Origin of the sequence: Kitasatospora sp. NPDC092286, assembly GCF_044755565.1 — a bacterium.
Taxonomy (GTDB): domain Bacteria; phylum Actinomycetota; class Actinomycetes; order Streptomycetales; family Streptomycetaceae; genus Kitasatospora.
Window position 1 is genome coordinate 56,669 of record NZ_JBIVRD010000029.1, and the last position, 56,380, is coordinate 113,048.

General features: G+C 73.0%; 46 protein-coding genes and 1 pseudogene (2 of these 47 cut by a window edge). 22 read left to right on the plus strand and 25 right to left on the minus strand.

The window, feature by feature from the left end:
- The 3 genes in view from ACIQIB_RS26780 to ACIQIB_RS26790 are tightly spaced (at most 37 nt apart) and all read right to left on the minus strand, a layout consistent with a single transcriptional unit that may run on beyond the window.
- Positions 1-1,405: the 5' portion of a hypothetical protein gene (locus tag ACIQIB_RS26780; RefSeq protein ID WP_400761138.1), read on the minus strand. The gene continues 527 nt to the left of window position 1, outside the view; 1,405 of the gene's 1,932 nt are visible here — the first part of the coding sequence; it begins with the start codon at positions 1,403-1,405; its stop codon lies beyond the left edge, outside the window.
- A gap of 37 nt (positions 1,406-1,442) precedes the next feature.
- Entirely contained in the window at positions 1,443-2,630 is a 1,188-nt protein-coding gene (locus tag ACIQIB_RS26785; RefSeq protein WP_363608057.1) for a tryptophan 7-halogenase, read from the minus strand.
- 20 nt (positions 2,631-2,650) lie between these two features.
- On the minus strand, positions 2,651-5,692 hold the full coding sequence (locus ACIQIB_RS26790; RefSeq protein ID WP_363608056.1) for a LodA/GoxA family CTQ-dependent oxidase: 3,042 nt from the start codon (positions 5,690-5,692) through the stop codon (positions 2,651-2,653).
- Positions 5,693-6,098: 406 nt separating this feature from the next.
- On the opposite strand from ACIQIB_RS26790, the gene ACIQIB_RS26795 reads away from it, so the two are divergent.
- The gene (locus ACIQIB_RS26795; RefSeq protein ID WP_363608054.1) at positions 6,099-6,356 is read left to right on the plus strand and encodes a hypothetical protein; all 258 of its coding nucleotides are present in this window, start codon (positions 6,099-6,101) and stop codon (positions 6,354-6,356) included.
- Between the two features lie 131 nt (positions 6,357-6,487).
- On the opposite strand, the gene ACIQIB_RS26800 is transcribed toward ACIQIB_RS26795, so the two are convergent.
- Positions 6,488-6,850 (minus strand): hypothetical protein, encoded by a 363-nt coding sequence (locus ACIQIB_RS26800; RefSeq protein WP_363608053.1) that lies wholly within the window; start codon positions 6,848-6,850, stop codon positions 6,488-6,490.
- Positions 6,851-7,372: 522 nt separating this feature from the next.
- On the opposite strand from ACIQIB_RS26800, the gene ACIQIB_RS26805 reads away from it, so the two are divergent.
- Both ACIQIB_RS26805 and ACIQIB_RS26810 read left to right on the plus strand, forming a co-directional pair.
- Positions 7,373-8,653: a sensor histidine kinase gene (locus tag ACIQIB_RS26805; RefSeq protein ID WP_400761141.1), complete on the plus strand. Its 1,281-nt coding sequence runs from the start codon at positions 7,373-7,375 to the stop codon at positions 8,651-8,653.
- Positions 8,650-9,324, plus strand: a complete 675-nt coding sequence (locus tag ACIQIB_RS26810) for a response regulator transcription factor (protein WP_363608051.1) — start codon at positions 8,650-8,652, stop codon at positions 9,322-9,324. Before ACIQIB_RS26805 ends, ACIQIB_RS26810 begins: the two co-directional genes overlap by 4 nt.
- Before the next feature lie 250 nt (positions 9,325-9,574).
- Here the strand turns inward: ACIQIB_RS26810 and ACIQIB_RS26815 are convergent.
- The 5 genes and pseudogenes from ACIQIB_RS26815 to ACIQIB_RS26835 all read right to left on the minus strand — a co-directional run bounded on the left by ACIQIB_RS26815 (position 9,575) and on the right by ACIQIB_RS26835 (position 18,612).
- Positions 9,575-10,792, minus strand: a pseudogene (locus ACIQIB_RS26815) (IS701 family transposase).
- A gap of 64 nt (positions 10,793-10,856) precedes the next feature.
- A complete protein-coding gene (locus tag ACIQIB_RS26820) occupies positions 10,857-11,840 on the minus strand; it encodes a spirocyclase AveC family protein (protein ID WP_363608050.1) in 984 nt (327 codons plus the stop codon).
- Positions 11,841-11,849: 9 nt separating this feature from the next.
- Positions 11,850-12,335 carry an acyl-CoA thioesterase gene (locus ACIQIB_RS26825; RefSeq protein ID WP_400655873.1) on the minus strand — a complete coding sequence of 162 codons (486 nt, stop codon included), beginning with the start codon at positions 12,333-12,335 and terminating at the stop codon, positions 11,850-11,852.
- A complete protein-coding gene (locus ACIQIB_RS26830) occupies positions 12,332-17,221 on the minus strand; it encodes an SDR family oxidoreductase (protein ID WP_400761145.1) in 4,890 nt (1,629 codons plus the stop codon). Before ACIQIB_RS26830 ends, ACIQIB_RS26825 begins: the two co-directional genes overlap by 4 nt.
- Entirely contained in the window at positions 17,218-18,612 is a 1,395-nt protein-coding gene (locus ACIQIB_RS26835; RefSeq protein ID WP_400761148.1) for an acyltransferase domain-containing protein, read from the minus strand. The genes ACIQIB_RS26830 and ACIQIB_RS26835 overlap by 4 nt, the downstream gene beginning before the upstream one ends.
- Before the next feature lie 500 nt (positions 18,613-19,112).
- Here ACIQIB_RS26835 and ACIQIB_RS26840 point away from each other — a divergent pair, with 500 nt between their 5' ends.
- The 5 genes from ACIQIB_RS26840 to ACIQIB_RS26860 all read left to right on the plus strand — a co-directional run bounded on the left by ACIQIB_RS26840 (position 19,113) and on the right by ACIQIB_RS26860 (position 25,723).
- On the plus strand, positions 19,113-20,504 hold the full coding sequence (locus tag ACIQIB_RS26840; protein ID WP_363608046.1) for a hypothetical protein: 1,392 nt from the start codon (positions 19,113-19,115) through the stop codon (positions 20,502-20,504).
- Between the two features lie 318 nt (positions 20,505-20,822).
- Entirely contained in the window at positions 20,823-22,793 is a 1,971-nt protein-coding gene (locus ACIQIB_RS26845; protein ID WP_363608045.1) for a LodA/GoxA family CTQ-dependent oxidase, read from the plus strand.
- Positions 22,790-24,046, plus strand: a complete 1,257-nt coding sequence (locus ACIQIB_RS26850) for an NAD(P)/FAD-dependent oxidoreductase (protein ID WP_400761151.1) — start codon at positions 22,790-22,792, stop codon at positions 24,044-24,046. The genes ACIQIB_RS26845 and ACIQIB_RS26850 overlap by 4 nt, the downstream gene beginning before the upstream one ends.
- A gap of 253 nt (positions 24,047-24,299) precedes the next feature.
- Positions 24,300-24,953 carry an RNA polymerase sigma factor gene (locus ACIQIB_RS26855; protein WP_400655888.1) on the plus strand — a complete coding sequence of 218 codons (654 nt, stop codon included), beginning with the start codon at positions 24,300-24,302 and terminating at the stop codon, positions 24,951-24,953.
- Positions 24,950-25,723, plus strand: a complete 774-nt coding sequence (locus ACIQIB_RS26860; protein WP_400761153.1) for a hypothetical protein — start codon at positions 24,950-24,952, stop codon at positions 25,721-25,723. Before ACIQIB_RS26855 ends, ACIQIB_RS26860 begins: the two co-directional genes overlap by 4 nt.
- A 47-nt stretch (positions 25,724-25,770) precedes the next feature.
- Here the strand turns inward: ACIQIB_RS26860 and ACIQIB_RS26865 are convergent, their stop codons facing one another.
- Positions 25,771-26,766 (minus strand): LuxR C-terminal-related transcriptional regulator, encoded by a 996-nt coding sequence (locus ACIQIB_RS26865; protein WP_363608041.1) that lies wholly within the window; start codon positions 26,764-26,766, stop codon positions 25,771-25,773.
- Positions 26,767-27,167: 401 nt separating this feature from the next.
- On the opposite strand from ACIQIB_RS26865, the gene ACIQIB_RS26870 reads away from it, so the two are divergent.
- Entirely contained in the window at positions 27,168-27,353 is a 186-nt protein-coding gene (locus ACIQIB_RS26870; RefSeq protein WP_400761156.1) for a hypothetical protein, read from the plus strand.
- A gap of 262 nt (positions 27,354-27,615) precedes the next feature.
- A complete protein-coding gene (locus tag ACIQIB_RS26875; RefSeq protein ID WP_400761158.1) occupies positions 27,616-28,515 on the plus strand; it encodes a hypothetical protein in 900 nt (299 codons plus the stop codon).
- Between the two features lie 94 nt (positions 28,516-28,609).
- Here the strand turns inward: ACIQIB_RS26875 and ACIQIB_RS26880 are convergent, their stop codons facing one another.
- From ACIQIB_RS26880 to ACIQIB_RS26920, 9 genes are all read right to left on the minus strand, one after another.
- Positions 28,610-33,421: a DNA repair ATPase gene (locus tag ACIQIB_RS26880; RefSeq protein ID WP_400761160.1), complete on the minus strand. Its 4,812-nt coding sequence runs from the start codon at positions 33,419-33,421 to the stop codon at positions 28,610-28,612.
- Between the two features lie 26 nt (positions 33,422-33,447).
- Positions 33,448-35,466 (minus strand): flotillin family protein, encoded by a 2,019-nt coding sequence (locus ACIQIB_RS26885; RefSeq protein ID WP_363608037.1) that lies wholly within the window; start codon positions 35,464-35,466, stop codon positions 33,448-33,450.
- Between the two features lie 97 nt (positions 35,467-35,563).
- A complete protein-coding gene (locus ACIQIB_RS26890; RefSeq protein WP_363608036.1) occupies positions 35,564-36,244 on the minus strand; it encodes a hypothetical protein in 681 nt (226 codons plus the stop codon).
- A gap of 172 nt (positions 36,245-36,416) precedes the next feature.
- The gene (locus ACIQIB_RS26895; RefSeq protein WP_400655899.1) at positions 36,417-37,532 is read right to left on the minus strand and encodes a PucR family transcriptional regulator; all 1,116 of its coding nucleotides are present in this window, start codon (positions 37,530-37,532) and stop codon (positions 36,417-36,419) included.
- Between the two features lie 228 nt (positions 37,533-37,760).
- Positions 37,761-38,714 (minus strand): ABC transporter ATP-binding protein, encoded by a 954-nt coding sequence (locus tag ACIQIB_RS26900; RefSeq protein WP_400655901.1) that lies wholly within the window; start codon positions 38,712-38,714, stop codon positions 37,761-37,763.
- Positions 38,711-39,733, minus strand: coding sequence for an ABC transporter ATP-binding protein (locus ACIQIB_RS26905; RefSeq protein ID WP_400761162.1), 1,023 nt, complete (start codon positions 39,731-39,733; stop codon positions 38,711-38,713). Before ACIQIB_RS26905 ends, ACIQIB_RS26900 begins: the two co-directional genes overlap by 4 nt.
- Positions 39,733-40,599, minus strand: a complete 867-nt coding sequence (locus tag ACIQIB_RS26910) for an ABC transporter permease (protein WP_400761163.1) — start codon at positions 40,597-40,599, stop codon at positions 39,733-39,735. Before ACIQIB_RS26910 ends, ACIQIB_RS26905 begins: the two co-directional genes overlap by 1 nt.
- Positions 40,586-41,545 carry an ABC transporter permease gene (locus tag ACIQIB_RS26915; RefSeq protein WP_363608031.1) on the minus strand — a complete coding sequence of 320 codons (960 nt, stop codon included), beginning with the start codon at positions 41,543-41,545 and terminating at the stop codon, positions 40,586-40,588. The genes ACIQIB_RS26910 and ACIQIB_RS26915 overlap by 14 nt, the downstream gene beginning before the upstream one ends.
- Positions 41,542-43,101 (minus strand): ABC transporter substrate-binding protein, encoded by a 1,560-nt coding sequence (locus ACIQIB_RS26920; RefSeq protein WP_400655906.1) that lies wholly within the window; start codon positions 43,099-43,101, stop codon positions 41,542-41,544. The genes ACIQIB_RS26915 and ACIQIB_RS26920 overlap by 4 nt, the downstream gene beginning before the upstream one ends.
- Before the next feature lie 240 nt (positions 43,102-43,341).
- Here ACIQIB_RS26920 and ACIQIB_RS26925 point away from each other — a divergent pair, with 240 nt between their 5' ends.
- Positions 43,342-43,986 carry a TetR family transcriptional regulator gene (locus tag ACIQIB_RS26925; RefSeq protein WP_363608029.1) on the plus strand — a complete coding sequence of 215 codons (645 nt, stop codon included), beginning with the start codon at positions 43,342-43,344 and terminating at the stop codon, positions 43,984-43,986.
- Between the two features lie 35 nt (positions 43,987-44,021).
- On the opposite strand, the gene ACIQIB_RS26930 is transcribed toward ACIQIB_RS26925, so the two are convergent.
- The gene (locus ACIQIB_RS26930; RefSeq protein WP_400655908.1) at positions 44,022-44,780 is read right to left on the minus strand and encodes a GntR family transcriptional regulator; all 759 of its coding nucleotides are present in this window, start codon (positions 44,778-44,780) and stop codon (positions 44,022-44,024) included.
- Between the two features lie 186 nt (positions 44,781-44,966).
- Between ACIQIB_RS26930 and ACIQIB_RS26935 the strand changes: the two genes are divergently transcribed.
- The 7 genes from ACIQIB_RS26935 (at position 44,967) to ACIQIB_RS26965 (ending at position 50,813) form a co-directional block, all read left to right on the plus strand.
- Entirely contained in the window at positions 44,967-45,746 is a 780-nt protein-coding gene (locus ACIQIB_RS26935) for a tyrosine-protein phosphatase (RefSeq protein WP_400761166.1), read from the plus strand.
- Positions 45,743-47,524 (plus strand): glycoside hydrolase family 3 protein, encoded by a 1,782-nt coding sequence (locus tag ACIQIB_RS26940; RefSeq protein WP_400761168.1) that lies wholly within the window; start codon positions 45,743-45,745, stop codon positions 47,522-47,524. Before ACIQIB_RS26935 ends, ACIQIB_RS26940 begins: the two co-directional genes overlap by 4 nt.
- Positions 47,525-47,689: 165 nt before the next feature.
- The gene (locus tag ACIQIB_RS26945; protein WP_400761171.1) at positions 47,690-48,148 is read left to right on the plus strand and encodes an NADAR family protein; all 459 of its coding nucleotides are present in this window, start codon (positions 47,690-47,692) and stop codon (positions 48,146-48,148) included.
- Positions 48,149-48,154: 6 nt separating this feature from the next.
- Entirely contained in the window at positions 48,155-48,730 is a 576-nt protein-coding gene (locus tag ACIQIB_RS26950) for a DUF4291 domain-containing protein (RefSeq protein WP_363608024.1), read from the plus strand.
- 22 nt (positions 48,731-48,752) lie between these two features.
- Positions 48,753-49,046, plus strand: a complete 294-nt coding sequence (locus tag ACIQIB_RS26955; protein WP_400761175.1) for a hypothetical protein — start codon at positions 48,753-48,755, stop codon at positions 49,044-49,046.
- A 445-nt stretch (positions 49,047-49,491) separates the two neighbouring features.
- Entirely contained in the window at positions 49,492-50,076 is a 585-nt protein-coding gene (locus ACIQIB_RS26960; RefSeq protein WP_363608021.1) for a hypothetical protein, read from the plus strand.
- Positions 50,077-50,480: 404 nt separating this feature from the next.
- Positions 50,481-50,813, plus strand: coding sequence for a hypothetical protein (locus ACIQIB_RS26965; RefSeq protein WP_400761178.1), 333 nt, complete (start codon positions 50,481-50,483; stop codon positions 50,811-50,813).
- Between the two features lie 195 nt (positions 50,814-51,008).
- Here ACIQIB_RS26965 and ACIQIB_RS26970 read toward each other — a convergent pair whose 3' ends face one another.
- From ACIQIB_RS26970 to ACIQIB_RS26980, 3 genes are all read right to left on the minus strand, one after another.
- Entirely contained in the window at positions 51,009-51,215 is a 207-nt protein-coding gene (locus ACIQIB_RS26970; protein WP_400761180.1) for a DUF397 domain-containing protein, read from the minus strand.
- 186 nt (positions 51,216-51,401) lie between these two features.
- Positions 51,402-51,608, minus strand: a complete 207-nt coding sequence (locus ACIQIB_RS26975; protein ID WP_400761182.1) for a DUF397 domain-containing protein — start codon at positions 51,606-51,608, stop codon at positions 51,402-51,404.
- Positions 51,593-52,432 (minus strand): Scr1 family TA system antitoxin-like transcriptional regulator, encoded by an 840-nt coding sequence (locus ACIQIB_RS26980; RefSeq protein WP_400761184.1) that lies wholly within the window; start codon positions 52,430-52,432, stop codon positions 51,593-51,595. Before ACIQIB_RS26980 ends, ACIQIB_RS26975 begins: the two co-directional genes overlap by 16 nt.
- A 116-nt stretch (positions 52,433-52,548) precedes the next feature.
- Between ACIQIB_RS26980 and ACIQIB_RS26985 the strand changes: the two genes are divergently transcribed.
- Positions 52,549-52,749 (plus strand): hypothetical protein, encoded by a 201-nt coding sequence (locus ACIQIB_RS26985; RefSeq protein ID WP_363608016.1) that lies wholly within the window; start codon positions 52,549-52,551, stop codon positions 52,747-52,749.
- Positions 52,749-52,997, plus strand: coding sequence for a hypothetical protein (locus tag ACIQIB_RS26990; RefSeq protein ID WP_400655926.1), 249 nt, complete (start codon positions 52,749-52,751; stop codon positions 52,995-52,997). Before ACIQIB_RS26985 ends, ACIQIB_RS26990 begins: the two co-directional genes overlap by 1 nt.
- A gap of 106 nt (positions 52,998-53,103) precedes the next feature.
- Here the strand turns inward: ACIQIB_RS26990 and ACIQIB_RS26995 are convergent, their stop codons facing one another.
- Entirely contained in the window at positions 53,104-53,886 is a 783-nt protein-coding gene (locus ACIQIB_RS26995; RefSeq protein WP_400761187.1) for a hypothetical protein, read from the minus strand.
- Positions 53,883-54,824: an ABC transporter ATP-binding protein gene (locus ACIQIB_RS27000; protein WP_400655930.1), complete on the minus strand. Its 942-nt coding sequence runs from the start codon at positions 54,822-54,824 to the stop codon at positions 53,883-53,885. Before ACIQIB_RS27000 ends, ACIQIB_RS26995 begins: the two co-directional genes overlap by 4 nt.
- A gap of 189 nt (positions 54,825-55,013) precedes the next feature.
- Here ACIQIB_RS27000 and ACIQIB_RS27005 point away from each other — a divergent pair, with 189 nt between their 5' ends.
- Both ACIQIB_RS27005 and ACIQIB_RS27010 read left to right on the plus strand, forming a co-directional pair.
- Positions 55,014-56,237 carry a sensor histidine kinase gene (locus tag ACIQIB_RS27005; RefSeq protein ID WP_400761190.1) on the plus strand — a complete coding sequence of 408 codons (1,224 nt, stop codon included), beginning with the start codon at positions 55,014-55,016 and terminating at the stop codon, positions 56,235-56,237.
- Positions 56,234-56,380, plus strand: partial view of a response regulator gene (locus ACIQIB_RS27010; protein WP_400655934.1) — the 5' portion only. Its footprint extends 540 nt past the window's final position; 147 of the gene's 687 nt are visible here — the first part of the coding sequence; its start codon is at positions 56,234-56,236; its stop codon lies off the right edge, out of view. The genes ACIQIB_RS27005 and ACIQIB_RS27010 overlap by 4 nt, the downstream gene beginning before the upstream one ends.

The following is a 56,380-nucleotide window of genomic DNA, read 5'->3' on the forward strand; positions in this document are numbered from 1 at the left end:
CCGGGGCCGGCCGGGCCGGTTGCTGGGCCGCCGCCGACACCGGGTTGACGAAGCGGATGGCACCGGCACGCTGGGTGAGGTTGACCGTCCCGACCACGCTGACGAGTTGCCCGGCGTCGGGTGCCGCTCCCCGTGCCGCTTCGTCGGCCGCCGGTATCGGGGCCGGCGCGGTGGTCACCGAGAGTTGCGGGAACCGGTCGTCGGGGCGGCCACCGCTCCGCATGGTGACTCTCAGTTCGTGGGCGGCCTCGCGGAGCGGAGCCACCGGGGTGGGCGCCGGGGCGCCGGCTGCGAGGGAGTCCTCGGCCAGCAGGCGCCGGCGGATGCCCTCGTAGGTGTAGCTGCAGGGCCACTGGAGGTTGCAGTAGGTCATGACATCGTGCCAGGGCACCCCTGGCTTGGCGGCCATCGGCAGATTCAGCTGGGGGTCGCCCACGTCGAATCCGGCGAAGCTGTTCGCGTCGTCGGCCAGCTGTCCGTTCTGGAACGGGTAGTTCTGCAGGTCGTCCTTCGATTCACCGCAGAATCCCGGGTGCTTGCGGCCGTAGGTGTGGCCGAGTTCGTGCCCGCCGTACCAGTCGGCGTACGTGCCGTCGAAGTCCCAGCCCCAGGTGGCCGCACCGCACGGCGACGAGGCGACGGTGGTGGGATCGGGTGTGTCGGGCACCCCGGAGGCGCATCCGCGCATGAAGAACCCGCCGTCGGCCGCCTGGCCGATGTAGTGGGTGCGCCGGTCACCGCCGGCGCTGATGTCGAGCGCGCGGATGGCGGCGATCTGGGCGTTGGTGTCGGTGCACTGGAACGGCGGGGTGGCCGTGACGTCGATGACGGCGTGTGGTGCTTCGACGACGTCGGCCACCGGGTAGGCGCGCCTGAGCCAGCTGATCAGGAAGGTGTGGTCCATGTCCCGCGGGGTGTAGGTGACCGGGGGGTTCCCGGCGGCGGCCATGGTGTAGCGCAGCCCCAGGACCCGCACCCGGAGCGGCGGGGAGGTGTGGAACCACACGGTCGGGCCGCCGGACGACCCGTTGAACGGGACGTCGGCACCCGTCATGGTGTCGGTCAGGGAGATCGAACTCACGCTGAGTGCCCCTTCGGCCGTCAGCACGCTCGGCACGACGAAGTTGAGGCTCAGGCTTGCGTCGGCCCGACGGGTGGGCAGGTCCTTGGGTGTGGCCGGATCGAGGGAAACGGTATTGGCCGAGGAAACGGTGATCGGGGGATCGGTGGGCGACCGGAGCAGGGTCACGGTGCCGTTCACGCCGGTGGCGGGGCCGCTCGCGCCGCTCACGTAGGCGCGGATCACGGTGACCTTGCCGGCGATCAGGGTAACGCTGTGCTGGAGGTCCTGAATGGCCTGGGTGACCTCCGTGGCGTCCAGTACGGCGAGCGTCTGAGTAGTCATGACTGACCCCTTGGAGGAGCGTTCCGGCCCTTTCAGGCTATGCCGCCGCAGGGCTGTCCGCCGTTCGGCGGCGACCCCAGAAGGGACTCAGAGGCCAACGCCGCTCCTGGCCGTACGCGTACGCATGATTCCTTCGGTAGGCCGCCGCGATGCCGTCCAGGAACGCCGTGTAGTCGGCGAGCGATGCCCTCGTCCGTCCCCCGTCGGCGAGGCAGTCGGCCACGGCCCGTCCGGCGCGGGCACCGGTGTGCAGTGCGGTGAGGATGCCCTGCGAGGAGAGCGGGTCGAAGGCGAGGGCGGCGTCCCCGGCCGCCACCCAGCCGGGCCCGGCCGCCGGGGTGAGCCGCAGGCCGTGGGCCGGCGTCCAGCGCGGCACGGGCGTCGCGGCCGGACCGTGTCCGGTCAGGCGGCGCCGGACGTGGACGGTGCGACTGAGCGCGTGCCAGAAGCCCTGCGGGGTCCGCAGGGACGGCTCGGCGAGGTCGGCGTCGGTCAGATGGGCGACCAGGCGCCCGGCCGGGATCCGGGTGGTGTACCACCAGCCGTGCGGCGCCGCCTCCACCAGGGTGCGGGCCTCGGCGTCCCCCGGGCCCTCCGGGCCGGCCGGCTGCGCCGGGCCCGACGGGTGGCGGTCGGGGAACACGGCGTACGCGGCGACGAGCCGGTCCTGCCGTCGGCGGTGGCCGCCGCGTCGGCCGATGACGCAGCGTCGGCCGGTCGCGTCGACCGTCCAGCGGACGGACAGCTCCGCCACGGCGCCGGTGGTCCGCTCGCGGACGATCAGGCGGTCGTCGATCCGCTCCAGTGCGGTGGCCTGCCGCAGTTCGGCGCCGGCCGCGACGGCCGTGTCCCGCAGGAAGGCGTCGAAGCGGAGCCGGTCGAGGTGCCAGCCGTGCCCGTACGGGTCGAACAGGTGGCTGCGGCCGTGCAGCGCTTCCGACCCCCAGGCGGCGTACGTGCCGGTGGAGACGGGGTGACCGGACGCCAGGAAGGCGTCCAGCAGCCCGAGGCCGCCGAGCAGCGGCCGGGCGGCGGGCGGCAGGAACTCCCCGATCTTGAACGCGGGCCGGGCGGGGGGCGCGGCGCGTGGCGGGGAGTGGCCGCCGTCGTCCAGGAGCACGACGCGGTGGCCGGCCCGGGCCAGGACGAGCGCCGCCACGGCGCCCGCCGGACCGCCGCCCGCCACGGCGGCGTCGACGGCGTCGACGGGGCCGGACGGGCGCACGCGAACCGGCGGGCGAGGGCTCACCGGCTGGGCCGCAGGCGCTTGACCTTGTCGATGAACCCGGCCGAGACCTCCTCGTCGGGAGCGTCCGCCATGGTGGCCGCGGTGGCCAGCGCGGCCGCGCCCAGGACGGGGTCCGCGCCGCGTTCCACGTGCACGGTGACCAGGTTGCGCCCGGCCGGCGGGGCGGGCTCGGCGGGGAAGCTCACCTCGGACTCCACCAGGACCTCCGCCGGGAGACGGGGATCGTCGCTGGGGCCGGGCCGGCGCTCGACCACCCCGAGCCTGCCGAAGTCCTGCACCATCGCGTTGATGGCGGCCGTGTAGTCGCGGGGCAGCCAGCGGAGCCAGGTCCGCCGGTTCTGGAACGCGGCCAGGCGATCGGCGATCGGGCGGGAGGTGTCCATCACCACGTCGTAGTCCTCCTCGGCGAGCACGTGGTTGGGCACCCGGGCCGGCCAGAAGGTGGGCAGGTACGGGTCGTACGGGCCGAAGCCGAGCGAGACGCCGTACTCGTAGCCCGACCGGCAGCTCGCCGTGTCGGTCTGCCACGGCACCGCCATCCACCGGGTCAGGTCGCCCGGGCCCTGGGCGTGCAGCGGGCCGTCGAGGGAGAGCGCGAGCTCCGGCGTCAGGGTCTGGCCGTAGTCGGGCGGGGGAGGCGCCGCCGGGTCGCGGTGCCGCACCCGGAACGGGCCGCTGTACAGGGTGATGTGGCGCATCGGCCAGGTCAGCTCGCAGCCCGGGTGGAAGGCGTCGGCGAGGCAGAACGACAGGGCCGCCCGGTCGAGGGTCCCGGGCTGTTCGGCGAACGGGACGTCGTCGAGGGTGGCGGGCGGCGCGGCCGTCGGGTCGTAGTCGTCGACGAAGTCCCCGCGGGCCCAGCGCTGCAGGAGGCGGTACTGCAACGCGGAGAGCGCCATGTGCTGGCGCACGGACTGGGGCGGCAGGTTCATCGCGTCGCCGTAGACCGGCGGCCAGGGCACCGGTGACATGCCGTCGCGGTCGTAGTCGCGGACGGCGAGCCAGATCTGCCGGCGCAGTTCCCGCTGGACGGGCGAGGGGTCGGCCAGCGCGGCGACCCGGGCGGGGTCGAGGAGGAACTCGCGGCCGCCGAAGCCGAACTGGGTGGCCAGGCCCTTGTTGACCCACTGCAGGCCGGACAGCCGGCGCAGCACGGGCAGCACGTCACGGGTGAACGAGACCTGCTGCGGCTCGGGGAGCTGCCCGGCGCTGAAGAAGGAGTCGCGCACCAGGTCGTACATCGTGCGCACCGAGGCGAGTTCGGGCGCGTAGTTGGGGGGCGCGGTCACCACCCAGCCCGGCTCGACCGGGATCGGCCGTCCGTCGATGCTCACCTCGGCGGTGACCGGGCCGTCGGAGGTGTCGTCGTACCAGCCGTCGTTGTTGGCGAAGGTGTCGGCGGGGGTGCCGGTCGACGAGGCCGAGACGCCGTGGCCGCCGAGGAAGATCAGCCGGCCGCTGTCGTCGGTGCGCAGTTCCCCGAGGTAGACGGGTTTGCCCATGAAGGTGCCGGTGTCGAAGCGGTACTCGGGCTTGTCGGAGCGGTCGCGGCCGCGCACCGAACGGGGGCCGGGGTCGATGACCAGGAGGTCCTTGCGCTGGTCGGCCTGGATCTTGGGGTTGCGCAGGTTGCTGGCGTCGGACTGGTTCGCCTCCGGGATGTCGAGGGCGATCTGGAACTGGTACCAGGCCGCCTTCGAGTTGGCGACGTGCACGGTCCAGCGCAGGTCGGCGTTGTCGGCGGTCAGTTCGGCGACCGGCTGGCCGGCGGCGTTGTAACCGTAGACCCGGAACCGGACGGCCTGGCGCTTCAGGGCGCCGGTGACGTCCTTGTAGCTCCCGGCGGGCAGCGGGGCCGGATCGTCGACCTCGGGGGCGAGGACGAAGTCGTCCATCGTGCTGTCGCCGACCCGGGCCACGCCGATGGCCGGGTGCACGGCGGCCCGGACGATCCGGGTGTCGCGGGCCGCCGGCGGGGTGATCTGCGGACGGGCGGGGCCGGGCTCGGCCGTCGGGACGCCGTTCACGTCGCGGCGCTGTTCGGCCGAGGCCAGGTACACCGTCCTGCGCACCTCGGCGATGCTGCCCACCGGGGTGTGCTCGGCGAGACCGTGCCACGGGTTGAGGGAGAGGTTCTCACCGTACGCGGCCTGGCCGCGGGCCGTGACGTCCTGCTGCTGGAGGGTCAGCCGGGCCACCTTCACGGGGGCGCTCTCGGACTCCTCCCACCGCACGGTCGCCCGGTCCAGCGGCATCTTCTCGTCGTCGGTGCGGAACTGGAGCATCAGGTCGAAGGCCGCCGGACCGGCCTTGAGCCGGTGGACCAGGTCGGCACCGAGGTAGGTGGGGTTCTCGTCGGGCGGAGTCGCCGCCGGGTCGCCGGTCTCGCAACCGGCGGGCACCAGCTTGTACTTGACGAAACGATCCGGTCCGAAGGCGTAGGGGAGCACACCCCAGTAGGTGGCGGTCAGCACGCTCGGCTCGAACTTGGCCATCGCGTCGAGGATTTCGCGGGTGACCGGATGGGCTTCCAGGTACTTGTCGTAACTGCCGTCGATGACACCGGCCTTGGTGAACTCGCACATGTCCTGGGCGGTGTCGACGAAGAAGACGTCGAAGTTCTGCAGCAGCAGGTCCTGGGTGCCGGCCTCGGCGTAGCCCTCCAGCAGCTTCGGGCCGGGCACACCGAACAGCTTGATGCCGATGCCGAGGGTGGTCATCAGGTCGGGACTGCCGGGCACGGTGTCGCTGGAGAACCGCACCCAGGCGGACAGGCCGCCGGCCTGGGTGCGGGTGCTCTCCAGGAACCCGACGCGCAGGTCCGCCGGCAGGTCGTCGGCGACCGTGAGCGTGCCACGGGCCACGCCGTGCGGTTTGAGGAACACCGGCCGCTTGACGGGGTCCTGGCCGCGGGCCATCCGCACGCCCTGGGTCAGGTCCACGAACATCTGCTTCAGTGCGCCGGCCGCGTTCTCGGCGCAGCCCGGCAGGGGTGGCAGCCCGGCGGTGTCGTCGAAGGGCTCGGGGGTCCCGGTCATGCTGTGCTCCCGTCGGTGCGGTGGTGGGTCGGGGCCGGCGGGTCGCTTCGGGCGATGCCGCTCGCGGCTTCCGGATCCCAGACAAGCGTGCACAGACCTGCGAGGGGTGGCGCGCCGACGTACCCCCGAAACGACCAGGCAGCGGGCCCGGTGCGGACCATCTCACTCCAATCGGTCAGCAGCGGTCGCCCGGTCCGGGGCCCCGGTGGCAGCGTCGTCGATGGGATGTGCTGGAGAGGATCGGGGACGCGGTGCGCAGGGCCGTCCTCGACGAGGTCGCGGGGCTCGACCTCGCGCCGCCGCCGCGTGAGGCGCCGTTCGGCAACGCCGGCTCACCGCACGACGCGGTGGACGCGTCGGTGCGGCGGCCGGGTCCGATCGGGATCGTGATGGCGCCGGGGGAGTGGTGGGCACCGCCGAGACCGATGCGGCCCGGGCCGGGGCGACGTGCCCGAGCAGCCTGTGCGCCCCGGGCCACCTGCTGCTCGGCATCGTCCGGCAGGACGGGACCGTCGCCGCACTGCGCCCGCCGCCGGCAGTGGACGCCGAGTTCACGGCCCGGGCCTCCGCCCCCGGCCTGCGCCCGCCGGAGGCACGGTTCCGCTTCGCCGGGCCCTGCGTCGAAGCGGCCTGCGGCCAGTGGGAGGGGGATCGGCCCTCATAGGGTCAGGTCAGCCGACCCCATGTGGCCGGTCAGTCCGACGGGATGTCGGGTTGACCGGCCGTTCTGGTGTTCGTGGACGCGGACGGCCCCTCACGAAATCGTGAGGGGCCTCGCGCGTACGCCGACAGCCGCTACCGCGACAAGTTCTCCAGAGCCGACAAGATGACACACAGGACGTTGTCGATGGCGGGGGCAAGGGAGGAAGTCGCCAATGCGAAACCGAAGAGTACGCCAACGATCCCAGTGAATACGACGGCCGGCCGGTGGTGGACGAGGACAAGTGCGAGGAACACAAGGCCGAGGAAAATGACAGCTGAGATCGAATGCAGCACGGACAGTCCTTTCTGTCGAGGTGATGCAGTGGAACAGGCCTCCGGGTAGCCATGCGCTTCATGGAGGGGGGCATGCCTGCGCAGCCCGCCCGGACCGGTGGCAAGCATCACCTGATCAGCGATGGCAGCGAGATCCGGCTCCTCGCCCTGGTCGAACGGCATCCCGCCGGTCGCTCGTCCCGCCCGCCTGCGGACTCATCTGCCGACGACGGCTCAACAGGCGGTTCCAGTGGTCGTGCGACGAGTTCGTCGGCGCATTCCGCCCCTTCCGCCCCCTCGTGTACGGGCGGGAGACGGTGAGGGAGCCGGGCCCCGGAATGGTTCTTGGGGATCGCCGCCCATGGGGCTATTTCTATGCGACAGGGATCGTCCTCGCCATCCAGCGACCTTTTCCGCGCGCTGCCAACCGTGTGAACAGGAGGGGTTCAAAGCCCGGGTGATCGCGTGAACCCGCAGGTCACAGCGGCGTGGAGAGCTCCGGCCGGCCTGTCGCACAGATACCGGGATTCCGACTGAATGGGGTGACCTTGCGGAGTCGCCCTGAACGGACGTCGAGGGGGAGTGTCCGGTCGACGGCGGATCTGATGATCAAGGAGGTGTCGGCGGTGGCCGGGCTCACGGTGGCCGTAACGCTCCCTCGATCGGGGGAGGCCGCCGGTGGGCTGCCCGGCCATACTGACGATCATGATCAGGGGAATCCGGCCGCTGCTGCGCGGCTCCACGTACGCGGGTGCGCTGTTCGCCTACTGCGGAGCGCTGGCGAGCCTGCCGCTGCTTCCTTTCGCCATGCTGCCGGCGCTGGTGTGGCGGTCCGCTCCCTATGGGGTTCGGTTCGTGCTGACCCTGTTGGTCTGGGCGGCACTGATCGTCGTGGTCGGGCTGGCCCGCACCACGCGGCGGGTGCTGATCGTCGGCGCGCGTCGGCTGCTGGGAGTGTCGTTGCCGGATCCGGTGGTCCGTCGTCGGCCGACGGGCTCACCCGGCACCGCGTCGGCCCCTGTCGTGTCGTCCGGTGCCGATCGCTGGCGGACGCCGCTCTGGCTGCTGCTGCAGGTGGCGCTGGGGTGGACGGGAGGCCTGGCGGGCATGGTGCTGCTCGGCGCGGGCCTGGCCCTGCCGGGGGGCTGGTCCGGCGCCGAGGCGGGGCTGAGTCTGTTCGGCTGGTCGGTGCGGGTGGGGGACGGCTGGAGCAGTTGGGTGGTGGCGCTTGTCTGTCTGGTGCTGGTGCCGGTTGTGTGTGTGGTGGTGACGGGTGCTTTGCGGTGGCTGGCGCCGGGGTTGTTGGGGCCGTCGTCGGCCGAGCGGCTTGCGCTGGCGGCGGAGCGGGAGCTGCTGCTGGCCGAACGCAACCGGCTGGCCCGTGAGTTGCATGATTCGATCGGGCACACGCTGACGGCGGCCACGATTCAGGCGGCGGTGGCGGGTGAGGTGCTTTGCGTCGATCCGGTGGCGGCGCGGGCGGCTCTGCGTGGTATCGAGGAGTCGGCCCGGGCCGCGTTGGAGGACCTGGACTATGTGCTGGGTGTGCTGCGTGAGGAGGAGCCGGGGACGGCGCCGGCGCGGACCCTGGCGGATCTGCCCGAGTTGCTGGACCGGTTGCGGTGCGCGGGTGCGGTGGTGGAGCCGGTGCTGTCGGGCGACCTGGCGCGGGTGCGGGGGACGCTCTCCCGGGCGGCGTACCGGATTCTGCAGGAGGGGCTGACGAACGCGTTGCGGCACGGGGCGGGTGGTCCGGTCGAGGTCCGGGTGACGGTCGCGCCGGACGGGCTGGAGCTCGGCGTGGTCAACCGGACCGGGACCGGAGCGGGGACGGGCACGGGGGCGGGTGTCTTTCCGACGTCCGGGCACGGTCTGCCGGGGCTGGCCGAGCGGGTGCGGCTGCTGCACGGCGAGATCGAGGCCGGTCCGGACGGGCCGCGGCACTGGCGGCTGGCGGTCCGGCTGCCGATACGGTTGTCGGCATGACCGACCCTGCCGGCGCCCCCGTGACGCTCCTGATCGCGGACGACGACGAGGTGACCCGCAGTGGTCTGCGCATGCTGCTCGCGGCACAGCCGGGGATCACGGTGGTCGGGGAGGCCGCCGACGGCGTCGAGGCCGTCGAGCGGGCGCGGCTGCTGCGGCCGGACGTGGTCCTGATGGACGTGCGGATGCCGCGCTGCAACGGGATCGAGGCCACCCGGCAGTTGCTGGCCGCCTCGGCCGAGCCGCCGAAGGTCGTGATGATCACCACCTTCGAGAACGACGGCTACGTCACCGCCGCACTCAGCGCGGGAGCCAGCGGATTCGTACTCAAACGGCTCCCGGTCCGCCAGATCGCACAGGCGGTACGGGTGGTCGCGGCGGGAGAGGCGATCCTCTTCCCGGCGGCGCTGCGCCGGATGGTCGCGGCCCGTCCGCTGGGTTCCGCCGAGGCGTTGCCGGGGGCGGCGCTGACGGGGCGGGAGGAGGAGGTGCTGCGGCTGATGGCGACCGGTCTGTCCAACCCGGAGATCGCGAACGCGCTCGGGGTGAGTCTGGAGACGGTGAAGACGCACGTCGGGAACGTGCTGCTCAAGCTCGGCGCGCAGAACCGGACGCACGCGGTGGTGATCGCGTACGAGTCCGGTCTGGTGGTCCCGGGGTCCACCGGCTGACCGGACGGCCAGGGCGGCCGCCAGGGTCCGCTTCGAGGCCCGGACCGCGCGTCCGGGCTGCCGTGCCCCTGACCTCGGCGGCCCCGCACTCACCCCAACATCGGTGCACAGAAGGGAGTTTGACGACAGCTGGTAGTGCTTTGTCAGGTGGTGTCGTAGGTCTGCCATGGGATGGGTTGTCGGCATGTGGGGCAGGTGCCGGTCCAGGTGGCGATGAGGTGTTGGAGGAGGTCCAGGGCCTGGTAGAAGGTCAGGCCCTGGCCAGGGCTTTGGGGAGGGCCCGCTGTTCGGTGAGGAACAGGTGGGCGGCGCTGACGAGGGTGACGTGGCGGTGCCGGCCGATGCAGGAGCGGCCTTCGAAGTGGTCCAGGCCCAGGCGGGTCTTCAGCTCGCGGTAGCCGTGTTCGATCCGCCAGCGTGACTTCGCCAGCCGGACCAGGTCCTTGGCGGGGATGTCGGCGGGCAGGTTCGAGATCCAGTACTTGACCGGTTCCGCCTCGTTCTCCGGCCACTGGGCGATCAGCCAGGTGAGGGGGATCGTGCCGTCGTGGGCCGGCCTGGGACGCCGCCCGGCGAGCCGGATGCGCAGGAGGACGAAGTGCGAGCTCATCGCGGCTTTGGAGCCCTTGCGCCAGGTCACGCTCCGCCCGGCCCGGCGTCCGGCGGCCGGAACGTGCTCGCGCGGGGAGATCGGGCGGGAGCGGTGGCGTGGCAGTGGCCGCGGACCGAGGCCTCCGTAGGGCGGCTGGTACGGTTCGGCGTCCTCGCTGTGGGCGGTCATCTCGCCCTTGGCCTGCAGTACGTAGGCCAGGAAGCGGTCCTCCAGGCCGTGACGGAAGTCGGCGTTGGCGCCGTAGGCGGTGTCCGCGACCAGCACGGCGGGCCGCAGCCCCGTGCCCGCGAGCTCGTCGAGCATGTCCAGCGCCAGACGCCATTTCGGCCGGTGGTGCTCGTCCTCGGGGATCCGGCAGGCCGCACGCCGCCCGGCCGCCTGCGGCCCGTCCCATGACTCGGGCAGGAACAGGCGCCAGGACAGCGGGCAGGAAGCGGTGTCGGAGAGCGCGTGGACGCTGACGCCGATCTGGCAGCTGCCGACCTTGCCGAGGGTGCCCGAGTACTGCCGGGCGACCCCGGGCGACGCCTGGCCGTCCTTGGGGAACCCGGTGTCGTCCACGGCCCACACCTCGGGCCGCACCGCCCGCACCGCCCGCACCGCCCGCACGGCCCGCCGGGCCCGCACGTCCCCGACCGACCAGGTCGAGGACGTCATGAACTACTGCAACCGCTGGTGGTCGACTTGCAGCCGCTCGGCCATCGGCTGCATCGACTTGCGCCGGCCTTCCAGCAGCAGCCCCCGCAGATACAGTCCGCCCTTGACCCGCTGATCACACCGGGCCAAGGGCGCGAACACCTCAGCCGCGAACTCCTCCAACCGACCCCGCCACACCGCAAGCTCCCCAGCCCTCATACGACCGGAGAACTACCGACTACACGATGTGACAAGCCACCTAACAAAGCACTACCAGATGAGATCAAGGCGTCCACATGTAGCCGGGGGTGTCGGACGGCATCGGACCGCCGAGGAAGTGGCTGATCAGGAGGGTCACAGCGAAGTAGGTGAGGAGCAGGATGTTGGCCAGTCCGATGCCCGCCAGGAGGCGGACCGCGGCCGAGGCACGGCCGGTGAGGAGCTCCGTTCCGCGGAAGATGTAGGGGACGGTGCCGCGGGCCTGGGCCTGGTGACGGATCACGACGGCGCCGGTGGAGATGAACAGGGTGACCGCGGCGTAGTACAGCAGCGGCATCCCGTACCAGTGCCCCTCGAACAGGGTGAGGACGGTGGGCTGGGTGGCGTACGAGAAGAAGCCTGTGCTTCCCCAGACGGCCTCGATTGCCCAGTCGACGACGAATCCGGCGGCCAGCGCGGCGGGGAGGAGTCGCCCCCAGCCCCACTGCGGGAAGCGCCGGGAGATGCGGATGGTGAGCCATGCCTGGATCCACACCCAGGTCATCAGGGCGACGAAGCCGAGCCCGCTCAGGCCCAGAAGGGTCTCCGGCTGGCCTGGTGGGCTGTGCCAGCCCGGGATCTGCTCGCCCCAGGTTGCCACGTTGACGGTGTGGCGGTTCACCACGATCGACAGAGCCCGGTAGTTGAACAGAGGCGACTGCCAGAATGCGAGGACGTACCCCAGCAACAGGGCGGCGTCGAAGGTGATCTGCCCGGTGCGGCGGCATTGCCGTACGACGATCCAGGTGTAGACGGCCGCGAGCAGGACGACTACGGCTTGTACCGCCCAGACGGCCGCTTCGCGGGGAGCGGATATGTTGTCGTGGGCGGACGGCACCGCGTGGGCGTCACCCGCGGCGGCCCAGCGGATGAAGATCCATGCCTGCAGGGCGAGGAACAGTGCCCCCAGGGTGGCGAAGACGGTCGCCGGGGTGATCCGGCGGCTGCGTGCCTCTACCGGCGACATCTGCTGTCGGGCCGGTTCGGGGGTGGCGGGTCGTGGGTCCATGCCGGACTCCTAGGTGAGAGCGCGGGTCAGATCTGTCCCGAAGTGCGCGCAGGCGTCGAGGATTTCCGCGGGCCAGGGGGCAGGGGCGAAGGTGCTGCCGTCGCGGTGGACGTTGGCCCACATCTGCTCGCCGCGGGCGACCAGGTCCTCCCGGCCCTCACTGGTCCGGTAGAAGGCGAAGTCGCCCTTCATGAAGTGCAGTCGCACCCAAGGGATGGTGAGCCGCACCAGGATCCGGTCGGCGGCCCAGATCTCCCCGAGGTACTCGCAGGAGGCGGAGGAGGTGAGCATGGTGAGTTCACCGGTGAGACCGCCCATGTAGCGGGGGCAGTAGGCGCAGCCGAAGCGCTCACGGCATTCGCCCTGCCACCTGAAGAGATGGGCGAAATAGACGAAGCCGGCGCCGCTGGTCTCGCCGAAGGTGACGATGTGCTCCATCTCGTACCAGCGGAGTTGTGCTGGGGCGGGGCGGGGCGGGGCCGCTTCCGGAGTCATGGTGCGACCTCCGTGTCCGGGTGTCCGCGGTCCGGCAGGAGCACCGCGTCCAGTGTGGCGAAGACCTGGCAGTGCAGGCCGGTGATTTGGGCGAGGACGGTGCCGTCGGGGGCGAACGCGGTGTACCGGTCCTGCGTGAGCTCTCCGTGCAGACCGATGCCCGCCGGGTGGTGGGTGGCGAGTTCGCTGTCCGGGCCGGGAGTGCGGATGTCCAGGCGGTCGATGCCGGTCGGGGCCTGCACGGCGACCTTGCCGGGACCGGTGAGCCGGAAACAGCAGGTACGGCCGAGGGCGTCGAGGAGCAGGACGGGCAGGACGGCGTGGCTGAAGGCGTCCTCGTGGGCGAGCAGCGGCTGGAAGCGCCCCTCGGCCCGTTCCTCGTCGGCGAGGATGTCGACCGTGTTCCGGAAGACTCCGGTCAGGCGGATCGGTGAGTCGGAGCGGCAGAGGGGGTCGGTCTGCCTGGTCCCGGCAGCCAGGGGCGGGGTGTCCCAGTGCGGTGGTGGCTCCTGCGGGGGGCCCAGCAGCACCTCGAGAGTGGCATGGCAGCGGTCCGAACGCAGCACCCGGCCGCCCGGGGTACGCACATCGGAGAGCACGCGGACCCGGACGGTCCGGTGGGTGGCGGAGTCCTGCGCGGTGGTGTCCTCGGCGACGATGCGGTACTTGGTGGGGCCCGGGGTGCGTGGATCGGCCCGGACGAACTCCTGGAAGCGGATGTCGCGCAGCTGGCGGACCGGCATGCCGGGGTGGAGCCGGCCTGCGGCCTCGGCGGCCATGGCCACCATGGCCATACCCGGGAGTGTCGGCCGCCCGTCGACGAGGTGCTCCAGGAGGTAGCGGTCGTGCCCGGGGCTCAGGGCCCAGTCCCAGCGTGCCCGGCCGGGTGATGTCTCGACGGGTTCGCCGAGCAGGCCGGCCGGGACGCCGCGGGTATCGGCGGTGTCGGTGGCGTCGGCGGTGTCGAAGGTCGCGAGTACCCGGGGGAAGCGGCGCTCGGCGATCTGCCGGTCGTATCCGGTCGTGTAGACGGGGGCGGGCTCGGCCGGGCGGGCCGAGACGAGTTCGGAGAGCCAGTAGGCGCAGCCTTCGGAGTTGCTCACCCCGGTGCGTACTCCCGTGCGCTCCAGGCGTTGGCGGGTCGCCTCGGCGGCGGCCGATCCGGCCTCCTCCCACAGGCCCCAGTTGACGGTCACGGCCGTACCGCCGAGGAGCCGGGACTCGTAGCGTGCCGCGGCGGCGAGGTACTCGCTGCCCGCCGTGTAGTCGGTCTCGCCGGGCAGGCCGAACAGCACGATCGAGGACCCGAAGTTGCACCAGCGCCGGGGCGGCGCGGCGGCGAACGCCGCCTTGAGGTGGCGGTATCCGGCGATCTTGGTGTCCTTGACGCGCCGGAAGCCGGCCAGTGTCTTCGTCGTGTACTGGGCCGACTCCTGGCTGAACGCCGAGTTCAGCAGGAGGTCGATCCGCGGGTGGCGGGACGTGATGGTGGCGACCACCCGCTCCACGGCGGCCCGGTCGGTGATGTCGCACTGCTGGTAGTGGACCCGCTCCGCACCGCACAGCCTGCGCAGTCGGCGCAGGTTCGTGGCGGCCTCCCGGGCGAGCCAGTTCCGGTCGAAGGTGCGGCTCAGTTCCGCGATCGGGGGCCCGGGGCGCTCGGTGGTGCCGCGTCGGATGAAGTCGGCGCGCAGCTGTGCCTCGTCGCCGTCCGCCGCGTCGAGGAGTTCCGGCGGTACGGAGCCGGGGTCGCTGCGGCCGAGGAGCCAGATCACCGGCCGGTGTCTGCGGGCCAGTTCGGCCAGGGCCACGGCGGCGATGCCGCGGGCTCCGCCCACCGCGACGACCACCGGCTCCGGTCCCAGCGCGTCCACCGGATCGCCGGGGCCCGGTACGGGCAGCGGGGCCGGGCAGAGCAGTTCGGTGTGCCGCAGCCCGCCCTGGTAGTACGCCACCGGGGCGTCGCGGTCTGCGGCACTCTCGGCGGCGAGCTCGTGCAGCGCGCCGTCCAGTGGTGCGTCGGTGACCAGCGCGAAGGCCCGGTCCCGGGGGATCTCCCAGCCCAGGGCGCGGACGAATCCGGTGAACTGCGCGCTGTCGGGGTGGACTTGGAGATCGGGGAGCGGATCGAGCACGGTGACGGCGAAGCTTCCCCGGGTCAGCCGCTCACCGCAGCGTTTGGCGGCGAGCAGAGCGAATTCCAGCAGTCGGTCCAGGGCCGGGTCCTGGAGGTACCAGTCCTCGACGGGGCGGTGGACGGCGGCGAAGACGCGGATGTCGGGGCGCTGGGCGGCGATCCGGTCGAGGACGGCGTCCGCACTCGACTCGTCGGTGATCTCCGGGACCACCGCGGCGACGGAGGGCGGGGTGGCCGGATCGGTGCTCACCAGCAGGGCGCCCGCGGCTGCGGCCGTGCCGGCCAGTTGCGCGGCCAGTCGCGCGGAACCCACCAGTATCACGGACGACGGGGGGACGGCCGCTCCCGCCTCGGCCGCCGGCCGGGCATCGCTGCGCCGCAGGGCGATCGCGCCCCGGCTGCTGCGTGCCGGATCGCCGTCGTGCTGCCGGGAGCCGGGCGGGGTGAGCGTGACGAGCAGGCCGGGCGAGGCGCCGACCGACTCGGCCCGTTCGCCGCGGACGAGGCGGCGCAGCAGCTCGACGGCGCCCTGCGCGCCCAGGTAGTCATGGCTGTCCGCCGTGGGCCGGGCGGTGTCGTTCGCCTCACGCAGTGTGGTCGTCGTGAGGTGGGCCAGCACGGGCCAGCCCCGCTCGCGGGCGACCGAGGCCCGGGTGAGGGCGAGCAGGAAGGCGCCTTCGGCGAGCCGGGCCCGGTCGGACTCGGTGAAGTCCGCGGTCTCCGGGGTGGTGGAGCTGTTCAGCGCCAGTACCAGGGCCAGTTTCATCCGTCGTTGCCGCAGGTGGCGCGCGGCGACGTGGAGGGCGGTGAGAGCCGAGGTGGCGCCGCTGTCGATGGACATGGTGGGGCCGTGCAGGTCCCAGCGGTTGGCGATGCGGTAGGCGGCCAGGTCGGGAACGCTGCCGGTGAGCGACTCGTCGGTGATCCGCTGCCTGGCGCGTACCTGTGCCAGTACCGCGTCGAAGGCGGCCTGCTCGTCGTCGTTCCACGGCACGGCCTCCAGGTCTCCCGAGGCCGCGCGGACGGTGGCGTCGGCCCAGCTCTCGGAGGGGCCGTAGTGGGCGGACAGGATGCCGGTGTCCTCCCGCAGGCCGTCCCACAGTTCGCCGTGCTCAAGGACGAACCGGTGCGCGACGTCCAGGGCCATGCGATGGCTGCGGTCGATGACGTCGGTGACGACCGGGGGCAGCCGGGTCGCGGCGAAGTCCGACGCCGGGTAGGCGTCCCCGAAGCCGTGCGGGGGCGGGCCCTCGCCGGTGGCGAGCCAGTGGTGCACGTCCTCCGGCTCGGGCCGGCCGGGCAGCCAGGCGCTCCACGCGGTGAGCACCAGCGGGTCGTCCTGTTCCCGCTGCGGCCGGGACCCGTCGTGTGCGGGGGCCTGCGGACGGTCACGGACCAGCAGGTGGGCGTTGGCCCCGCCGACTCCGGATCCGCTGATCCCGACCACCCGCGGCCGGTCCCCGGCGGGCCAGCTGACATCCCCAGTCGGTACGTGTACCAACGTACCGGCGAGTGCCGGGTGCGGGGTCGTGAACCGGCGCTGGCCGGGGATCGTACCGTGTTCGAGGGCCTTCACCGCATGGATGACGGAGAGGCCGCCGGCCGCCCAGGCGGCGTGTCCGAGCAGCGACTTGTTCGAGGTGCACAGCAGGCACCGGCCGGGCCCTGCCGCGTCCACCAGGCCGTCGATCTCCACCTGGTCGCCCTTGAGTGTGCCGGTGCCGTGTGCGATCACCCACGAGACGTCGTCCGCCGTCACCGTGCCGTCGGCCCAGGCAAGCGTAATGGCGCGGCGGAGCCCGTCGGGGTGGGGCGTGGATATGGTCGTGCCGCGTCCGTCGGTGGCCAGACCCGTGCCGCTGATCACCGCGAGCACCCGGTCGCCGTCCGCGACGGCCCGGTCGTACCGCTTGATGGCGATCATGGTGGCGGCCTCGGAGAACAGCGTGCCGTCCGCGTTCGCGTCGAAGGCCCGCACATCCCCGCTCCCGGACATGCCCTGGAACTTGGCCGCGGTGACCGCCATGAGCCGGCCGATGCCGTTGAGCGATCCGCAGTAGGCGATGTCGCAGTCACCGGCCAGCAGACTCGCGATGCCGAGGTCGACGGCGTACAGGGAGGAGGCGCAGGCGGCGGTGACCGCCAGCCAGTCGCTGTCCTCGGGGAGCAGCCCGGTCGCCGCCCGGCGCACCACCAGATCCGGCAGTACCAGACGCGGGCGGGGGCTCGCGTCGGTGTAGCGGCCACGCAGCCGGGTGAGCAGCCGTTGCTCGTACGCGGTGCGGGCGGCGCTCCCCGAGGCCAGTCCACGTGCCATGTGGCGTGCCAGGTACGAGGCCAGCAGGGTGTCCTCGGCGGCCAGCGTGGCCCCCGTCCAGGTCGCGACGTAGCAGCCCGCGCGCCGGCCGGGGCGCGGGCCGGCGCCGTCCAGCGCCTGAAGCAGGCAGTGCCGCAGCCACAGCACCTCGCTGTCGCTCGGCCCCCAGTCGCCGCGCTCGATCTCGGCGGCGAGGACGGGATGGGGGCGGAACCCGGAGATGTACCCGCCGTCGCGGCCGAAGGTGCGGTCCTCGGCCTCTGGGTCCGGTGAGTGGATGAGGTCCCCGTCGAAGCGGACCGGCGGGCGGAACCGGCGCTCGTCCGAGGTGAGGACCCGCCACACCTCCTCGGGGCTGTTCGCGCCCGGTGCGACGGCCCCCATCCCGACAACCGCGACCGAGCGGTCCGCAGGTCCGGTACGCGATGTCATGATCCGTCACCTTCGGCCGCCGGTCGCCCTGCCGCGAGCTGCCGGAGCAGCTCCGCGACCTGGCCGACGGTGCGGTAGGAGGCGACCCGTACCTGTTCGGGCGGCGTCGGCAGGCGGAAGAGGTCCAGGAGACGGACGAACGCCTGGGTGTGCTTGAGGGACGAGACCCCCAGTTCGGCCTCCAGCTCGGAGTCCTCCTCGATGACCTCGACGGGGTACTGGAGGGCGTCGGCGTAGACCTGCCGGATGCGCGTGACGAGTTCGTCGTGCGGAGGCAGCCCGGCGGCTGCGGACTCTGCGCCCGTGGCCTCGGCGGTTGTGGCCGCGGGCACGGCACCCGGGTGAGGCGTGAGATCAGGCACCGGTCCGGGTACGGTGCCGGCTGTTGCGGGTGCGGTGCCCGGCGGCTCGGACGCGGGCAGGACCGGGCCGGCCGGTGTCGGCGGGGCTTCGTCGGCCGGTGCCCCGAGGGCGACGGGCTTCGCGTCGACGGCCCCGTCCCCCGAGAGCAGCGACCCGACGCGCTCGCGCAGCACCGACGCCGCCGCCCGTCCGGGCAGGAGGGGGACCGCGCTCGCACCGGCCGGAAGATTCGCGGACACCAGGTCGCTCAGCACACTGCGGGCACCGCACTCGACGAACGTCGCGACGCCGTCGCTGTACAGCCGCGTCAACGTCTCCCGGAAGCCGACGGGCAGGATGAGCAACCCGTCCAGCAGTTCCCGGACCTCCGCCCGGCTGGACAGGTACCGGCCCAGCTGCGGCGAGTACACCGGCGTCGTGGGTGGCCGGATCGGCACATCCGCGGTGGCCAGCGCGAACCGGTGGGCCGCCGCGGCCAGCATCGGGTTGTGGTAGGCGCCGGGAATGCCGAGCACAGTGGCCTTCACCCCGGCCGTCCCGGCCAGTTGCCGTACCACGTCGACGGCGTCGGCGCGCCCGGAGACCACCACCTGGCGGGGGCCGTTGTCGACGGCGACGGTCAGCGAGCCGTCGCCCGCGGCGCCGCACAGGTGCCGCGCCCGGTGGACATCGGTGTCGAGGGCGAGCATCGCGCCCGGTGGCAGGTCTGCCTCGGTCACGGCCTTCAACCGTTCGCAGAGCAGCCGCGCACCGTCCGCGACGCCGAGCGCACCCGCGACGACCAGCGCCGTCACCTCGCCGCTGCTGTGTCCCAGGAGGACATCGGCGCGGACACCGGCCTGTTCGAGGATGTCGGCCAGCACGAGGGAGGTGGAGTAGAAGCCGAGCCACAGGTGCTCGGGGCCTTCGGGAGTCTCGGGGCCCTCGGGGGTCCTGGGGATCCGAGCGTCGGTGCTCTGCAGCAGCAGTGGCGAGACCGGCCCCCAGCCGTACTCGGCGGCGGCCTTGTCCACCTCCTTCAGGAGCATGCGATGCTCCTGGATCCCGTTGGCATGTGGCCGGAAGGCGCCTGCCAGGTGCGCCCCCGGACTGGTGAACATCCATGCGGATCTCGCCATTTCGGACTCCGCTTTTCCTGAATACCGGGCACTGGGGCAGAGGGGAGAGCAGTGGATCGCCCCGGGCGACCGGTAGCCCACGCAGATGCTGTACGGGAGGACGCTCGAACGGTGCGTTCTCCGTCCGCCGGGGCCGCTCCTCCTCCGAGGGTCGATACCTGCCAGTAGACGGCGGCGGCCACCCGGGCACAAGGAGTTCGGCGGACGGATACGTTGAGGGCGTTGCATGTTGTGAACTTGTGAAATCGGCCGGGTGCGGGACGGCGTTCCAGGCCGGGTCCGGCGGATTGCCGCCCGGGGCCCGGCACCCCTTTCATATCGGCGGTTCGAGCGGCGAGGCGCTCTTGAGGTCGTTGCCTCCTCCGGTCGCCGCGAAGGGTGGCGGGCCGTGCCCGAGCAGGGAGAACGCCATGACCGCACGCCCTCCCAACGTCCGGCTGCGCGCGTTGCTGGACGAGGCCTCCTGGACGGGCCGGGGTCTGGCCGAGGCCGTCAACGGCGCGGGCCGGGAGAGCGGCCTGGTGCTCACCTACGGCCGGGCCGCGGTGTGCCGCTGGCTGGCCGGTACCCGGCCGCCCGCGCGGATCGCGGTACTGGTCGCCGAGGTGCTCACCCGCCGGATCGGGCGACCGGTCGCGATCGCGGAGACCGGCCTGACCGGTCTCACGGGCCTCACCGCCCCGGAGGGTGCGGTTCCGGTCCTCGGCGACCGGTGCGGCGTGCGCCAGCTGGTCGAACTGTGTGCTGCCGACGCCGATCCCGCCCGTCGCCCCGCGTTACGTCACACCGTCTACCACGAGATCCAACTCGCCGCGCCCAGCCGGGCCGAGGAGACGCCCGCGAGGCCGGCGGCAAGGAACCGGCCGGGGCCGAGTACCCGGTTCGGGCTGTCGCGGGCCGAGATGGTGGAGACGATGACCGCGATGTTCTCCCGGGCGGACGCCGCTTTCGGGGGCGGCCACACCCGTACCGCCCTGGTCGCCTATCTGGCGGGCGACGTCACGCTGTGGCTGCGGACCCACCGTGCCGCGACCGTTCCCGACCGCCTGCTGTCGTCCGCCGCGCTGCTGGTCTGCCTCGCCGGGTCCATGTGCTCCGACGAGCACCTGCACGGGCTTGCCCGCCGTTACCAGCTCGCCTCCCTCGGCCTGGCCCGCGAGAGCGGGGACGGTGTCACCGGCGCGATCGTGCTTCGCGGTATGAGTGAACACGCCTACGGTCTGGGCCACTTGCGCGAGGCCCACCTCCTCGCCGAGCGCGCCGCCGAACAGCACAGCTGGACGGCCCACATGACGGCCGCCTTCCTGATCGGCCAACTCGCCGTGACCACGGCGGCGAACGGGGACCGCGACCGCGCGCTGGCCCAGCTGCGCGAGGCTGAACGCCACCTGGCGAAAGCCGATCCCGGCGACAGTGGCCCCGGTGCCTACCATCCGGCCCAACTGGCCCGTCATCAGGCCGAGGTGCTGACCTCGACCGGCGACGTCACCGGTGCGATCGGCGCCCTCAAGCGGTCCCTCCGCCACCACCCGCCGTCCGAGCGGCGCTCCCGCGCCCTCACCGCGGCCCGGCTGGCCGAACTCCAGATCCGGGTCGGCCTGATCGAGGCGGCCTGCGTCACCGCGCAGGGTTTCTGCCGGGACTATCCCTGTCTGCGCTCGGCCCGCGTGACAGCCGCCCTGGAGCTGCTCCGCGCCTGCCTGGCGCCCTACCGCCGCACCGCGGCCGCCCGCGCCATGCTCGACCGGCTGGCCGCTTCCGCCGAGGCCTCGCCGCGTCCGGCCGGGGCGTGGGCGGCGTAGCCTCCGGCGTGCGGGGGCGGGGGCCGGCGTCGACCGGGCATTCGAACGCCGGCTCCCTTGATTGGCCGTACCCGGCGTGACGGGCGATGGCCCCGGTCACATGCTGGAGACGCGGACATCCCCGCGCGGCATCCCTTCGTGCACCCGTCAGCCGGTGTGCGGCCCACGCGCTCCCACGGTGGGGAGGGCGCGAAGCCGGCGGTACGGACCCCGGCGGTTCCGCCCGAAGCGGCCGCCGGCCACCGCCCGACCCCGGGGCGTCCGCGTCCGAGGCCCCGTCGTCCCGCCGGAGCCCGCGAGCTTCCAGGAGCCAGCCAGATGACCGCCATTGCCTATGTGAAGATCCACCCCGCGATCGGTGTCGCGCGGGTGGGCAACGGTGACACGTTCTTCTACGGACCGGAGACACCGGACGAGCCGCCCAGGAGCCCGGGCTCCTACAAGGAGGGCACCGGCAGGATCAAACGGCAGGCGGCGCGCTTCCGCGTCTACGGCTACGACAAGGACGGCAAGGTCGTCCGGGAGATCCTGGACGGACAGGGCGGTGCCGGTGTCGAGTGGACGGTCCACCTGGCCAACCGGAAGGCGGCCTGGTACAAGTTCTCGCTCGCGCTGGACATCCCCGAGGCCCAGAGCCTGTCGCAGGACCAGTACGAACGGCGCAACAACGCGCTCGCCAGGGACGTGCTGACCATCGACCCGGGCCCCCGGACGATCACGGGGGCGGGCCGGAGCGGCCAGAGCTTCGACACCGGGAAGATCAACAACATCCCCGTCCACCTGGGAGAGCTGCGGACCGACGACAAGGGCCGGCTCGTCGTCCTGGGCGGCAGGGGCAGCTCCGCCTCGTTCACCAGCCCGCCGTCCCCGCTCACCACCTTCGGCAACAACGAGGGCTGGTACGACGACATCTCCGACGGTCCGGTGACCGCCGAGGTCACCATCGACGGCACGTCGGTGGAGGTGAAACCGGCCTGGGTGGTGGTCGCACCCCCGAACTACGCGCCCGACGTCAAGGGCATCGTGACGCTCCACGACCTGCTGTACGACCTCTTCGTCCAGACCGGTGACCTGCCCGCCCCCACCACGGTCGTCTTCGACGAGCACATCAAGCCGCTGCTCCAGCGGTTCAACGGACACCAGTGGGTCAACCAGGGCTTCGCCGCCGAGTACGGCTGGAACGGCCCCAACGACTTCACCTCGCCCGGACTGCTCGCCGTCCTCGGCAGCAAGAAGGACCAGTACCACGACCTCCGCCAGCGCGTGTACTACCAGATGCGCAGCTACGACCGGGACGGCCTGTCCCCGCTGCCCTGGCCCTGGCTCTACGGGGACGCCATGGCCGTCCCCGCGAAGTCCCCCCGCCAGTACGGAGTCCTGACGACGACCCAGGACCAGATGCTCGCCCAGTGGGTGGACGGGAACTTCGACGACAAGACGAAGCACACCGCCTACCAGTCGCTGGACGGCGCTCCCGTGGAGCTGCAGCCCGGGCTGCTCGACCGGGCCGCCCTGGACTACTGTCTCGCCGACGCCTTCCACCCCGGCTGCGAGGTCACCTGGCCGATCCGCCACGACACCCTCTACGCCGAGCCGTTCCGGATCAGCCACCGCCCGGACGACGATCCCGAACCCGACTACGGTCAGTACCTCCTGCCGGAACGCGCGTTGTCGGCCAACGGCCCCCTGCACGCCCAGATGCCGGGCGGCCTCACCCGCTGGATGGGCGTCCCCTGGCAGACCGACACCGCGAGCTGCCGCTCCGGCTACGAACTCCGGGCCAACATCGGCCCCCGCTACAGCCCCTACCTGCCGTCCTTCTGGCCGGCCCGGGTGCCCAACCACGTGCTGAAGAAGACCGACTTCGACATCGTCAACCAGGCCCCGAACGGCACCATCACCGAGGACCGGCGTGAAGAGGCCTTCGTGAAGCGGGCGGTGTGGCTGCGGTTCCTGAGCCCGGACAAGCAGACCGGCCTGCGGAACATGGTCGACAACTGGTCCAAGTTCGGCGTCGTCGAGACCAACCCCTACACGGTGGACGACAAGTTCCCGAAGGCGATCCTGGTGGAGTCCACGCCCGACCCCTCGCTCGGCCCGGTCGACGACCGCCAGAACCTCGTCAACATCCATGTGCGCGAGGCCGGTCACCCCCGGCTGGCCGAGGAGCAGCGCGCCACCGTCGAGCAGCACGCGGCCGACGAGGTCGCCCGCACCAGCGTGTTCCGGCCCGAGGAGATCTCGGCCGGCTACCTCGCCAAGGTCGACCCGTTCCGGGACACCCGGTGACCACGGCGGCGGCGCCCACCGAGAGCCGCACGGCCCGCCGGTACGACACCGACCCGTACGCCGGTCCGTACGCCGACCCGGACACCGACCCGTACGCCGACCTGTACGACGGTCCGTACGCCGAGCGGTACGGGACCGACCGGTACGACGCCGTCGTCGCGGGCGGTGGCCCGGCGGGCGCCGCCGCCGCCCTCACCCTGGCCCGGGCCGGACGCACCGTCCTGCTCGCCGACGCGGGCGGCGGCCCGTCCAAGACCGGCGAGTCCCTCGTGCCCGCCGCCCGGCTGCTCCTCCACGACCTCGGCGTCGACATCCGGTCGCTCGACGCCGATCACCGCCCCTGCCGCGCCACCCTCTCCGCCTGGGGCTCACCGCACCTGCACCGGACGGACTTCATCACCGACCCGTACGGGCACGGCTGGCACCTCGACCGGCCCGCCTTCGACCGCCTGCTGCGCGCCGCCGTCCGCACGCACCGGGCGGACGTCGCCGAACGCGCCACGGTCACCCACCCCGCCCCCCACCCCGGCGGCGGATGGCAGGTGACCGTACGCGCCGACGGTGCGGCCCGCCCGGTGCGCTGCCGGTGGCTGGTCGACGCCACCGGCCGCCGTGCCTCGCTCGCGACCAGGTGCGGAGCCCGCCGCCACCGCTACGACCGGCTGATCGCCGTCCACCTGCGCCTGACCGCGGGCCCCGCCGACAGCGAGGGGGCCTCGCTCGTCGAGTCCGCCCCCGACGGCTGGTGGTACACCGCGCCCCACACCCCCGCCCACCGGCTCGTCACCTACTTCACCGACACCGACCTCGCCCCGCCCGGCCTCGGCCACCCAGGGGCCTTTCTCGACCGGCTCGCCGCCACCCGCCACACGGCCCGGCTCGCCGTCGGCCGCTCGCCCCTCGCGGGGGCTTCACCGCGCCGCTGCGCCGCGCACACCGCGCGGCTGGAGCCGCTCGCCGGCGAGGGCTGGATCGCGGCCGGGGACGCGGCGATCGCCTTCGACCCGCTCTCCTCGCAGGGCATCCTCACCGCCCTCTATTCGGGTCTCTGCGCGGGCCAGGCGATCGACGCCCGGCTCCGCGGCGAGGCCGGCGCGCTGGACGGCTACGCGGCGCGGCTGGGCGAGACCTTCGACGCCTACCGGTACGGCCACCGCCAGATCCACATCGGCGAGGAGCGGTGGCACAGCCGCCCGTTCTGGCAGCGCCGGCGGTCCCCGGGTGGGCCGGGTTCCCTCGCCCAGTTCATCTGACGTACCGTCAATTCTCTTTCACCTGGCATCAGAAGAAAACTTTCATGGCGGGCTCCGGGCGGCCGGCGTGTCTGACCAGGATGCTGTCCCGTGGCCCTGAACGCGGTCCGGCCCTCCGTGGGTTCGCAGAGGGCTGGACCTGCCTGTGCCGGGTGGGGGCCCTGCTGCCAGTACCGTCGACCGCGCGGCACCGCCCGGCCGCCGTGTGGTGCGGATCACGGCAACGGTGGTGGGCGGGCGGACAGGACGCGGTGTGGAGAAATCGATTCGAGCCCGGATACGGGCCGGGGACGCGGTGGCGTTCGGGCAGATCTTCGAGGATCACGCCCGCGCGGTGTACCGGCACGCCGTCCGGATGACCGGTGACCGGACCGTCGCCGAGGACGTGGTCTCGCTGACCTTCCTGGAGGCCTGGCGGCTGCGGGCGAAGGTCGAGGAGGAGGGCGAGAGCCTCCGGCCCTGGCTGCTGGGTATCGCCACCAACGTCATCCGCAACATCCGCCGGGCCGCCCGGCGGCACCAGCGGGCGCTCGCGAAACTGCCGCCGCGCGAGGTGGTCCCGGACTTCGCCGCCGAGCTGGCAGGACGGCTCGCCGATACCGAGCAACTCGCCGCCACCAAGGCCGCGTTGGAACAGCTGCGCCCGGCCGAGCGGGAGGTGTTCGCCCTGTGCGTGTGGGAGGGCATGGACCACGCGGCCGTCGCCGAAGCGCTGGGCAAGCCGGTCGGGACGGTCCGCTCCCGGCTGTCGCGCGCCCGCGGCAGGCTGCGGGACCTCGCGGCGAAGGAGCTGGCGGCCTCCCGGAAGACCGCCTCGGAGAAAGGCGTGCAACGCACGGCTGCCGACGGACAGGTAGCAGGTGACCGCGGGTTCGCGGTCCGGTCGAGCAAGGAGACGATCCGATGAACGCCACCCCCCAGTCCCGGTCTCGGCAGACCGAGCGGGAGGAACTGGCCCGGCTGCTGCCGGCCGTGGCCGATCCGGAGCTCCCTCGCGACCGCCATGTCCTGCTGAAGGAGCATCTGATGGACACCGTGACCGAGCAATCCCGGCGCGCGGCCAGGCGACGGACCCTGACCGTGCGGGTGGCGCTCCCGCTGGGCCTGGCCGCCGCCGCGGCCGGGATCGCGTTCACCGCCACGGCGGGCCGCCCCGTCACGTCCACGCCCGGCAGTGCCGGTGCCACCGCCGGGAGCCAGGTGCTGGGCGACATCACCAACGCGGCGTACACCCTGCAGAGCGGCGGCGACGACCTCGTCAGGCTGACCGTCCTGGAGTCGTACAAGCCGGTCGACGCGGCCCAGTTGCAGCGTGACCTGGACCGGCTCGGCGCCCGCACCCACGTCTACGCCGGCGAGCCCGACTGCCACGCCCCCGAGCCGGAGAGCCCCGCCGACCCGCCGGGCGACGGCGACGGCAACCCGGACTGGCTCGCCACCCACGGCTGGAACATCGAGAGCGAGGGACTCAAGCACGTCCTGACCATCCGCCCCGGCGCCATCCCGGCCGGCGTCCAGCTCTACATCTACCTCCCCATGGCCAAGGTCGACCCGGCCAACGGCTTCCGTGAGATGGAGGCCAACCTCATGAAGACCCCCGGCCCCACGTGCATGCCCAGCAAGACCTACAGCAACCCGCTGGCCAGCCTGTTCCCGACGCCGCCGCCGACGCCCTGAGCCGCGCTCCCCGGCGCCGCCGACGATGGTGCCGGGGAGTTGGCGGATCAGGCGGTGCCGGGCAGCCAGCCGTTCTGCACGGCGCGCGCGCCCGCCTGGAAGCGGCTGCGGGCGTCGAGGCGTTCCATCAGGTCGGTGGCGATGCGGCGGGCCGTGCGGGAGGAGACGCCGAGGCGCTTGGCGATGGCGTCGTCGGTGTGGCCGTCGGCGAGAAGGGTGAGCGCGGTGTTCTCCTGGGCGCTGAGTCCGTGCTTGTCCAGCGGGGTGGCACTGCCGAGGGGCTGGGCACCGGCCCAGACCGTCTCGAACAGGGCGCAGAGGGCGGTCAGCATGCCCTGCCCGTTGAGGACGACGGCGCCGGCGGCGGTGTCGTCGCTCTGGACGGGGATGACGGCGGTCGTCCGGTCGACGACGATCATCCGGGTGGGCAGCACCGGCACGGTGCGGACCTGACCGCCGTGCGAGGCAAGCCAGTTGACGTAGTCCACGGTGTGCGGACTGTTACGGACGCTGTCGAGGTAGACGGTGCGCATCCGGATGCCCCGCTCCAGGAGCGTCTGGTTGAGGGGTTTGGCGGCCTCGATGTTCTCGGGCTTCTGCCCGCCGTCGGGGGAGAAGGTCATGACCTCCTCGCGCATGCCGCGGGTGAGTGAGGCCAGGCGGTCGCGGATCTGGTCGAGGCCGACCAGGTGCTCGACGTCGGGGTGGCCGGTGCTGGGGCGCAGGTCGGCGTACTCGGCGATGAGCTGGGCGGCGGCCGCCCGGGAGGCCTCGATGCGCAGCTGCTGGGCCGCGAGTTCGGCCTGCTGGCGGGCCATCAGGATCTCCATCCCGATGTCGGGGGAGACCGCGCGCAGCTCGCCCTGCCGTTCGGCGGAGGGGCGGAGCAGGGACAGCTCGCTGAGCGTGTCCAGCGCCGCTCTGACCTGCTGCTCCGGGAGCGAGAGGCGTAGGGCGAGGGCGTCCACCCCGTCGTGCGGGCGGGCGAGCATCGCGCGGTAAACGGTTTCTGACGTGCTGTCCAGGCCAAGTGTTGTGAGCACCTGCCGCCCCCCCGGTAATAAATCTTGTTCGAGTCGCACGCGATCATTTCATATGAGGCATCCCCGGGCCAGCGTGCTGGACGGTTCAGGCCAAGGGGAAAGCCGCCCGAGGGGCGCCCCGGAAGCGAATTGTCCCGTTCGGCGGCCTCGCTCCAGATGTCATGGCTACATCACCTTGTGGCCCCGTCGCGCACCGGCCGTTGTCCGCTTCCGGCAGCGCGGGACGGAACGGTCCAGGGACGTTTCCGTCCACCGGAGAACTCTTCCGGAGGGCTGGAACTGGAACCAAACTGGTGATCGCCGGCAGGGAGCACCGCCCGAACGGCACACCGGTCGAAGCGTCACCGCGGGACGCGAGCACCGGAATCCATTGCCACGTCGCATCCGAAGGGGATACCACCATGTTCCGTACCGTCACCGCCAGGGCCGCCGCGGTCGCCGCCCTCGCCCTCGCCCTCTCCGGTCTGGTCCCCGCCCTCGCCGCCGCCGAGCAGGCCACCCCGGCGCTGCCCGCCGCCGCGACCGGCACCCCCGTGCCGACCGGCATCCCCACGACCATTCTGGCCGGCGACATGATCTGGGGCTGACCGCCCGCCCCGCCCGTCCGCAGGTCCCCGCCGACCGGCTGCTCCTGCAGGGCAGCCGTCCGCCACCGCGCAGTGTCCACTGCCCTGGGGGCCGGACCTTCAGGGTGGAAAGCCCAGCGCCGAAAGCCCTGTTCCGCACGCGCTGTTCCGCACGCGCTGTTCCGGAATACCCCGCCCTGAATTCGCAGCTCCGAAATGCCCCGTTCCGGCCCGTCCTGATCTGAAGAGGCCGGCTCTTTTCCGCCCGTAGAGGAGAACAGTCATGTCTCCGAAGCCTTCCAGGACCCTGCGTATCGTCCTGGCCGCCGCCTCGTCGCACGCCTCCTACGCCGGGTACGAGTTCAGCGGTTCCGGGGTCTGGCACCGGACGATCCCCTACCCCTACTTCGCCGGCCACGGAACCTACTTCCCGGTTCACGACAACGGCGTCGTCGACAGCCCCACCGCACCCGGGCTGAACGACAACCCGGCGGCGCTGCCGCCCGGAACGCTGGTCAAGGCGCCGGGCGGTTCGACGGTCAAGGTCATCGTCGACGGTGCCGGCCTGGCGATCACCGGCTCGGACGTGACCGCCGACGGCTACGACCTCTCGAAGATCGTCAACGTCACCGATGCGTCCTTCAACGCGCTCGCCGGCGCACCCTCGGCCGGGACGGTGGTCTACAACCAGGCGGGCAACGACCCGAGCCGCTACGTGACGGTCGGCGGCACCGCGCTGCCGATCAGCGCCGCGGAGTGGACCGCCAACGGGTATGACATCCGGCCGTTGACGGGTGTTCCGGGGCAGTGGCTCGCGGGTCGGGCGGGTGCGGTGATTCCGAACCGGACGATCGTGCGGGATGCGGCCGGTGGGAACTCGACGATCTATGTGACGGCCGGTGGGGTGGCGGTGCCGCTGAGCGGCGCGGACTACACGGCCTTCGGGTACGACCAGCTGCCGCTGCGTGGTGTTCCGGGTGCGTGGCTGTCGCAGGCGGCGGCGAAGGCCGCTCCGGTGAACGGGACGCTGCTGGTCTCGCCGGACAGCACGACGGTCTGGCTGGTGACCGGTGGGGCGAAGAAGGGCCTGACGGCCGCGGACTTCGGCCCGGGCAAGTACAGCCTCGACGACGTGGTGCGGGTGCCCACCGCGCTGACCGCGAAGCTCCCCACCGTCCAGTAACCGCACCCCCGCAGCGCCGCCCGGCCCTTCCGGCCGGGCGGGCCGAACCTATCGCGTGAGGGCGCGGTCGTGCCGCCGGGCCGGGAAAGTCGGACTATTGCGCGCCGGTCCAGGTGGCTTTCAACTCCTGCCAGCGGGCCGACTGTTCGGGGGTCAGGGTGCCCCGGAGTTCGGCCAGTTTGAGGAGCTGGGCCTCGGTTTCGGCGCCCAGGGACTGGGCCTCGGCGCGGTAGTGGTCGGTGAGGAGGGCGTCGAGTTCGGCGTCGGTCATGGCGGGGGCGAGGCGCTGGGCGAGTTTGGCCATGTTGCGGTAGGAGCCCTGGAGACGGAACGGGGGTTCGGTGCGGGTGCGGTCGTCCTGGGCGGCGGATGCGATGTAGGCGCGGTTGACCGTCAGGACCGTCTCGCGCAGCCGCAGCAGGCCGGCCAGGACGGCGGTCATCCGGTCGGTCTCGGCGGGCGGCCAGGGCCGGCTGAGCTCGCCGGGGGCCGGTTCGCCGGCGGCGCGGCGCAGCAGGGTGTCCAGGTCGGCGCGGTCGGCGGTGGCCAGCGGGGCGAGGTGGGGGCTGGCGGTGAGCGCGTTCTCGACGAAGCTCAGCGCGAAGAGGTCGGTGCGGCCCGCGATGACGTCGCCGAGGTTCCAGACGTCGGCGCGGTTGGCGAGCATGTCGGGCAGCCGGAAGAGCCGGCCGGTCTCGGTGTACGGGTTGGCGGCCATGACGACCGCGAAGCGCTTGCCGCGCAGGTCCCACTCGCGGGCCCGGCCGTCCCGGACGCCGTCGACGCGGCGCTGGGCGTCGCAGAGCGGGATGAACCGTTGCAGGAACTCGGCCGAGGTGTGCTGGATGTCGTCGAGGTAGAGCAGCACGTTGTTGCCCGCGTGGAGGGCGAAGTTGAGCTTCTCGACCTCGCGGCGGGCGGTGGCGTTGGGGGCCTCGGCCGGGTCGAGGGAGGTGACCCGGTGGCCGAGGGCGGGGCCGTCGACCTTGACCAGGAGCAGACCGAGCCGTTCGGCCAGGTACTCGACGAGGGTGGTCTTGCCGTAGCCGGGAGGGGAGACGAGCAGCAGCAGGCCGCTGCGGTCCGCCGGGGCGTGGCTGCCGGGGGCCTGGGCCGTGCCCAGCTGCTTGGCGAGGTTGTCGCCGACCAGCGGCAGGTAGACCTCGTCGATCAGCCGGTTGCGGACGAAGCCGTTGAGCGGTGCCGGGCGGTACTGCTCCAGCCGGAGCCGGTCGTGCTCGGCGGCCAGCAGGTCGGTGCGCAGGCGCTGGTAGGCACGGTACGCCGGGACGTCGTGGGTGGTGAAGTCGGCCGCCCGGGCGAGGAGTTCGTCCAGTCTGAGGTCGAGGCCGCCGCCGGGGAGCCGGGGGTGGTCGCCGAGCAGGCCGGTGAGCCGGGTGGTGACGGCGCCGCCCGCGGGGTAGCGGGGGAGGCCGGGGCAGAGCAGTGTGGCCGCCGCCTCGGCGAGGTCGTCGGCGGCGGCCCGGACGCCGGTGGCCGCGGTGCCGGCCTCCAGCCAGGCGTGCGCGAGCTGGCGCCGGGCGGGGAGGAGGGCCGGGTCGTCGGGCAGGGCGGCGAGGGCCTCGGTGAGGCCGGTCGCCTCGGGCGCGGCGTGGAACTTGTCGAGCAGCGCGGTGACGGCGGGCGGGGTGGCGAAGGCGAGGTCGGCGCGGGCCAGTTCCTCGACGAGGTAGCGTCCGGCGGGCTCGGCGGCCTGGGCGAACTCTCCCACGGCCGCGTCCAGTTCACGGGCCAGTGCGTCCAGCGCGGGGACCGGCCCGAAGGCGCTGCGGGCCAGCCCCAGCGAGCGGGCCCGGGTGCGCCAGACCAGCCGCTGCCGTTCGTCGGCGCCGTACGCCCAGTACAGCTGTGCGGCGGCGCGCGCCCCGGCGGGGTGGCGCAGCAGGCCGGCCTCGGCGTGCAGTCGCAGCAGCGCGCGGAGGATGGTGGTGGCGTCGTGGTCGTGGACGCCGCGCTGGTAGCCCTCGTCGTGCCGCTGCTCGGCGGCCCGGCGGACGAGTTCGTCCAGCGTGCCGTCGGCGGCGGCCTCGTGCAGCGGGTCGAGGCCGTCGGACTCGGCGGCGAGCAGCAGGCCGGCGGCGAGGTACTCGCCCCGGTAGATCCGGGCGCTCTCGGAGACCAGCGGCTGCTCCCAGTACCGCTCGGTGGCCGCGAAGGCGGGGTCGGTGACGGGGGAGCGGTAGTCGGTGCCGGTGAGGGCGAAGGCGGGGCGGCCCTGCCAGGGGACGAAGGTGAGTTCGGGCCGCTGGGTGGTGACGGCGAACAGGTGGCGGCCGAGCCGCAGGGTGCCGGGGCCGTCGCCGGCGAGGTCGGCGCGGTCGCGCAGGGCCCGGTGGGCCTGGCCGCGGGCGGCGCGGAGCCGGCCGGCCAGCTCCTCGGACCGCACCTGGTCGCCCGACGCGGCCAGCTGGGAGCAGAGTTCGCGCAGCTTGACGGCGGTCGGGTCGGCGGCGAGCGCGGCGTCGATCTCGGCCGCGGTGGTGAGGGCGGCGAGGCGGCGGCGCAGGGTGTCGAGGATGCGGTCGCCGGAGGCGGCCAGCCGGTCGGCCCGGCGGGCCCGGTCGTCGAGCAGGTGCTGGCGGCGGGTGGTGAGCGCGTCGTGGATCTCGGTGCGGCGGTCGGTGAGGTGTTCGGTGAGCGCCGGGTCGGCGTCGGCGAAGCGGGTCTCCAACTGCTCGATCCGCAGCAGGAGTCGGCCGAGCTGGTCGTCGCAGGCCTGCGGGGTGTCGGCGGCGGCGAGGGCGGCGGTGGTGGCCTGGGCGAGCAGGGCCGTCTCGGCGGCGAACTCGGCGGCGGCCTCGCGGGTGCGCAGTTCGCGGCGCCGGGTGGTGAGGGTGGCGCGGGCCCGGTTGAGCAGGCCGAGGACGTCGGAGAGCCGGTCCAGGATGCCGGTGCGGGTGGTGGCGTCGGCGAGGTCGAGGGTGGTGACCAGTTCGGAGACGGTCTGCAGGGCCTCGCTCTGCGCGGTCAGTTCCTCGCCGAGCGGTCCGGCCCCGGCGGCCGTGGTGAGGGCGGCGCAGGTGTCGGCGAGTGCGGTGGCCCGCTGCCGGTGGCCGGTGAAGGCGTCCGGCTCGGCGAGGTGGGTGACGGCGCGTTCGGCGGCCTCGGTCAGGCCCCCGGCGAGGTGGGCGGCGAGTCGGTCGATCCGCTCGGGGTCGGCGCGCGGCAGGTCGCGCAGGGCCTCCACCCGGCCCTGGGCCCGGCGCAGGGCGGTGAGCCGGTCGACCCAGGCGGTGGCGTCGGCGAGGGTCTCGCCGCGGACGACCCGGAGCAGGCCTTCGACGTGTTCGGTGGCCTGTTCGGTCTGCCGGGCGGCGTGGGCGGTGAGTTCGGCGACGGTCTCGTACTCGGCGATGACCTGCCGGGCGGTGTCGCGGATCTCGGCGAGCGGCCGGTGCAGGTCGCCGAGGCCCGGTTCGCCGAGCCAGTGGTGGCGGTCGGCGGTGCGGGTGCAGGCGGCCAGGACGGCCTGGTGGCCGGCCGGGGTGTCGGCGCCGGCGGCGGCCAGCCGGGCCAGCGAGAGGCAGTCGGCGAGGCCGCGGACCAGGTCGGCGTTGCCGATCCGGGCGAGCGGCCCCGCGCCGGCGGGCTGCGCGGCGGCGTACCGCTCGCTGGTGAACGGCGTCTGCCAGAGCTGCACCGGGTGGAGCCGGGTGGGCCCGTCGGTGTTGGGGCGCAGGGCGGTGAGCGTGCCGTCGTCGAGCAGCGCGAAGCCCTGGCAGAGCAGCGGGGCGGCGGCCTCCTGGCGGACGCTGTTGTAGGGGAGCAGCAGGGTGCGGCCGTCGGCGGGGGCGCGGAAGACGTACAGCACGTCCTCGCCGTTGGGCGCGGCGATCGTCCGCTCGTAGGCGAGCCCGTCGACCGGCTGGTCGAAGGTGCGGACGGTGCCGTCGGCGAGGTGGCAGCCGCCGGGGAAGGCGACGCCCTGGTCGCCGGGGAGCCGCAGGCAGGCCTGGCCGAGCGCGTCGATCCGGGTGACCCGGCCGGTGGGCAGGTGGCAGACCAGGTGGCGGACGGTCTCCTCCTGGTAGGGGCGGACCCGTACCAGCAGCAGGGTGCCGATCCGGGCGTGGGCGATCTGCGCGTCGGCGAGGGTCTGCAGTGCCTCGTCCAGCGGCTCCTGGTGGAGGAGGTCGCCGGCGGGGGTGGTGAGGGTGAGGGTGCCGCCCTCGGTGGCGAGCAGCAGGTCGCCGCCGAGGGAGACCCGGGGCGGCCGGCCGGGGAGCTGGTCGTCCCGGGTGAGCGCGGTCCACCCGACCTGCCGGCCGTCGGCGGGGGTGTGGTCGCGTTCGCCGTGCCCGTCCAGGTAGGCGGGGGTGTCGCCGTCGCCGGTCCGCCAGCGCAGCACGCGGACGTCCCCGGCGGCGGGGCCGGTGCGGAAGACGGCGAGCAGACGGCCGCCGACCGGGCGCAGCTGCTCCAGCCGGGCGTCGCGGTAGTAGCGGTGGAGTTCGGCGACGTCCTGCCGCAGCCGGGGGTCCGCCAGGAAGGAAGCGGCGGACGGCGATCCGGACGGTGCTCCGGGCTGCGTCTCGGACGGCGGGCCCGCCTCGGTGAGGTCGGGGTGGTGCAGGGTGAGGACGTCCTCGACGCCGGGCGGCCCGCCCGCGGCCGCGCCGTCGGCCGGCCGGTGGCCGAGCAGCAGCAGGCCGCCGGCCGCCGTGAGGTCCCGGGCGACGCAGGCCCGGGCGGTGGTGAGCCGGCCGGTGCCGGTGAGCCGCAGCTCGCGCCCGCCGAACTCCTCCGCCCGGCGGGCGTTGAGCTCCCCGGCGCGCTCGGCCAGTTCGGCGGCGGCCCGGGCGAGCCGGTCCCGCAGTACCTCGTAGGTGCCGGCGTCGAGCCGGGTACCCGCGTCGGGCCGTGCGCCCGTGTCGAGGACGTCCACGCTGGTCTCTCCCCTTGCCGCGAGCGCTACTTGGAACCGTTGGCCGCGGCGAGCGCCGCGATCGGGGTCTCGGCGATGCCCAGCTTCTGCGCGGAGGAGAGCAGTTGCCGCAGCTGACCGGCCTGCTCGCCGGCCCCCGAGCCGATCAGCTTCATCAGCAGCGCGGACACGGTGAGGTTCTGCACATCGGCGGTGGAGACGGAGGACAGCACCCGGGTGAGGTCGTCGGTGAAGCTGGCGCTGCCGTCCAGCCACGGCCCGGCCAGGGCGCGCGCGGTGTCGGAGTGGGCGACGAACGCGTCCACGCTCTTGCCCGCCGTCACCGACTGCACCAGGCGGTCGAAGAAGATCCCGTCCCCGCCGACGATGTCGATGTTGGCCTTCTCCAGCCCGGCCGCGACCAGCGTGGCCTGCGCCTCGGCGATCTGCCGCTGGGTGTCGAGACCGGCCAGCCGGACGTCCTTCTCGGCGGCCAGCCGCAGCCGGTACTCCTCGTGCCCGCGGGAGGCCTCGTCCAGCCTGGCCATCGCGGCGGCCTTCTCGGTGAGGCCCTCGGCCTCGGCCTTCAGCTTGGCGCCGATCTCCAGCGCGGCGGCCTGCGCCTTCTCGGCCAGCACGACGGCCTCGGCGCGGCCGACCTTCTCGATCGCGGCGGCCTCCTGCTCGCGGACCTGCACCTGGGCCAGGCCCTCGGCGGCGGCCTCGGCCCGGATGCCCTCGGCGAGCCGGATCTTGGCGGCCGCGTCCAGCTCGGCGGCCTGCTGCCGGGCCTCGGCCAGCAGCAGCGACTCGCGGGCCTTGTGGCCGGCGGCCTGCTCGGCGGCCTCGGCGGCCTTGATGTCCTTGACCAGCTTCTCCTGCGCCTCGGCCTCGGCCTGGATGACCACGGACTTGCGCATCCGCTCGGCCTCCTCGACCGCGCGCAGCGACTTGATCGACTCCTCCTGCTCGGCCACGGTCCGGTCCACCGCGACCCGCTCGCGGACCACGTCGGCGATCTCGCGCTTCTGCGACTCGACCTCCTTGTCCTTGGCGATCCGGGCGAGTTCGGTCTCCCGGTCGCGGCCGATCACCTCCAGCAGGCGGTCCTTCTCGATCCGCTCGGTCTCCACGGCGATCACCCGCTCGCGGTTCTTCTGCGCCACCGCGACCTCACGGGCCTGGTTCTCCCGCTGGACGCCGAGCTGCTCCTCCGTCCGCAGGAAGGCGCTCTGCGCGTTGAGCCGCTCCTCCTCCTGGACGCGGGCGACCGCGGCCTCCTCCTTGGCCCGCAGGGTCTCGATCTCCCGGCGCTGGCGGATCTCGGCGTCCGCCTGACGGCGCTCCAGTTCGAGGACGGCCTCGCGGGCGTCCACGTTCTGCCGGGTGATCTCCTTCTCCTCGGTGCGCTGGTACTCGTTGGTGCGCACGTGCTCGATCGCGGTCAGCTCGGTGATCTTGCGGATGCCCTGGGCGTCCAGGATGTTGTTGGAGTCCAGCTGGTTCATCGGGGTCTGTTCGAGGTGGTCGATGGCCGCGTCCTCAAGGGTGTACCCGTTGAGGTCGGTGCCGATCACCGCGATGATCTGGTCCCGGAACTCGTGCCGGTGGGTGTAGAGATCGGTGAAGTCGAGCTGCTTGCCGACGGTCTTCAGCGCCTCCGAGAACTTCGCCGCGAAGAACTCCTGCACCGCGTTCGGGTCGCTGGCCCGCACGGTGCCGATCGCCTGGGCGACCTTGATGACGTCCTCGACGGTCTTGTTCACCCGGACGAAGAAGGAGATCCGGATGTCGGCGCGGATGTTGTCCCGGCAGATCAGGCCGTCCCGGCCGGTGCGGTGGATCTCCACCGTCTTCACCGAGATGTCCATCAGCTCGGCCTTGTGCAGCACCGGGAGGACGATCGTGCCGGTGAAGGTGACGTCGACCTTCTTCGTCCGGGAGATGATCAGCGCCTTGCCCTGCTCGACCTTCCGGAAGAGCCGGCCGACGAACAGCAGCATGGCGAGCACGATGAGCAGCACGACGGCGACAAGTACGCCGAATCCCACAGCGATGGTGTCCATCACGGTGTCCTTTGCAGAAGAGGTCTTGCGAAGAGGCCTTGCGGAGAAGCTCTGCGGAGAAGGCGGGGTGGAGCGGGTCGGGTGGAGCCGGGCGGGGTCAGCGGCCGGGGTGCGCCGGATCGAACGGCGCCACCAGGAAGTGCTCGCCGTCGGCGTCGTAGTCGAAGATCAGGGCCGTCCGGCCGGCCGCGAGGCCGGGCTCGTCGGTCAGTGACCTGACCTGGACGGTGGCGGTGGAGCCGTCGTCGGCGGTGACCTCCGCCTGCCCGAAGTCGGCCGTCACCCGGCCGGTGCGGATCACGCAGACCCGGCCGACGAAGTCGCCGCGGGTGGCGGGCCGGTCCTCGGGGAAGAGCCGCGAGATCGGTTTCAGCAGCAGCCGGGTACCGGTCCAGGACGCCGCCAGGGCGACCACCAGCACACCGGCGCGCTCGACGGCCCCCGAGGTGAGGGCGGAGCCGGCCAGGCTGACGAACCAGGCGAGCGCGACCAGCAGCGAGACCGCCACCGTCACGGGTACCCCGCCCAGTCCCAGCCCGGCCACCGTGCCCCCGTGGTGGCCGGCGTCGTCGCCCCCGTGCGGGACGCCGTCGTGGTGGCCGACACCGTGCCCCACATGCGGGGCGCCGACGTGGGGATCGACGCCATGTCCCCCGTGCAGGGCGTCGACCCCGATGCCACCGAGTACGACCAGCAACCAGTACCCGATGACCACCACCAGCGCGAAGCTGAACAGCGCCGCCGGAAAGCCCAGCGCGGCCTCGACGAATCCCCCCATCGCGCCCCGCCCCCCGTGCTCTCTCCGGCGGCGCCACCTCGGCGCCACGGAGATCGTGACAGTCGAAGGGCTGTTCGCACATTGCCAGGATCCGGCAATCTTGACGCCCTCTTGACACCCTGGAACGCGCGGGCCGGGCCGTACCGCCCGCCCGGGGCGTGTCGGACAAGCCCTACAGCGGCTGCTCCGGCCAGCTGAGCAGCCGGGCGCCCATCGCGGCCGTCTCCAGGGTGAAGCGGTGCAGCGCGTCCGCCGGGTCGTAACCGGTCAACGCCTTGATGCGTTCCAGCCGGTAGCCCAGCGTGCGGACGCTCAGCCCCAGCCGGCGGGCCGCCTCGGCGTTGACGTACCCCGCCTCGGCCTGCACCGCGATGGTGTCCAGCAGCGGCCGCGCGCCGCCCCGGGCCTCCACCAGCGGGCCCAGCACGCTGCGCACCAGGTCGGCCATGGCCGCCCGGTCCCGCATCAGCACCGGGAACACCAGCAGCTCCTCGGCCCTCAGCTGCTGGGCGGACAGACCGAGCCGGGCGGCGTAGTCCAGCGCGCCGAGTGCCTCCTCGTAGCTGCGCAGCACGCCGCTGGCGCCCGAGTGCCGGCGGCCGGTCGCCACCCGCAGCACCGGGCGGTAGCCGGGGCCCGGGCGGAGCGCCAGCTCGGCGAAGGCCTCCAGCACCGCGCGCTCGCTGTCGGGCGCGATGCAGACCAGCCGGCCGTCCTTGCCGGCCAGCAGCATGTCCCGCTCGCCGAACCGGCCGACCAGCTCCCGCTCCACCCGGTGCGCCAGCGGATGGACGTCAGGGTACGGATCGTCGCCGACCGCGACCGCGACGGCGTACGCGCCCGCCAGCCGCAGCCCGAACCGCTCGGCGCGCTCGGCCAGCAGACCGAGGTCGCTGCGGCCGTGCAGCAGGTCGTCGATGAACTCCCGCCGGGCGGACTCCTCCTGACGGACCGCCAGCCGCTGCGCCCGTTCGTGGCCCTCGCCGAGCGCGGCGAGCGCGGCTTCGGTGGCGGCCAGTACGGCGTCGCCCGTCCGGCGCAGCTCGCTGACGGTGGCGGCGGTGGAGATGCCGGGGAGCGTCTGCCAGGCCTGCCGGGTGGCGGCGAGGCACTGGGCGACCACCTCGCGCAGCCCGTGCCCGGCCTCGGCGCTGCGCTCGCCGAGCGCGCGCAGGCTCTCCAGCTCGGCGCGGCGCAGCAGCCGTCCGGTGCGGGAGACGTCGGCGAGCAGGCCGAGGTAGCAGCGGCTCAGTTCGGCGGGTGTGTCCTGATTGTCTCCCGCCGCCATGCCGCTCTGCTCCGCCCCGGAAAACGCCTGATGATCCGGCCGGAATTTTACCGGATTCCCACGGCCGGACCGCCGCCGGGGCGGGGCCTGGAGCGGGGTGCGGGGCCCGGTGGTGGCGGGGGTCCGGAGGCGGATGACCGGCCGGTTTTCGCATCCTGTCCGCAGCGGTGGACGGTCGGGCCTGCCGGGGGGGAATCGCAGGCAACCCGGAGCGTCGGCACCTCCGCCTCAGTCGACCGGCAGCAGTGGCCGGTGGCAGGCGACCGTCCGCCCGGGGGACACCGCGCGCAGTGCCGGTGCCTCGGTGGCGCAGCGCTCGTCCGCCAGTGGGCAGCGGGTGCGGAAGCGGCAGCCCGACGGCGGGTCCAGCGGGGACGGCGGGTCGGCGGGGAGCAGACCGGTGTCGCCGAGCGGGCGGCCGGGCTCGGGGACGGCGGCGAGCAGGGCGGCGGTGTACGGGTGGGCGGGGGCGGCCAGCACCTCCTCGGTCGGGCCCTGCTCGCAGATCCGGCCGAGCTGGAGGACGGCGACGTCGTCGCTGACCGCCCGGACCACACCGAGGTCGTGCGAGATGAACAGGCTGGCCAGGCCGCGCTCGTCGGTGAGCCGGCGCAGCAGGTTGAGCACGGTGGCCTGGGCGGAGACATCGAGCGCGGAGACGGCCTCGTCGGCGATCAGCACCCGCGGTTCGGCCGCCAGCGCCCGGGCGATGGCGACGCGCTGCGCCTGGCCGCCGGAGAGCTGGCCCGGCCGGCGGTCGCCGAACAGGGCGGGGGAGAGGCCGACGGCGTCCAGCTGTTCGTCGATGACGGCCTCGCGGTCGCGGGCCGGGTCGGGGTGGGCGTCGAGCGGTTCGGCGACCAGGTCGCGCACCCGGCGGCGGGGGTTGAGGGAGGAGATCGGGTCCTGGAACACCATCTGCATCCGGGGCCGCAGCGCCCGCAGCGCGCGGGCGGAGAGCGAGCCGAGGTCGGTGCCGTCCAGGGTGACGGTGCCGGAGGTGGGCGGGGGCAGCCGGAGCAGGGCCTTGGCGATGCTGCTCTTGCCGGAGCCGGACTCGCCGACCAGGGCGAGGGTGCGGCGCTGCCGCAGTTCGAGGCCGACCCCGCTGACGGCGTGCAGCGGGCCGGACCGGGTGCGGTGCACCACCGTCAGGCCGGTGGCGTGCAGGACGGTGGTCATGCGGCGGCCTCCGAGGTGCCGAGAGGAGCGAGAGGAGCGAGGGGGGAAAGGGGGAAGTGGCAGGCGGCCGTGTGCGCGGGCCCGGCCCGGTGGACGGGCGGCGCGGCCGTGGTGCAGACGGCGGCGGCGCGTTCGCAGCGCGGGGCGAACGGGCAGCCGGTGGCCGGCTTGGCGAGGTCGGGCGGGGAGCCGGCGATGGCGGGCAGGGTGCGCCGCAGCGGCCCGGTGACGCGCGGCACCGAGCGCAGCAGTGCGGCGGTGTACGGGTGGGCGGGCCGTTCGGTGATGGACTCGGTGGGGCCGCTCTCCACCACCCGGCCGCCGTACATCACGGCGATCCGGCGGGCGCGCCCGTACAGCAGGCCGATGTCGTGGGTGATCAGCAGGGTGGCGAGGCCGCGGGTCTCGCGGTGCCGGTCGAGCAGGTCGAGCACGGTGCGCTGGACGGTGACGTCCAGGGCGGTGGTGGGTTCGTCGGCGAGCAGCAGGGCGGGGCTGCCGGCCAGCGCGGCGGCGATGCCGACGCGCTGGCGCAGGCCGCCGGAGAGCTCGTGCGGGTAGGCGCGGGCCCGCCGGGCCGGGTCGGGGACGTCGACGGCGGCGAGCAGTTCGGTGGCGGTCTGCCGCCGGGCGCGGCGGCCGAGCCGCTTCCGGTTGGTGAGCGACTCGGTGACCTGGTCGGCGATCCGCACCACCGGGTTGAGCGAGGTCATCGGGTCCTGGTGGACCATGGCGACGCCGGTGCCGAGCAGTTCGGCGCGCCGGGCGGGGGCGGCGGTGAGCAGGTCCTCGCCGCTGAGCAGCACCTGCCCGGTGGACTCGACCCGGGTGGTGCGGCCGTGCACCCCCAGGACGGTGCGGGCGAGCACGGACTTGCCGGAGCCGGACTCGCCGACCACGCCCAGGCATTCGCCGGCGTCGATGGTGAGACTGACGTCGTGCAGGATGTGCAGCGCGCGGCCGTCGGGGGCGTGGATCACGGTGTTGAGCGAGCGGACGTCCAGGACCGGGGTGGCCATCAGCGGGACTGTCCCTTCTGGGCGGGCGAACGCAGGCGCTCGCCGAGGTAGTTGAGGGCGAGGACGGTCAGGCAGAGCACCGCCGCCGGGGCGAGCGAGATCCACGGCGCGCTGCCCAGCGTGGTCCGGCCCTCGGCGATGATGCCGCCCCAGGACGGCTCCGGCGGGCGCAGGCCGAAACCGAGGAAGCTGAGCGAGCCCTCGGCGACGATGGCGACCGTGGTGGCGGTGAAGGCGAAGGTCAGCGCGGCCGACGCGACGTGCGGGACGACCTCGCGGCGCAGGATGCGGGCCGGGGAGGTGCCGATCATCCGGGCGGCCTGGACGAACCCGCGCTCGCTGAGCGACAGCACCACGGCGCGCACCACCCGGGTGAAGGCCGGCACGGTGAACAGGCCGATCAGCGTGCCGATCACGGGCAGGCTGGGGCCGCGCAGCGAGACCGCGATCATCACCAGGATCAGGGTGGGGACGGACATCAGCAGGTCGGTGGCGAAGCCGATGGCCTTGTCGACCGGGCCGCGGAACCAGCCGGCGGCCACCCCGAGCGCGCCCCCGCCGAGCAGGCCGACGGCGACGGTCAGCCCGGCCACCGCGAAGGAGGCGCGGGCCCCGGCGATCGCCCGCTGGAGGACGTCCCGCCCGGAGGCGTCGGTGCCCAGCCAGTGCCCGGGGCCGGGCGCGGCCGAGGGGGCGGCGAAGTCGCCGTGCAGCGGGTCGAAGCCGGGCAGCAGCGGCAGCAGCAGCGCGGCGAGCGCGACCACGGCCAGCCAGGCGGCCGCGGCGAGGACACCCGCCGGGGGCCGCCGGCGGCGCTTGCGGGCGGGCGCGGTCGGCGGCGCCAGGGTGCTCTCAACGGTGGTCATGGGCGATCCTCGGGTCGAGCTTGCGGTACAGCAGGTCCACCGCGAGGGTGGCCGCGACCACGCCGAGCGCGCTGACCACCACCACGGCCTGGATGACGGGGAAGTCGCGGGCGCCGATGGCGTTGGAGGCGAGGCTGCCGACGCCGGGCACCGCGAACAGCGTCTCGACCAGCACCGAGCCGCCGAGCGAGGTGCCCACGCCGATGCCGAGCAGGGTGACCAGCGGCAGCGAGGACGGCCGCAGCGCGCGCCGCAGCAGCAGCCTTACGGTGCCCATGCCCCGGCTGCGGGCGGCGGCGACGTACGTCTGGTCGAGGGTGTCCAGCAGCTGCCCGCGCAGGGTGCGGGTGAAGACGGCGGCCTCGGTGAGGCCCAGGGTGAGTGCGGGCAGCACCAGGTGCCGGAGGTTCTCCACCGGGTCCTCGGCGAACGGCACCCAGCCGGTGGCGGGCAGGATCCGCAGCTGTACGGCGGTGATCCAGATCAGCAGCAGGGCGAGCACGAAGCCCGGTACGGCGAGCCAGACGAAGGCGCCCGCGGTGGCGATCCGGTCCACCGCGCCGCCCGGCCGCCAGGCCGAGAGCAGCGCGACGGGCACGGCCAGGCAGAGCGCCACCAGCTGGGCGGAGACGAAGAGTTCGAGGGTGACCGGGATCCGGTCGGCCAGCTCGGAGGTGACGGCGGCGCCGCTGGTGAGCGAGTGCCCGAGGTCGCCGTGCAGGGCGTCGCCGAGCCATCGCCAGGCGGCGGTGAGCACGTTCTCGTCCAGGCCGAGCTTGGCCTCGTAGGCGGCGATCTGCTCGGGGGTGGCGGTGGGGCCGAGGGCGGCGACGGCGGGGGAGCCGGGCATCAGGTGCGGCAGGCTGAGCGCCGCGACGGTGACCAGCAGCAGGACGGCGGCGGCGCGGCCGGCCCGTCCGGCGAGGCCGAGGATCCGGGGCGTCACTTCTTCACCCAGAGGGTGGCCGGGGAGACGTTGACGACGGCCCGCTTGGAGAGGTCGGGCAGGCCGCCGACCTTGCTGGTGGCCACGAAGCCGGCCGCGTTCTCGGTGAGGAACAGCATCGGGGCCTCGGCCACGACGGCCTTGGCGGCCTCGTTGTAGGCGGCGGTGCGCTGGGCCGGGTCCAGGGCGGCGCGCCCGGCCGCGATCGACTGCGTGGCCTGCGGGTTGCTCCAGCCGGTGAAGTTGTACGGGGAGCCGGGGGCGTACAGGTTGGCCAGCGCGGTGTCGGTGTCGCCGAACAGGCTGGTCATGAAGTCCTGCACCTGGAACGTGCGCTGCATCAGCGAGGTGCCCAGGGTGGCCGGGTCCATCGGCTTGACGGTCACCTTCACACCGGCCTCGCCCAGCATCTGCTGGATCACGGTGGCGCGCTGCTGGCCCTCGGGGCGGTTGTCGACCTGGTACTCGAAGGAGAGGTCCGGGTGGCCGGACTCGGCGAGCAGGGCGCGGGCCTTGGTCACGTCGCGGGCCGGGTACGTGGCGGCGGCCGAGTGGTAGGGGGAGACGGAGCCGATCGGACCGTCCGAGACCTTGCCCTGGCCGAGGTAGACGACCTTCTCCAGGGCCTCGCGGTCGATGGCGTACTGGATGGCCTGGCGCACGCGCGGGTCGTCGAAGGGCGCGGCCTTGGTGTTGAACAGGATGGTGGAGGTGGAGCTGGGGCCGGTGGCGACGCGCAGCCCGTCCCCGGCGGCCTGCTTCAGCTGGGCGGGCGTCTCGGCCCAGATCAGGTCGGCGTCGCCGGAGCGCAGCGACTGGTAGCGGCTGTCGGAGTCGGCCAGCACCCGGTAGACGATCTTCTCGGCGTGACCCTTGTCGCCCCAGTAGGAGGCGTTGCGGGCGACGGTCACCGAGACGCCCGGCTGCACGCTCTCCACGGTGTACGGGCCGGAGCCGACCGCCGGGGCGTCCCCGTTCGGGGCCTCGGAGACGTAGCCGAGGGAGCGGGTGAACAGGTTGGGGAAGGCCGCGTTCGGGGTCTTGAGGGTGAAGACGACGCTGGTCGGGCTGTTCACCGTCATGCCGCCGATGGTGGCGGCGTCGGTGGCGCAGGAGCACTTGCTCTCCGGCTTGGCCAGCCGGTTGACGTGGTCGACCACGGCCTGGGCGTCCAGCGGCTTGCCGTCGCTGAACTTCACGCCCTCGCGCAGCTCCAGGGTCCAGGCGGTGGCGTCCGCGTTGGGGGTGAACCCCTTGGCCAGGTAGGGCTGCACGGTGCCGTTGTCGCCGTTGACCATCAGCGGGTCGTACAGCGCGTTGGCCAGGACCAGCACGGGCAGCGAGGTCAGCGTGCTGTCGGCCGGGTCGAGCTTGGCGAAGGGGCGGTCCAGGCCGATCTTCAGCGTGCCGCCGTCGGTCGCCTGGCCGTCGGTGGCCGGGGCGGCCTGGGCGGAGCCGCCGGACACCGCGGTGTCGGAGGCCGAGCAGGCGCCGGCGGTGAGGGCGATGGTGACCGTGCAGATGGCCGCTGCCAGAACGTGCTTGTTCCGCTTCATGGTTCCTCGGTGTTCCTCGGATCGAAGGTGGGGGCCGACAGCGTGGGGCTGCCGCCGCAGACCACCATTCGGAAGTGGCACAACTGCCAAAAGGCAGTTGTGCAAACTTCACGTGACGAGGTGTCGACGACTTGGCGCTCGCCTTGAGCGGGCCGCGCCAGGCGTGATTGCGTACGAGTGACGGAGAACCGTCGGAGAAGGGCAGGGCCAGGGAACATGCAGGGGCAGGGGGCCGAAACCGTGGCGGAGACCGTGGACGGGGTGGTGGTCGGGGCGGAGGCCGTCGTCGAGACCGGGCTGCGCGACCGCAAGAAGGCGCGGACGCGCGAGGCGATCCGCACGGCGGCGCTGGACCTCTTCGAGGAGCAGGGCTTCGAGCGCACCACCGTGGACCAGATCTGCCGGCGCGCGGACGTCGCCCACCGCACCTTCTTCCGGTACTACCCCAGCAAGGAGTCCCTGCTCTTCGGCTGGGACTTCGGTCGGCAGATCATCGACGAGTTCGCCGCCGCCCCCGCCGCCCTCGGCCTCTGGGAGGCGTTCTGGCACGCCCTGACCGCGACCGGCGGCCGGCTGGAGGAGCCCGCCGAGCACACCGCCCGGCGCCGGCTGCTGCGCCGGCGCTTCCTCGACGTCCGGTCCGTGCACGACCACGCGATCCTCCAGGTCGACACGTTCGTCCAGCGGACGATCGAGGCCGCGGCCGGGCGCCTGGGCACCGATCCCGACGAGGACCTGCGGGCGCACGCGCTCGGGGCCGCGCTCGGGGCGATGACGCGGCGTCACATCATGGTCGGGAGTTCGGAGCCATGGCTGCCGGAGGCCTGGGAGGAGGCGTTCCGCACGCTGGTGCCGCCGGGTCCCGGCCCCCGGGCGGACGGGTGAGGCCGGCCGGTCCCGCGGTACCCGGGCCGGGGGCGCTAGCGGTCGGGGTGCTCGCGGTAGTGCAGCACGAACCGGGCGCTGCTGCCGACGATCCGGCGCCGGACGTACAGCGCCGGGGCGCCGTCCGGTGTGCAGCTGACGCCCTCGCGGACCAGCAGCGGCGTGCCGACCGGCAGGCCCAGCAGTTCGGCGTCGGCGAGGTCCGCGCCGATCGCGCCGAAGGCCCGCCAGTCGTACTCCAGCTCGATCCCGGCCGCCCGGGCCAGCTCCGGCACCAGATTGCCCCGGAGGCCGGGCCGGTCGAAGCCGGGCGGCAGCAGGGCGGACGGCAGCCAGTAGCTGCTGACCGTCCGGACCTCCGCGCCCAGCCGGATCACGCTCTCCAGCCGGGACAGTTCGCCCGGCGCCCGGCCCAGCCGCCCGGCCGCCTCCAGGTCCTCGGCGGAGCCGGTCACCGGCGGCGCCGCGACCACCTCCTCGCCGTCCCGGGAGTGCAGCGCCGCGTGGACGCTGCCGAGGTCCACCCGCTGGCTGCGCGGGTCCACGTCGATCGAGACCCGGACGGCGGGCGGGCGCACGAAGGTGCCCACCCCGCGCCGGATCTCGATGGTCCCGGCCCGCTCCAGCTCGGCCACGGCCTGTCGGACGGTCAGCCGGTTGACGTCGAACTCCGCGCTCAGCTCCGGCTCGCTGGGCAGCCGGGCGCCGGCCGGGTACGTCCCGGCGTCGATCCGCTCCTGGAGCTGCCGGGCCAGCCGGCGGTACAGCGGGGTGCTGGTTCGGTGCGTTGCCACGCGCCAGATCCTACGGAGCCGGGCGCCCGGGATGCCGTCCGCCCGTAGAAGCACCGGCCCTTGACCCGATGTTCATCTCGCCGCCGCTTGCCGGGCACCCCCGGTAGCCGTTACACATCTAGACATCTAGATGTCTTCGTTTTTCGCAGCTCCACCCGAAAGCCAGTGCCACCCGAAAGGCCCCCCATGTCCCTGGTCAACTTCCGCGACCCCGCCGTCCTCGCCGACCCCGACAGCCGCTGGATCCGCCCCGGCGCCGTCCACCGCTCCGCCCAGCCGCACGCGGCCGCCGCCCCGGCGATTCTCGCCCAGCTGCGTGAGGCCGGCATCCGCACGATCGTCGACCTGCGCGGCGACGCCGAGGCCAGGCCGGCCGACTGGGCCGAGGCCGAGGCCGCCGGGATCCAGGTCGTCGCGGCGCGCATCCAGCCCACCAGCGACGCCCTGGACGCGTCCATGCGGGAGATGACCACCGCCGCCGACCTCGGCGCCTTCTACCTGCTGATGGCCGAGTCCGCGCCCGAGGCCGTCGTCGCCGCCGTCGAGGCCGCCACCCGCCCCGGCGGCGTGCTGCTGCACTGCGCCGCCGGCAAGGACCGCACCGGCCTGCTGATCGCCCTGCTGCTCGACCTGGTCGGCGTCCCCGCCGAGGAGATCGTTGCCGACTACGCCCGCACCAACGAGGCGCTGACGCAGATCTGGGCCAACCTCGCCGATCGCAACCGCAGCGCCATGAACGACTACCAGGCCGGCACGCTCACCGTCCCGGCCCCGCTGCTGGAGGCCCCCGCCGGCGCGATGGTTGCCTTCCTGGAGCTGGTCGACACCCGGTACGGCGGTACGGAGGCCTTCCTGGCGCACTGCGGCGTGGTCCCCGCCACGATCGAGGCCTTCCGCGCCAAGGCCGGCGTCGCCGCCGACGCGGCCGTTGCCGCCGCTGCCGCCGGGACGGAGGCCGTCGCATGACGGCCCGGCTCCGTCATCACGACGGCACCCCGTTCCGCGACCTCAACCACAACGGCACCATGGAGCCCTACGAGGACCCGAGGCTGCCCGTCGAGGAGCGCGTCGAGGACCTGCTCGGCCGGATGACGCTCGCCGAGAAGGCCGCCCTGATGTTCCACGGCCGGATGATGCCCGGCACCAGCCCGGAACTCCCGTTCCCCACCGGAGCCGAGCTGATCAACGGACGCGGCCTCACCGCCTTCGCCATGATGGCCGTCCCCGACGCCCGCGCGATGGCCGAGTGGAACAACCACGTCCAGGACCTCGCCGCCGCCGAACGCCTCGGCATCCCCGTCACCCTCGCCTCCGACCCCCGGCACGGCTTCACCGCCAACCCCGCCACCGCCTTCGTCGGCGGCGGCTTCAGCGCCGGCCCCGAACCGATCGGCCTCGCCGCCACCGACGACCCGGCGCTGGTCGAGGAGTACGCCCGGCTGATCGGCCGTGAGCTGCGCGCCGTCGGCATCCGCCTGGCCATCCACCCGATGGCCGACCTCGCCACCGAGCCGCGCTGGGCGCGGATCAGCGGCACCTTCGGCGAGGACCCGGAGCGCGCCGTCCGGATGATCACCGCCTACATCCGCGGCCTCCAGGGCGAGAGCATCGGCCCGGACAGCGTCGCCTGCATGACCAAGCACTTCCCCGGCGGCGGCCCCCAGGCCGCCGGCGAGGACTCGCACTTCGCGGCCGGCCGCCGGCTGGTCTACCCCGGCGGCGCGCTGGACCAGCACCTGCGCCCGTTCGAGGCCGCCTTCGCGGTGGGCACGGCGCAGATCATGCCCGCCTACGCGATCCCCTCCGGCACCGGGCTGGCCGAGGTCGGCGCCAACTTCAACCGGGACGTCATCACCGGCCTGCTGCGCGGCAAGTACGGCTTCGACGGCGTGGTCTGCACCGACTTCAACGCCATCACCGGCATGGCGATCCCCGGCATTGCCGCCCTCCCGCCGCGCCACTGGGGCGTCGAGGAGCTGTCGGTGGCCGAGCAGGTGGTGCTCACCCTGGACGCGGGCGCCGACCAGCTCGGCGGCGAGACCGACCCCGGGCTCGTCCTCGACGCCGTCCGTTCGGGCGCGGTGAGCGAGGCCCGGATCGACGAGTCCGCCCGGCGGATCCTGCGTGACAAGTTCCGGCTCGGCCTCTTCGACGACCCGTACGTCGACCCGGACGCCGCTGCCGCCCTCGTCGGCGCCCCGGCCGGGCGTGAGCTGGGCCGCCGGGTGCAGGAGCGTTCGCTGGTCCACATCGCCGGGCGGCCACTGGCAGGTCGGCGGCTGTACCTGGAGGAGATCGACCCGGCCGTCGCCGCCCGCCACGGCGCGGTGGTCGCCCGCCCGGAGGACGCCGACGCGGCCGTCGTCCGGCTCAAGGCGCCCTACGAGCAGCGCGAGGGCCTCCTCGAACGCTTCTTCCACAGCGGGTCGTTGGAGTTCCCGGCGGAGGAGGCGGAGCGTCTGCGCGCGATCGCCGCCACCGTGCCCACCTGCTTCGTCGTCCATCTCGACCGGCCCGCCGTGCTCACCCCGCTCGCGGGCGAAGCCGCCATGCTGATCGGCGAGTTCGGCGCCGACGACGACCTGGTGCTGGAGGCCGCCCTCGGACTCGCCCCGGCGCGCGGGGTCCTGCCCTTCGACCTGCCCTCCTCGATGGCCGCCGTCGAGGCCTCCTGCGAGGACGTGCCGTTCGACACCCGCGACCCGCTGTTCCGCTGCGGCTGGTCGGCTGCTGACGGCGCCTGATCCGGGCCGTTCCGTTCCCGCTCCCGCTGCTTCCGTACTCTGCGGAAGCGCCGGGAGCGGGGGCGGGTGGAAAAGCAGACGCGCCCGGGCGTGGGCGCGGCATACGATCTCACCGCCTCTCACCGCCGCATCCTGATGGGTGCCGCGCGCCCGGACGGAGACCCGATGCCGATCTACTTCTACGGAGCCGACGAGGTGCCGTACGGCTGCTTCTCGAACTTCTCGGCACACGGGGTCGAGCTCGACGGGCGGTTCTGGCCCACCTCCGAGCACTGCTTCCAGGCGCAGAAGTTCACCGGCACCCGCCACGCCGACCTCATCCGCAAGGCCCCGACGCCGCTGTGCGCCGCCCAGCTGGGGCGGGACACGTCCAAGCCGCTGCGGCGCGACTGGGAGCGGGTGAAGGACGACGTGATGCGGCGGGTCGTGGACGCCGAGTTCCGCACCCACGAGGGCATCCGGGCCGTCCTGCTGTCCACCGGCACCGACCGGATCGTCGAGGACACCGGCGCCGACCACTACTGGGGGCGCGGCCGCACGGGGACGGGCAAGAACATGCTGGGCCGCATCCTGATGAGCACCCGTGACCGGCTGGCCGCCGAGGCCGGCCCGGTGGGGCGGTAGGCGCGCATGCAGCCCCAGCACCGGATCCGCGCCGACCACGACGCCCGGACGATCGTCGTCTACCAGGCGTACGCGCCCGTCGTCGCCGAGCCGGCCCTGAAGGCGGGCCGGTTCGTGCCGCCGTTCTCGTTCCAGCGGATGACATGGATCAAGCCGTCCTTCACCTGGCTGATGCACCGCAGCAACTGGGGCCGGAAGCCGGGCCAGGAACGCATCCTCGCCGTTCGGATCACCCGGGAGGGATGGGAGGAAGCGCTCTCCCGGGCCGTCCTGACCACCGCCGATCCGGCCGCCGTGGCCCAGGCCGAGGTCCACGTCCAGTGGGACCCGGAGCGGTCGCCGAGGGGTGCGGCGCTGAACCACTACAGCATCCAGGTCGGCATCGGCAGATCGCTGATCCGCAGCTACGTCGACGACTGGATCGTCGACCTCACCGACCTCACCCCGCAGGTCCGCAAGATCGCCGCCCTGGTTCAGAACGGCCACCCGGCGAAGGCCCAGCGCCTCCTCCCACCCGAGCGCCCCTACCTGCTGCCGCTGCCGACGGCACGCCGCCTCGGCATCACCGAAGGCCGCCCCTGACGCCGCCCTGACGCCGCCCGCCATGATGATCGACGGCCTCGGGGTGGCGGAGGGCACCCGCCGGTCGGCGTGGATGGTGCGCGGGACCTTCTCCCGGCAGGTGTACGGCTCGCTGTGGATCGCGCTGCCCGTGGCCCTCGCCGTGGTCATCGGATTCGTGGCATTCATGCTCGGGGTGGAGTCGAACAGCGCGGGGCCCGCCATCGCGGGCGGACTGCTCGCCGCCCTGCTCCTGATGGGCGCGCTCCTGGTGGGGGCCACGGTCTCCGGGATCTTCCGCACCGTGCTCTACCGGGACGCTTCGGCTGTGGCCTGACACCCCGGATGTGATCTCCGTACGTCGTCGGCCGGGGCCTGGCCCGCCCGGCTGATGGCGGTGACCTGCGGGAACAGCCGGCGAGCGCGACGTGGGTCCGGCTTCCGAGCCCTGCCCGCCGCCGGCGTCGGCGGGCAGAGCTCTCCCCCTTGGGGCGTCTCGTTCCCTGAAGGCGGCTCACCTCGTCGCGTCGGCGGTTTCGGGCGTTCTGCCGCCGGAGGAGTGAGTGGGCATCAGGGATCACTCGGAAGGATCAACCGCCAGTCAATCGTCATATTTTCTAACTTATATGACGATCCATCAGTTCTCTGAATCCTTGCCCCGCCACCCGTTCGGCCCCCCCTGTGCCGGTCCTTCGATATGCCCGATATGACCGCCCTCGGTACGTTCAAATCACGAGGTCGGCGGCCCAGTCGACCAGTACAAGGATCAGGAGAAAAGTTCCATGCAGATCACCCGCGCAACCGTCATCACCGCGGCCGTAGGAACCGCCGCGGCCCTGGCCGCGACCGGCCTCACCTACGCCTCGGCCGCTTCCCAGCCGATGACCCAGGCGGCCCCGGTCGTCCAGCAGGCGGTCGCTCCCGCACAGGCGTCCTTCGTCAACGACGGCATGGGAAATGAGGGCAAGGGCAACGAGGGCAAGGGCCACGAGGGCAAGGGCTACGAGGGCAAGGGCCACGAGGGCAAGGGGCACCGGAAGCACCACGAGGAGGGCCGCATCCACATCAACGAGCGGACCTACTCCGCTCACTCGGGCGGCTGCATCACCGTGGTCAGCGGCCTGGGCGCCAAGAGCCTGAACATCCGCAACGACAGCCACAAGACCGTCGAGGTCTTCCGCGGGGCGGTCTGTGACGATGGTGCCCCCATCGCCACCGTTGGGCCCCGCAGCTCCAGCGACGGTGTGGACCCGCGTTGCACCGAGGGTGTCTTCGTCGAGCACGGAGTGGTGGCCAGCTTCCGGGTAGTCCGAGGCCACGAGGGTGGTCGCGAGGGCGGCCACGAGGGCGGCTACGAGGACTACTGATCCAGGCCTTCTCCAGAAGGCCAGGGCCGCAGTCCTCGGACACCCTGATGGATCGGGAACGCGCTCGGTCCAGACCTTTCTCCGCGAGCGGCAATAGCGTGGTCCGGCGTCACGACACGGTGGTCTGACCGACACCGAGACATCGCCGGGGAGCTGGACCACGCCGCGATCGGCGCTCTGTTGCCTCACGGACGCCCCCGCCTGGCTCTTGCCGGGCGGGGCGTCCGGGGGGCCGAGGCCCCCGGGACTGTCTCCTGGTGGCCCGATGGCGGCTTTGAAGTTCGGCCGTGATGCCGCTGGGACGTTCGTGTGGGCGTCTCGTGGACAGGCGGTCGCTGGGGGGCAGCCAGAGGTCCCTGAACACGCGGCGCAGGTTGCGGCGCGTTCCCCAGGGGACTCTGGCGATGTGGTTGCGGGAGAAGCCCGAGGAGGTGTTCTCGGGCGAAGCCGTTCGCACTCGCGTTCGGGGTGTGTGGAATGCCGGGTCTGTCGCCGCGGTCACGGTGTCGCGGTTCGCCGAGACCCTGGCCGACCGCCAGACTGCGGAGCCGGCGGTCCGCGCGATCGACCGGAAATATGCTCTTGGCCTGGAATCTGTGGATCGAGAGTTCGATTTCACGATGCCGGCCAAGTTCCGGGCCCGGTCGGTCGAGCACGGCCGCGAGGACGGGTTGATCACCGTCGGGGGAAAGCAGTACACGGACTTACTCAGGTCATCGGCGCGGTACGGGATTTGAACCGGTTGGGGTTGGCCGGGGAGAGCGTGCGTACGGCGTTGGATGCGCTGACCGTCGCCGGCCCCTGTCCGGCTCGGTCGGGCGATGCCGGTGGCGGATCTTCGTACAGATCTACTACGTGCACACCGACGGGTTCGACTATCCACTCCGGGAGGCCGGGGTGCCCCACCGCCTGGCGCGGCGGGGCCGGGGCGGTCAGTGGGTGTCGAACTCGCCAGTGCGGACAGCGGTAATGAAGGCCTGCCAGGAGGACGCCGGGAAGAGGAGGGCAGGGCCGCTCGGGTCCTTGGAGTCACGGACAGGTACGACGTTGATGTACCCCTCGGCAGTCTCGACGCATGCACCACCGCCACCGCTGTACGAACTCTTCCTCCAGAGGGCATTGCCCAGGTCAATGTCCATCCTCAAAGTCCTTCCGTACCGCGCGGATTATTGCCACGGATGCGGCTTGGCGCAGCGCTTTGATCTGCATTCGATCGTAGTCCTTGGCCGGCGTCGGCACAGGATCTGTATCGCGGCCGAGACAGTTGCGTTGCTCGGTCTCCGCGCGAGCCCGGGATGCCCTGCCGCCGCCCCGGCCCGGGGCGGTCAGTGGGTGTCGAACTCGCCCGTGCGGACAGCGGTGATGAAGGACTGCCAGGAGGACGCCGGGAAGAGGAGGGCGGGGCCGCTCGGATCCTTGGAGTCACGGACGGGCATGATGCCGGGGTAGTTGTCGGCTGTCTCGATGCACTGGCCTCCGCTGCCGCTGTATGAACTCTTCTTCCAGCGAGCGCCAGTCAGATCGACGTCCATTCGAAGTCCCTCCGTACCGCACGGATCATTGCTACCGACTCGGCCTGGTTCATGGCCTCGATCAGGAGCCGATTGTAGTCCTTGGCCAGCGCCGCTACGGACTCCGTATCGCGGTCGAGATAGCCACGTTGCTCGGTCTCCGTGTAGGCGAGCATCTTGCGGCCAGGCATCGTCAGCATGGTCACCACACGAGTGAACGGCCGGTCTTCGCCCAGGGAGTACGGGGCTACCTGAAGGAGGATGTTCGGTTGCTCGGCCATGTGTTCAAGGTGTAGCAATTGTTCGACCATCACATCCCGGCCCCCGATCGGCCGCCGGAGACAGCTCTCGTCGAGCACCGCGTGGACGAGGGGCGGCGGCGTCCGCTGGAGGCACTGCTGTCGAGTCAACAGGAAGTTGACTCGCTCCTCGACGTGTTCTTGAGTAGCTGTTCCTCGCCTGACATTCCCGTGCTCCCAGGCGGTTGCGTACGCCTTGGTCTGAAGCAGCCCAGGGATGACATTGATCTCGAAGAGCCGGATCTCCTCGGCCCGCGACTCGTAGTTGGCGTACTCCGGGAAGCCCGGGACCAGGGCCGTGTGCCGGTGCTGCCAGTACATCAGCGACAGTGTCCCGCCGGTTTCCAGGACCGCGTCCGCCCGGGCAGCGAACTGCTCACTCGGCGGGCGCTGCGCAAGTTCGACGAACGAGACGTACGACGGGTCGTACTTGCACTTGCGGGCCAGTTGGGCCTGCGTGAGTCCACGGCCCTCGCGTGACCTGCGGAGCTGCACGCCGAAGGGGGCCCAGGGGGATGAGGTCGGGTCAAGGGTCTTCTTGTTCAAGGCGGTTTCCCCAACATTCGCCGAGGCCGAGGTCAAGTAGATCGCGGCTTCCGATGGTAGCTGCCTTCGGGCAAACATGGACACAGACCGTGAAATTCCGAGTACGGAGGGTTCGTATGGATCGTGTCCGAGTTCAGGCCACCAGGCTCCACGGCTACGGGATCCGTTGGGATCCCGCCGCCCGGCTCTACCGGGTGCGCAACGAGATCACGGGGGAGTGGCTGAGAGACGGCGACGGATCGCTGTGCGGCTTTTCCTCCTTCTCCGTCGCGGAGAAGGCCTGGCGGGGGTTCGAGTCGCACCGGGAGATGGTCTGATGGGGCCGATCCTCAACCGGGCGACCGCCGAGCAGCGCCGCGAGGCCGCCTTCGCCGTCGAGGAGCTGACGGCCGTCCTCGCTCTCGGTGACGCCAAGTTGCCCTCCCTCGAAGTGGACTGGGACTACGGGCGGTTGACCGGTGCCTACCTGATCAACCTCGGCTCGGCCCGTACCTCCCAGGTCCTGCGGATCACCGAACTCCTGCGAAAGGGCCTGCTCCATGAGCGACAGGCCGGCCAGGGCTGAACTCCTCCGCCCCCACGGCCGGCGAGCCGCCTGAAACGCGGAACGGGAAGTCGGCGGGTCCGACTTCCCGTTCGGGGGCTCCTCCAGGCAGCAGCCGGCCGGCCGGCTACGCGTCGCGACGGCTGAGGGTGAGGGCGGCCGCGGTGAGGGCGGCGGCGAGGTAGGCGGCGAGGGCCGCGAAGCAGCCGGCCGCGCCGAGCCGGGTGTCGCCGCCCGCCGAGGCGACGGTGGTGCCCAGACCCTCGAAGGCGCTCTGCAGGCCGAACCTCGAAACGCCGTCACCGAACGGCGCGAGCAGCATCGGCGACAGGAAGAAGAGGCCGAACAGCGCCGCGACCGCGCCGGCGGTGTGCCGGATGACGAAGCCGAGCGCGAGGCCGATGAGGGCGAACGCCGACAGGAACACCCCGCAGCCGACGACCGCGCGCAGCACGCCGGGGGCGGAGAGCGACACCGCGAGGTGCTTGCCGTCGATGGCCCGCTGACCGAGCAGGAAGGTCAGGAACGCCAGGACCTGTCCGAGCAGCGTGGACGCGCCGCCGACGACCAGGGCCTTGGCGGCGAGCACCTGGCCGCGCCGGGGCACGGCCGCCAGGGTGGTGCGGACCTGGCCGGTGGTGTACTCGCTGGAGGCGGCCAGGGTCCCCAGGGTGCCGATCGCCAGGACGGCGACGTAGAAGCCGCCGGAGAAGCCGTACCGGACCGGGTCGAAGCGGGCGCGCTGCTCGGCGGTCCAGGCGTCCCAGTTGTCGGCGGCGCTGCCGTAGTCGATCAGGCCGATGAACAGTGCGGCGGCCAGCGCGACGAGCGCGGACAGGTAGGTCGCGCGGACGCTGCGCAGTTTGACCCACTCTCCGGCCAGGGCGCCACGGGTGGTCGGGGCGGTCATGTCTGCTTCCTCCTGAACATCGCGGCGGCGCCGGTCCGGGCGGCGCGGTAGTCGACCGCGTCGCCGGTGACGTCCATGAACGCCTGCTCCAAGGAGGCGTGCCGGACGGTGAGTTCGTGGACGCCGAGGCGGTGCGTGGCGGCCAGGTCGCCGATCGCCGCCGGTTCCAGTCCGCTGACGGCCAGCGCTCCGCCGGGCTCCTCCGCCACGGCCGCCCCGGCCCCGCGCAGCAGCCCGGCCAGCGCGGCCGGCTGCGAGGTGCGGACCAGGACGTCGGTGCGCGCGTTGTCGCCGAGGAACTCGGCGGTGGGCTGGTCGGCGACGAGCCGACCGCGGCCGATGATGACCAGGTGGTCGGCGGTGACGGCCATCTCGCTCATCAGGTGGCTGGAGATCAGGACCGTCCGGCCCTCGGCGGCCAGGTCCTTCATCAGGCCGCGGATCCAGTGGACGCCCTCGGGGTCGAGGCCGTTGACCGGCTCGTCGAACAGCAGGACCGGCGGATCGCCGAGCAGGGCGCCGGCGATGCCGAGGCGCTGCTTCATGCCCAGGGAGAACCGCCCGACCCCGCGTCGGGCCACCTGCTCCAGGCCGGTACGGGCCAGCACCTCGCGGACCCGGCGGGCGCCGATGCCGTTGGTGACGGCGATCCCGAGCAGGTGGTGGTAGGCCGAGCGGGACGGGTGGACGGCGCCGGCGTCCAGCAGCGCCCCGACCTCGCGCAGCGGGTACCGCATCGAGGCGTACGGCCGGTCGTTGACGAGTGCCCGACCTCGGGTCGGGGCATCCAGGCCCAGGATCATCCGCAGCGTCGTGGACTTGCCCGCGCCGTTCGGCCCGAGGAATCCGGTGACCCGCCCCGGCCGGACGGTGAAGGACAGCCCGTCCACCGCGACGGCGTCCCCGTAGCGCTTGGTGAGGTCGCGTACCTCGATCATCGTCGTGCCTTTCCGTCGACGTGGTTCCACTGGCGTGGCTCCCCTGACGGCTCCACGCTCCCGTCCACGCCCGGCCCGGTCGTCCCACCGCGGGCGGAACCGCCGCCTCCCGCGGGGCCCGGCCTCCGCCCGTGGTCATAGGCCTGCCGGGGGATGCCGCGACCGCGGGCCCGCCGATAGCCTGGGGAAATGTCCAACGCCCCGCACCCGCCGGTGACCAAGAGGCTGCGTCGCGGCCAGTGGGTGGCGATCGACGTGATGTTCTCCCTGGTCCTGACCCTGATCACCTGGGTGCGGGTGCTGGACGCCTACCGGGTGTTCGACCCGCACCACCGGGGATACCCGAAGCCGGCCCCGGCCGAGCTGGTGACGGTGCTGGGGTGCGTGGTGGCGGTGGGCGTGGCCATGGGGCTGCGCCGGCTCGGCCCGCTGTTCGCGGCCGGGGCGGTCTTCGCCGCGTGGGCGGTCGTCGTCGTGGTGGCCGGGCAGCTGACCATCGCCAACCTGGCCGGCTTCCAGGTGGAGATCGCCGCGATGACGACCGTCTACCTGGTGGCGGCGACCCGCCCGCCGCGCCTCGGCGCCGCCGTCATGGTGCTCGGCCTGGTCGGCGCCGGGCTGAGCGAGTTCGGCTCGCGGGAGCTGTGGAACAACCTGGTGCTGGCCGCGCTGGCGGTGGTCACGGCCTGGTCGCTCGGCTCCGCGCTGGCCCGCTACCGCTCGTACAGTGCCGCGCTGCGCGAGCACCAGGCCGACGTCGCCAAGGCCGAACTCGCCCAGGAGCGGATCCAGTTGGCCAGGGAGCTGCACGACGTCATCGCGCACAGCATGAGCGTGGTCAACGTCCAGGCCGGCTACGGCCGTTTCGTCATCGGCCGGGACCCGGCACAGGCCGAGCAGGCGCTGGCCGCGATCCAGGCGGTGAGCCGGGACGCCATGGTGGAGATGCGCGGACTGCTGACCGTCCTGCGCGACGCCGGTGCCGAGGCCGCCGTGCCGCCCCCCGCGCCCCGCCTGGCCGACCTGGACCGGCTGGTGGCGAGCTGCGCCGAGGCCGGGCTGAAGGTCGAGCTGCGGGTGCGCGGCCAAGTCCGGGAGCTGTCGGCGGGGGTGGAGCTGTCGGCGTTCCGGATCGTCCAGGAGACGCTGACCAACGTCGTCAAGCACGCACACGCCGCGTCGGCCCGGGTGAACGTGGACTACGGGGAGGAGGCGCTGGCGCTGGAGGTGACCGACGCCGGGCGCGGCGGGCCGGTCGCGGCCGGCGGGCACGGCCTGGCCGGGATGGCCGAGCGGGTCGGGCTGTACGAGGGCACGCTGGACGCCGGTCCGCTGCCCGGCGGCGGGTTCCGGGTCCGCGCCGTCCTCCCGCTGACCGGGCCGGCCGGTGCGCCCGGGGCGGATGCGGCATGAGCGACGGTCCGCCGATCCGCGTCGTCGTCGCCGACGACCAGACCCTGGTGCGCGTCGGCCTGAGCGGGATCGTCGCCGCCGCCGACGGCTTCGAGGTCGTCGGCGAGGCCGCCGACGGCGCCCAGGCCGTCCGGCTGGCCCGC

What these genes read in the sequence shown, in the direction of transcription:
- ACIQIB_RS26790 (WP_363608056.1), bottom strand. Translation starts at nt 5,692, where the DNA reads ATGACCGGGACCCCCGAGCCCTTCGACGACACCGCCGGGCTGCCACCC.
- ACIQIB_RS26800 (WP_363608053.1), bottom strand. Translation starts at nt 6,850, where the DNA reads ATGCCGTTCGACCAGGGCGAGGAGCCGGATCTCGCTGCCATCGCTGAT.
- ACIQIB_RS26805 (WP_400761141.1), top strand. Translation starts at nt 7,373, where the DNA reads ATGATCAGGGGAATCCGGCCGCTGCTGCGCGGCTCCACGTACGCGGGT.
- ACIQIB_RS26810 (WP_363608051.1), top strand. Translation starts at nt 8,650, where the DNA reads ATGACCGACCCTGCCGGCGCCCCCGTGACGCTCCTGATCGCGGACGAC.
- ACIQIB_RS26820 (WP_363608050.1), bottom strand. Translation starts at nt 11,840, where the DNA reads ATGGACCCACGACCCGCCACCCCCGAACCGGCCCGACAGCAGATGTCG.
- ACIQIB_RS26825 (WP_400655873.1), bottom strand. Translation starts at nt 12,335, where the DNA reads ATGACTCCGGAAGCGGCCCCGCCCCGCCCCGCCCCAGCACAACTCCGC.
- ACIQIB_RS26830 (WP_400761145.1), bottom strand. Translation starts at nt 17,221, where the DNA reads ATGACATCGCGTACCGGACCTGCGGACCGCTCGGTCGCGGTTGTCGGG.
- ACIQIB_RS26835 (WP_400761148.1), bottom strand. Translation starts at nt 18,612, where the DNA reads ATGCTCCTGAAGGAGGTGGACAAGGCCGCCGCCGAGTACGGCTGGGGG.
- ACIQIB_RS26840 (WP_363608046.1), top strand. Translation starts at nt 19,113, where the DNA reads ATGACCGCACGCCCTCCCAACGTCCGGCTGCGCGCGTTGCTGGACGAG.
- ACIQIB_RS26845 (WP_363608045.1), top strand. Translation starts at nt 20,823, where the DNA reads ATGACCGCCATTGCCTATGTGAAGATCCACCCCGCGATCGGTGTCGCG.
- ACIQIB_RS26860 (WP_400761153.1), top strand. Translation starts at nt 24,950, where the DNA reads ATGAACGCCACCCCCCAGTCCCGGTCTCGGCAGACCGAGCGGGAGGAA.
- ACIQIB_RS26870 (WP_400761156.1), top strand. Translation starts at nt 27,168, where the DNA reads ATGTTCCGTACCGTCACCGCCAGGGCCGCCGCGGTCGCCGCCCTCGCC.
- ACIQIB_RS26875 (WP_400761158.1), top strand. Translation starts at nt 27,616, where the DNA reads ATGTCTCCGAAGCCTTCCAGGACCCTGCGTATCGTCCTGGCCGCCGCC.
- ACIQIB_RS26885 (WP_363608037.1), bottom strand. Translation starts at nt 35,466, where the DNA reads ATGGACACCATCGCTGTGGGATTCGGCGTACTTGTCGCCGTCGTGCTG.
- ACIQIB_RS26890 (WP_363608036.1), bottom strand. Translation starts at nt 36,244, where the DNA reads ATGGGGGGATTCGTCGAGGCCGCGCTGGGCTTTCCGGCGGCGCTGTTC.
- ACIQIB_RS26895 (WP_400655899.1), bottom strand. Translation starts at nt 37,532, where the DNA reads ATGGCGGCGGGAGACAATCAGGACACACCCGCCGAACTGAGCCGCTGC.
- ACIQIB_RS26900 (WP_400655901.1), bottom strand. Translation starts at nt 38,714, where the DNA reads ATGACCACCGTCCTGCACGCCACCGGCCTGACGGTGGTGCACCGCACC.
- ACIQIB_RS26905 (WP_400761162.1), bottom strand. Translation starts at nt 39,733, where the DNA reads ATGGCCACCCCGGTCCTGGACGTCCGCTCGCTCAACACCGTGATCCAC.
- ACIQIB_RS26910 (WP_400761163.1), bottom strand. Translation starts at nt 40,599, where the DNA reads ATGACCACCGTTGAGAGCACCCTGGCGCCGCCGACCGCGCCCGCCCGC.
- ACIQIB_RS26920 (WP_400655906.1), bottom strand. Translation starts at nt 43,101, where the DNA reads ATGAAGCGGAACAAGCACGTTCTGGCAGCGGCCATCTGCACGGTCACC.
- ACIQIB_RS26935 (WP_400761166.1), top strand. Translation starts at nt 44,967, where the DNA reads ATGTCCCTGGTCAACTTCCGCGACCCCGCCGTCCTCGCCGACCCCGAC.
- ACIQIB_RS26940 (WP_400761168.1), top strand. Translation starts at nt 45,743, where the DNA reads ATGACGGCCCGGCTCCGTCATCACGACGGCACCCCGTTCCGCGACCTC.
- ACIQIB_RS26945 (WP_400761171.1), top strand. Translation starts at nt 47,690, where the DNA reads ATGCCGATCTACTTCTACGGAGCCGACGAGGTGCCGTACGGCTGCTTC.
- ACIQIB_RS26950 (WP_363608024.1), top strand. Translation starts at nt 48,155, where the DNA reads ATGCAGCCCCAGCACCGGATCCGCGCCGACCACGACGCCCGGACGATC.
- ACIQIB_RS26955 (WP_400761175.1), top strand. Translation starts at nt 48,753, where the DNA reads ATGATGATCGACGGCCTCGGGGTGGCGGAGGGCACCCGCCGGTCGGCG.
- ACIQIB_RS26960 (WP_363608021.1), top strand. Translation starts at nt 49,492, where the DNA reads ATGCAGATCACCCGCGCAACCGTCATCACCGCGGCCGTAGGAACCGCC.
- ACIQIB_RS26965 (WP_400761178.1), top strand. Translation starts at nt 50,481, where the DNA reads ATGTGGTTGCGGGAGAAGCCCGAGGAGGTGTTCTCGGGCGAAGCCGTT.
- ACIQIB_RS26970 (WP_400761180.1), bottom strand. Translation starts at nt 51,215, where the DNA reads ATGGACATTGACCTGGGCAATGCCCTCTGGAGGAAGAGTTCGTACAGC.
- ACIQIB_RS26975 (WP_400761182.1), bottom strand. Translation starts at nt 51,608, where the DNA reads ATGGACGTCGATCTGACTGGCGCTCGCTGGAAGAAGAGTTCATACAGC.
- ACIQIB_RS26985 (WP_363608016.1), top strand. Translation starts at nt 52,549, where the DNA reads ATGGATCGTGTCCGAGTTCAGGCCACCAGGCTCCACGGCTACGGGATC.
- ACIQIB_RS26990 (WP_400655926.1), top strand. Translation starts at nt 52,749, where the DNA reads ATGGGGCCGATCCTCAACCGGGCGACCGCCGAGCAGCGCCGCGAGGCC.
- ACIQIB_RS26995 (WP_400761187.1), bottom strand. Translation starts at nt 53,886, where the DNA reads ATGACCGCCCCGACCACCCGTGGCGCCCTGGCCGGAGAGTGGGTCAAA.
- ACIQIB_RS27000 (WP_400655930.1), bottom strand. Translation starts at nt 54,824, where the DNA reads ATGATCGAGGTACGCGACCTCACCAAGCGCTACGGGGACGCCGTCGCG.
- ACIQIB_RS27005 (WP_400761190.1), top strand. Translation starts at nt 55,014, where the DNA reads ATGTCCAACGCCCCGCACCCGCCGGTGACCAAGAGGCTGCGTCGCGGC.